The 57,671-nt window shown below is 65.3% G+C and carries 48 protein-coding genes (1 of these 48 running past the window's edge); 23 read left to right on the forward strand and 25 right to left on the reverse strand.

All coding sequences use genetic code 11. The features are described from left to right. The first annotated feature begins 138 nt into the window (after nt 1-138). Entirely contained in the window at nt 139-1,347 is a 1,209-nt protein-coding gene (locus tag PQR02_RS16730; protein ID WP_408232845.1) for an MFS transporter, read from the forward strand. Nucleotides 1,348-1,694: 347 nt separating this feature from the next. Here the strand turns inward: PQR02_RS16730 and PQR02_RS16735 are convergent, their stop codons facing one another. Together PQR02_RS16735 and PQR02_RS16740 are read right to left on the reverse strand one after the other, a co-directional pair. After that, entirely contained in the window at nt 1,695-2,033 is a 339-nt protein-coding gene (locus PQR02_RS16735; protein WP_408232848.1) for a hypothetical protein, read from the reverse strand. A gap of 12 nt (nt 2,034-2,045) precedes the next feature. Next, a complete protein-coding gene (locus tag PQR02_RS16740) occupies nt 2,046-2,969 on the reverse strand; it encodes a recombination-associated protein RdgC (protein WP_408232851.1) in 924 nt (307 codons plus the stop codon). A gap of 352 nt (nt 2,970-3,321) precedes the next feature. Here PQR02_RS16740 and PQR02_RS16745 point away from each other — a divergent pair, with 352 nt between their 5' ends. Then, on the forward strand, nt 3,322-3,642 hold the full coding sequence (locus tag PQR02_RS16745) for a hypothetical protein (protein ID WP_408232854.1): 321 nt from the start codon (nt 3,322-3,324) through the stop codon (nt 3,640-3,642). Nucleotides 3,643-3,698: 56 nt separating this feature from the next. Here the strand turns inward: PQR02_RS16745 and PQR02_RS16750 are convergent, their stop codons facing one another. Next, nucleotides 3,699-4,544, reverse strand: a complete 846-nt coding sequence (locus PQR02_RS16750) for a glycosyltransferase family 2 protein (protein ID WP_408232857.1) — start codon at nt 4,542-4,544, stop codon at nt 3,699-3,701. Nucleotides 4,545-4,930: 386 nt separating this feature from the next. On the opposite strand from PQR02_RS16750, the gene PQR02_RS16755 reads away from it, so the two are divergent. After that, on the forward strand, nt 4,931-6,229 hold the full coding sequence (locus tag PQR02_RS16755) for an O-antigen ligase family protein (RefSeq protein WP_408232860.1): 1,299 nt from the start codon (nt 4,931-4,933) through the stop codon (nt 6,227-6,229). Nucleotides 6,230-6,364: 135 nt separating this feature from the next. On the opposite strand, the gene PQR02_RS16760 is transcribed toward PQR02_RS16755, so the two are convergent. Then, nucleotides 6,365-7,444 (reverse strand): glycosyltransferase family 4 protein, encoded by a 1,080-nt coding sequence (locus PQR02_RS16760; protein WP_408232863.1) that lies wholly within the window; start codon nt 7,442-7,444, stop codon nt 6,365-6,367. A 190-nt stretch (nt 7,445-7,634) separates the two neighbouring features. Between PQR02_RS16760 and PQR02_RS16765 the strand changes: the two genes are divergently transcribed. Next, nucleotides 7,635-8,660: a glycosyltransferase family 2 protein gene (locus PQR02_RS16765; RefSeq protein WP_408232866.1), complete on the forward strand. Its 1,026-nt coding sequence runs from the start codon at nt 7,635-7,637 to the stop codon at nt 8,658-8,660. 156 nt (nt 8,661-8,816) lie between these two features. On the opposite strand, the gene msbA is transcribed toward PQR02_RS16765, so the two are convergent. Then, a complete protein-coding gene (msbA, locus tag PQR02_RS16770) occupies nt 8,817-10,610 on the reverse strand; it encodes a lipid A export permease/ATP-binding protein MsbA (protein WP_408232869.1) in 1,794 nt (597 codons plus the stop codon). 345 nt (nt 10,611-10,955) lie between these two features. Between msbA and PQR02_RS16775 the strand changes: the two genes are divergently transcribed. Beyond that, the gene (locus PQR02_RS16775) at nt 10,956-11,729 is read left to right on the forward strand and encodes a glycosyltransferase family 2 protein (RefSeq protein ID WP_408232872.1); all 774 of its coding nucleotides are present in this window, start codon (nt 10,956-10,958) and stop codon (nt 11,727-11,729) included. Between the two features lie 235 nt (nt 11,730-11,964). Here PQR02_RS16775 and dnaE read toward each other — a convergent pair whose 3' ends face one another. Continuing rightward, on the reverse strand, nt 11,965-15,543 hold the full coding sequence (gene dnaE / locus PQR02_RS16780; protein WP_408232875.1) for a DNA polymerase III subunit alpha: 3,579 nt from the start codon (nt 15,541-15,543) through the stop codon (nt 11,965-11,967). A 357-nt stretch (nt 15,544-15,900) separates the two neighbouring features. On the opposite strand from dnaE, the gene PQR02_RS16785 reads away from it, so the two are divergent. Beyond that, on the forward strand, nt 15,901-16,764 hold the full coding sequence (locus PQR02_RS16785; protein ID WP_408232878.1) for a sulfurtransferase: 864 nt from the start codon (nt 15,901-15,903) through the stop codon (nt 16,762-16,764). Nucleotides 16,765-16,984: 220 nt separating this feature from the next. Beyond that, a complete protein-coding gene (gene gluQRS / locus PQR02_RS16790) occupies nt 16,985-17,869 on the forward strand; it encodes a tRNA glutamyl-Q(34) synthetase GluQRS (protein ID WP_408232881.1) in 885 nt (294 codons plus the stop codon). A gap of 82 nt (nt 17,870-17,951) precedes the next feature. Here gluQRS and PQR02_RS16795 read toward each other — a convergent pair whose 3' ends face one another. The 6 genes from PQR02_RS16795 to purT form a co-directional block, all read right to left on the reverse strand. Further along, nucleotides 17,952-19,430, reverse strand: coding sequence for a DEAD/DEAH box helicase (locus tag PQR02_RS16795; RefSeq protein WP_408232884.1), 1,479 nt, complete (start codon nt 19,428-19,430; stop codon nt 17,952-17,954). 482 nt (nt 19,431-19,912) lie between these two features. After that, a complete protein-coding gene (locus PQR02_RS16800) occupies nt 19,913-21,349 on the reverse strand; it encodes an aldehyde dehydrogenase family protein (protein WP_408232887.1) in 1,437 nt (478 codons plus the stop codon). A gap of 99 nt (nt 21,350-21,448) precedes the next feature. After that, nucleotides 21,449-23,101, reverse strand: a complete 1,653-nt coding sequence (locus tag PQR02_RS16805) for an acetolactate synthase large subunit (RefSeq protein WP_408232890.1) — start codon at nt 23,099-23,101, stop codon at nt 21,449-21,451. A 255-nt stretch (nt 23,102-23,356) separates the two neighbouring features. Further along, nucleotides 23,357-23,725 (reverse strand): MliC family protein, encoded by a 369-nt coding sequence (locus PQR02_RS16810; RefSeq protein ID WP_408232893.1) that lies wholly within the window; start codon nt 23,723-23,725, stop codon nt 23,357-23,359. A 68-nt stretch (nt 23,726-23,793) separates the two neighbouring features. Next, a complete protein-coding gene (locus PQR02_RS16815) occupies nt 23,794-24,006 on the reverse strand; it encodes a DUF6726 family protein (RefSeq protein ID WP_408232896.1) in 213 nt (70 codons plus the stop codon). A 147-nt stretch (nt 24,007-24,153) separates the two neighbouring features. Next, nucleotides 24,154-25,368, reverse strand: a complete 1,215-nt coding sequence (purT, locus tag PQR02_RS16820) for a formate-dependent phosphoribosylglycinamide formyltransferase (protein WP_408232899.1) — start codon at nt 25,366-25,368, stop codon at nt 24,154-24,156. Nucleotides 25,369-25,636: 268 nt separating this feature from the next. Here purT and PQR02_RS16825 point away from each other — a divergent pair, with 268 nt between their 5' ends. Together PQR02_RS16825 and PQR02_RS41025 are read left to right on the forward strand one after the other, a co-directional pair. After that, nucleotides 25,637-26,176 carry an META domain-containing protein gene (locus tag PQR02_RS16825; protein WP_408232902.1) on the forward strand — a complete coding sequence of 180 codons (540 nt, stop codon included), beginning with the start codon at nt 25,637-25,639 and terminating at the stop codon, nt 26,174-26,176. Between the two features lie 311 nt (nt 26,177-26,487). After that, entirely contained in the window at nt 26,488-30,759 is a 4,272-nt protein-coding gene (locus tag PQR02_RS41025; RefSeq protein ID WP_459252058.1) for a DNA translocase FtsK, read from the forward strand. A gap of 119 nt (nt 30,760-30,878) precedes the next feature. On the opposite strand, the gene PQR02_RS16835 is transcribed toward PQR02_RS41025, so the two are convergent. Continuing rightward, complete coding sequence (locus tag PQR02_RS16835) at nt 30,879-32,210, reverse strand: lactonase family protein (RefSeq protein WP_459252050.1); 1,332 nt, start codon at nt 32,208-32,210, stop codon at nt 30,879-30,881. A 225-nt stretch (nt 32,211-32,435) separates the two neighbouring features. Between PQR02_RS16835 and PQR02_RS16840 the strand changes: the two genes are divergently transcribed. Then, nucleotides 32,436-32,588 (forward strand): DUF3096 domain-containing protein, encoded by a 153-nt coding sequence (locus PQR02_RS16840; protein ID WP_408232908.1) that lies wholly within the window; start codon nt 32,436-32,438, stop codon nt 32,586-32,588. A gap of 299 nt (nt 32,589-32,887) precedes the next feature. Here the strand turns inward: PQR02_RS16840 and PQR02_RS16845 are convergent, their stop codons facing one another. Continuing rightward, nucleotides 32,888-33,133: a hypothetical protein gene (locus tag PQR02_RS16845; RefSeq protein WP_408233131.1), complete on the reverse strand. Its 246-nt coding sequence runs from the start codon at nt 33,131-33,133 to the stop codon at nt 32,888-32,890. Between the two features lie 232 nt (nt 33,134-33,365). Between PQR02_RS16845 and PQR02_RS16850 the strand changes: the two genes are divergently transcribed. Next, nucleotides 33,366-35,246 (forward strand): glycoside hydrolase family 15 protein, encoded by a 1,881-nt coding sequence (locus PQR02_RS16850; RefSeq protein ID WP_408232911.1) that lies wholly within the window; start codon nt 33,366-33,368, stop codon nt 35,244-35,246. Nucleotides 35,247-35,447: 201 nt separating this feature from the next. Next, entirely contained in the window at nt 35,448-36,725 is a 1,278-nt protein-coding gene (locus PQR02_RS16855; protein ID WP_408232914.1) for a polyhydroxyalkanoate depolymerase, read from the forward strand. A 146-nt stretch (nt 36,726-36,871) separates the two neighbouring features. On the opposite strand, the gene PQR02_RS16860 is transcribed toward PQR02_RS16855, so the two are convergent. Further along, nucleotides 36,872-37,504 carry a TetR/AcrR family transcriptional regulator gene (locus PQR02_RS16860; protein WP_408232917.1) on the reverse strand — a complete coding sequence of 211 codons (633 nt, stop codon included), beginning with the start codon at nt 37,502-37,504 and terminating at the stop codon, nt 36,872-36,874. A gap of 231 nt (nt 37,505-37,735) precedes the next feature. Here PQR02_RS16860 and rsxB point away from each other — a divergent pair, with 231 nt between their 5' ends. The 3 genes from rsxB to PQR02_RS16875 all read left to right on the forward strand — a co-directional run bounded on the left by rsxB (nt 37,736) and on the right by PQR02_RS16875 (nt 39,763). Then, on the forward strand, nt 37,736-38,560 hold the full coding sequence (gene rsxB / locus PQR02_RS16865) for an electron transport complex subunit RsxB (protein ID WP_408232920.1): 825 nt from the start codon (nt 37,736-37,738) through the stop codon (nt 38,558-38,560). 29 nt (nt 38,561-38,589) lie between these two features. Beyond that, entirely contained in the window at nt 38,590-39,234 is a 645-nt protein-coding gene (gene nth, locus PQR02_RS16870; RefSeq protein ID WP_408232923.1) for an endonuclease III, read from the forward strand. Nucleotides 39,235-39,328: 94 nt separating this feature from the next. Next, nucleotides 39,329-39,763 (forward strand): DUF1841 family protein, encoded by a 435-nt coding sequence (locus PQR02_RS16875; RefSeq protein ID WP_408233134.1) that lies wholly within the window; start codon nt 39,329-39,331, stop codon nt 39,761-39,763. Between the two features lie 137 nt (nt 39,764-39,900). Here the strand turns inward: PQR02_RS16875 and PQR02_RS16880 are convergent, their stop codons facing one another. Both PQR02_RS16880 and PQR02_RS16885 read right to left on the reverse strand, forming a co-directional pair. Then, a complete protein-coding gene (locus PQR02_RS16880) occupies nt 39,901-40,284 on the reverse strand; it encodes a c-type cytochrome (RefSeq protein ID WP_408232926.1) in 384 nt (127 codons plus the stop codon). A 47-nt stretch (nt 40,285-40,331) separates the two neighbouring features. Next, nucleotides 40,332-40,700, reverse strand: coding sequence for a c-type cytochrome (locus tag PQR02_RS16885; RefSeq protein ID WP_408232929.1), 369 nt, complete (start codon nt 40,698-40,700; stop codon nt 40,332-40,334). Nucleotides 40,701-41,194: 494 nt separating this feature from the next. Between PQR02_RS16885 and PQR02_RS16890 the strand changes: the two genes are divergently transcribed. The 5 genes from PQR02_RS16890 (at nt 41,195) to PQR02_RS16910 (ending at nt 46,641) form a co-directional block, all read left to right on the forward strand. Continuing rightward, nucleotides 41,195-42,037: an AAA family ATPase gene (locus PQR02_RS16890; protein WP_408232932.1), complete on the forward strand. Its 843-nt coding sequence runs from the start codon at nt 41,195-41,197 to the stop codon at nt 42,035-42,037. A 99-nt stretch (nt 42,038-42,136) separates the two neighbouring features. Further along, the gene (locus PQR02_RS16895) at nt 42,137-43,312 is read left to right on the forward strand and encodes a vWA domain-containing protein (RefSeq protein WP_408232935.1); all 1,176 of its coding nucleotides are present in this window, start codon (nt 42,137-42,139) and stop codon (nt 43,310-43,312) included. An 81-nt stretch (nt 43,313-43,393) separates the two neighbouring features. Then, entirely contained in the window at nt 43,394-44,614 is a 1,221-nt protein-coding gene (locus tag PQR02_RS16900) for a benzoate/H(+) symporter BenE family transporter (protein WP_408232938.1), read from the forward strand. A gap of 349 nt (nt 44,615-44,963) precedes the next feature. Next, nucleotides 44,964-45,917, forward strand: coding sequence for a transaldolase (tal, locus tag PQR02_RS16905; protein ID WP_408232941.1), 954 nt, complete (start codon nt 44,964-44,966; stop codon nt 45,915-45,917). 304 nt (nt 45,918-46,221) lie between these two features. Beyond that, nucleotides 46,222-46,641, forward strand: coding sequence for a VOC family protein (locus tag PQR02_RS16910; RefSeq protein WP_408232944.1), 420 nt, complete (start codon nt 46,222-46,224; stop codon nt 46,639-46,641). Between the two features lie 12 nt (nt 46,642-46,653). Here the strand turns inward: PQR02_RS16910 and PQR02_RS16915 are convergent, their stop codons facing one another. The 6 genes from PQR02_RS16915 to PQR02_RS16940 form a co-directional block, all read right to left on the reverse strand. Beyond that, entirely contained in the window at nt 46,654-47,778 is a 1,125-nt protein-coding gene (locus PQR02_RS16915) for an FUSC family protein (protein WP_408232947.1), read from the reverse strand. 190 nt (nt 47,779-47,968) lie between these two features. Beyond that, nucleotides 47,969-49,519 (reverse strand): monocarboxylate uptake permease MctP, encoded by a 1,551-nt coding sequence (gene mctP, locus PQR02_RS16920; protein WP_408232950.1) that lies wholly within the window; start codon nt 49,517-49,519, stop codon nt 47,969-47,971. Continuing rightward, entirely contained in the window at nt 49,519-49,758 is a 240-nt protein-coding gene (locus PQR02_RS16925; protein ID WP_408232953.1) for a DUF3311 domain-containing protein, read from the reverse strand. Before PQR02_RS16925 ends, mctP begins: the two co-directional genes overlap by 1 nt. Nucleotides 49,759-50,293: 535 nt before the next feature. Then, nucleotides 50,294-51,220 carry a class I SAM-dependent methyltransferase gene (locus PQR02_RS16930; protein ID WP_408232956.1) on the reverse strand — a complete coding sequence of 309 codons (927 nt, stop codon included), beginning with the start codon at nt 51,218-51,220 and terminating at the stop codon, nt 50,294-50,296. Continuing rightward, entirely contained in the window at nt 51,217-51,693 is a 477-nt protein-coding gene (locus PQR02_RS16935) for a DNA-deoxyinosine glycosylase (protein WP_408232959.1), read from the reverse strand. The genes PQR02_RS16930 and PQR02_RS16935 overlap by 4 nt, the downstream gene beginning before the upstream one ends. Continuing rightward, nucleotides 51,693-52,400, reverse strand: coding sequence for a chorismate--pyruvate lyase family protein (locus PQR02_RS16940; RefSeq protein ID WP_408232962.1), 708 nt, complete (start codon nt 52,398-52,400; stop codon nt 51,693-51,695). The genes PQR02_RS16935 and PQR02_RS16940 overlap by 1 nt, the downstream gene beginning before the upstream one ends. 245 nt (nt 52,401-52,645) lie before the next feature. Here PQR02_RS16940 and PQR02_RS16945 point away from each other — a divergent pair, with 245 nt between their 5' ends. Beyond that, complete coding sequence (locus PQR02_RS16945; protein WP_408232965.1) at nt 52,646-53,152, forward strand: OmpA family protein; 507 nt, start codon at nt 52,646-52,648, stop codon at nt 53,150-53,152. 30 nt (nt 53,153-53,182) lie between these two features. Beyond that, complete coding sequence (locus PQR02_RS16950) at nt 53,183-53,485, forward strand: hypothetical protein (RefSeq protein WP_408232968.1); 303 nt, start codon at nt 53,183-53,185, stop codon at nt 53,483-53,485. 161 nt (nt 53,486-53,646) lie between these two features. Here the strand turns inward: PQR02_RS16950 and htpG are convergent, their stop codons facing one another. Beyond that, the gene (htpG, locus tag PQR02_RS16955; protein WP_408232971.1) at nt 53,647-55,545 is read right to left on the reverse strand and encodes a molecular chaperone HtpG; all 1,899 of its coding nucleotides are present in this window, start codon (nt 55,543-55,545) and stop codon (nt 53,647-53,649) included. A gap of 191 nt (nt 55,546-55,736) precedes the next feature. Beyond that, nucleotides 55,737-57,191 (reverse strand): aminotransferase-like domain-containing protein, encoded by a 1,455-nt coding sequence (locus tag PQR02_RS16960; protein WP_408232974.1) that lies wholly within the window; start codon nt 57,189-57,191, stop codon nt 55,737-55,739. Between the two features lie 279 nt (nt 57,192-57,470). Between PQR02_RS16960 and PQR02_RS16965 the strand changes: the two genes are divergently transcribed. Beyond that, on the forward strand, nt 57,471-57,671 hold the start of the coding sequence (locus PQR02_RS16965; RefSeq protein WP_408232977.1) for a VOC family protein. The gene runs 504 nt beyond the window's last position; the window shows 201 of its 705 coding nt (coding positions 1-201); it begins with the start codon at nt 57,471-57,473; its stop codon lies beyond the right edge, outside the window.

A 57,671-nucleotide genomic window follows, 5' to 3' on the forward strand; every position in this document is an offset into this window, starting at 1 on the left:
CCCCCGCCCCCCCACCCCCCCCCCCCCCCCCCCCCCCCCGCCCGCCGCGGGCCGCGCCCCCCCCCCCCCCCCCCCCCCCGCGACGGCGCCATCTTTGATAGCATCGGTCTCGACCCATAAACGGCGGGACCACAACCAGTGCGAGTCAACCATCAGGCATTTTTCTGCTCGTTGTTCATCGCGCGTCTCGCCGATCAGGTCCTGCTGTTTCTCGTCCCCCTCGTCGTATTCCAGACCACACGCCAGGTCTCGTGGTCAGGCCTGGCGTTTTTCATCGAAACGCTGCCGCGCTACCTGGTGTTCCCGTTCTTCGGCGCATTGTGCGACCGCATCTCGCCGCTCCGGCTGATGCGGGTCAGTCAGGCCGTGCGCGCGCTGGTGTGTTTCGGCGGCGTGCTCGCGTACGCGCTGTGCGGCGGGATCGGCTGGCTGATCGCGCTGTCGGCGGCGTGCGGCGTGCTCACGAGTCAGGGGCTGGTGGCGCGCGAAGTCATGCTGCCGCAAATCTTCAGCACGCGGCAGTTTCAGCGCGTGCTCGCCTACTCGCAACTGGCCGACCAGTCAGGCTTCGTCCTCGGCCCGCTGCTGGCCGCGCTGCTGCTCGGCTGGTGGCGCTGGGAAGCGGTGGTGGGCATCACCGGCGCGCTGTTTCTCACCGCCGATGGCGCCTTGCTGCTGTGGCATCGCACGAGCGGGTTTAACCCCGGCAATCCACCGCCCGAGGCCGCGGGCCACTGGAGCCTGCCGTTGCGCATCGCACTGCGCCATGTGCTGGTGCTGCCTGGTCTGAAGAAGGTCGTGCTGCTGGCAGCCGCCGAAAACCTCGTGATCGGCGTGACGCTGGCCACGTCGGCCGCCATGGTGACGGGTTATCACGCGCAGTCGAACCACTACTATGCCGGCCTGCAAACGGCCGGCGCCGTCGCCACGGTGCTGATTCTTTTGACGATCGCGCGCACTGCATGGCCGGCCCGCGTGCTCGGCCGGGTCGCTTTCGTGGCGATCTGCGCGGGCGGCGTGATCGCCGGCACGAGTGCGGCGCCCTGGGGCTATGCGCTCGGCTTTCTATTGATCGTCGGCTTCGACAAGATGTTCAACGTCTACATCCGCAGCGCGCGTCAGCGAATCATTCCGCCGGCGGACTACGGCAAGACGACCGGCGTGGTGATCCTGCTGAACAACATGACTCAGCCGCTCGCCGGCTTGCTGGTCACGCTGTTCTCCACGCGCACGCAAACGGGCCCGCTGATCGTGACGCTTGCGGTCGCGATGGGCGGCATCGGGGCGGCGGTGTCGATCGGCTCGGCGCTGTGGCGGCGCAAGCGTGCACTGGCGCTTGGGGAATGACGCCTTATCCGGTCCGATGAGCGCCGCCAGGTTCGCGGATCCGGAAGGCGATGCACACCATGTCGTCATGCCTTAAGCGGAGCTTCAGTACTTAACGCCGCAATGCGCGTGTTCGGTTGGCACGTCGCAGCGGACTTCAGCAATGGCTGATGGAATCAGCATACGCCCGCCATTTTTGAGTGAATTAATTCATTGGGCTGTGATGCGGCGCACGGAAGTTATCAACAGAAACTGGGCACAAATCTGTGCATAACTATCGGCCAAAATCCGCAAGCCGTTGAAGCGATTGCCATTTTCAGCGCGATGCCGAAGTTGGGCACGCGCTCCCTTCAATCCCGCGCCGCGCCCTACGCAACGCCGAGCTGCGCGTCCTGCGCCGCCGACGCATGACGCGCCTCTGCGCGCCATTGCCGACGCGACTGCATCATCCGGCGCACCGCAACGCGCGCCATCCTGGGCCAGCGCGATGGCCGCGGGTCGCCCAGCATGCTGAGCGCGAACGCCGACGCGCCTTCGAGCGCCGCCTCCAGCGCACGCGACACGCGTCCCGGAAGCGGCGCAGCCGTCTGATATCGAACCCGGCGCTTGAAGAAAAAAATCGCCGGCGCGATTTCGAGGCCGCCGCCGATCATCGCGAGCCGCCACGAGCGACAGCGGCCCACTCGCGCGGAGACGATCTGCAACATATCAACAACCGGTCACGCCGCCGCAGCTTGCGGCATCGCCTCACCCTGCTCACCGCCCAACGCATCGAGCAGATCCGTCAGCATGCGGTCGAGCTCGGCGGTCATCAGCGTGAGGTCGGAATCGAAGCGCTCATCGTCGTTCTGCGCGGTCGGATCGCTCGCTTCCTTCAGCACGTCGAGCGGCGCGATGCGCTTGATCGTCAACGAAGGCGTCAGCACGAATGACACGCGATCGTTCCACGTCATCGCGAGACGCATGCATTGCTTGCCGGCTTCGATATGCCGGCGCATATCTTCGGTGTCCAAAGTATGTCCGACGTAGCGCACGGTGGCGTTGCCTTCCGTGGGCGAGCGCAATTCGGTGTCCTGGTCGAGCGTGAAGCCTGCCGGACCCTCGCCGGAGAGCAGCCATTCCGTCATCGCCGCGACCGGCGACTGCGTGACGCGCACGGTGCCGAGCGGCAACTGATCGATCGACTTCACCAGCAGGCCGCGCACTTCATCGGCGACGGCTTGCGAGGCCGCGTCGATCACGAGCCAGCCGTTCTTGCAGTCGATCCACACGCGGGTGTCGCGGCGAATGCTGAACGCGCGCGGCAGCAGTTCGTCGGTGACCTGCTCCTTGAGTTCGCGCATCTGCTTGCGGCCAGGCCTGAAGCCCTGCTGCTCTTCGAGTTCGAGCGCGCGCGCCTTGGTCACCTGGGTGACGACCGACGCGGGCAGCAGTTTCTTTTCGGTGCGGAACACCAGCAGCATCTGGCCGTTGAGCGCGTACACCAGCGAGTCGTTGTCGCGCGGCGACGCCCAGCCGTGGCTTTGCATCTCGACGCTGTTGCCGGGTGCAAACGCGTGCGGCGCGAGCCACTTCTGCATCTGTTCAGGGGTGACGGACCACGGAGCGGGAAGGCGGTGCAACTGAAGGTTTTTGAACCACATGGGCGAGGTCGTTTCCGGGCAAAGCGCGACATTCTATATGACGACCGGGCCGCGGCGCGCTCGTCGAGCCCCTCGACTCGCCGGCTATTTCCAACCGGGAAGCGAAATTCATTTAAGCGACAGACCGAATATCAGACACCACTTACTAGCCAGCGAATGCGTGTGGTCCGCTTCACGTTCACTTCGCCTTCTCTGGAGCACGCCACTGCCACCTCATCAGTTTCCCGCGTCGCCCGGCTGATGCCGCTCGGCTTGGTCAGGCCGTAATGGTTTTGTCCTATCCGTTCTGGAGCGCGCTTTACGCGCAAATCACCTAGACTTTTTGATAGATACGACCAAGACGGAGGCGGCCATGGCCGATGAAACCGCACACTGGCAAGTAGTGGAATACGAGGGCTTCGAAATTCACGTGTCACCTGTTCCCAAAAATGCACCCGACGCAGCGAACCCGTCAGCCGCGGCGGATAACCGTTACACCTATCTCGGCTACGTCTGCCACCCGGGCGCCGATCCCGCCATTCCCGGCCACGCGGTGCCGTTTCATGCGGATGGCGAAGAGAGCTTCGCCGGCGAGGACGAAGCACTTTACGAAGCCGTGCATGTGGGCCGCAGCATCATCGACGGCACGCATCCGGACTTGACGGTACTGCCGCTGGTGACGGGCGGGGTGTGATGCCCGTGAGCGGCACGGACGCTCACGTGAGCGCCCCGCCCGGACACCGGCACCCGTCAGCCGAACGCCCGCTTGATCCGCGACTTCAGCAGCGCGCGCCGCAGACGCCCGGTGCGCTCAGGCTCGGTGACCGCCGGCCCGCCTTCGACAGCGGTGCCCCGGCGCAGATAGTAACGATCGAAAGTGGCCTGCGTCATGCCCCACTTGTTGAGAAACTGGCGACGCCCGTCGTTCTTGACGACCTTGCCGGTGCTCTTCTGCTGGAAGTGATAGACCAGACTGTCGCCGACACCGAGGAACACGCGGCAGCCGGCGTCCCACAGCTTCATCGAGAAGTCGTTGTCGCTGCTCATGCCGGGACTCAGTTCGCTGCTATACCCGCCCACCTTATGCCACCAGTCGCGATGCACGAGCGTTGGCGGCCAGGTCGCGCCGCGCCAGTCGGCGCGCACGAGGCCGGGCGTCGCGGCGACCAGCTGCTCGGCGCTAAACGACTGCACGTCGCGGCCGAAATTCTGCACGACCACGCACGGATTGCCGGAGTCGACGGGTTCGATCATCGTGCCGGACAGCATGAACAGGTTGTCGGCGGGCATCTGCGCGAGGCGTTTGACGAGCGCGTCGTCCCAGCCGGGGCAGCAGTACATGTCGTCGTTCATGTAGACGATGTAGTCGCGCGTGGCCCGCGCCGCCGCGAGGTTGACCGCGTGACAGATACCGATGTTGCCGGGCGACGCCGTATGTTCGATGCCTTCGTCGCGCACCCAGGCGAGCGTGCCGTCCGAGCCGTCGTTGACGTGCACGATCATCTGATGCGCGTGCGTCGAATGGCGCCGCAGGCTCTCGATCACGAGGCGCAGGTAAGGCAGGTTGTTCCAGGTCGGAATGATGATTGAGAACATCGATGCGGTCCGTTGAGCTGCGTGCGGGCGCGGCGGGCGCCGCGCGCCGGTCATGAGTTTCGCGGCGATTGTACCGCCGCCGGCCCGGGCGACAAACCTTGCGGCGCCGGTTGCGAGGCTGGCGGCCGCGCTATCGCGCAGGCGGCAGGCTTGCGGCGCTCATGCGCTCAGTGGTCGCACGCCAGGCGGCCCGAATGACCGCGCGCCGCCCCGTCTCGCCGGCCGCCGCCGCGCAGACCACGGCCTGCGCCCGACAGCAAGCATTCTGCAAGGAGGGGCACGGTTATAATCGCGGTCGCTCTACCGTCTTGAAAATGTCACCAAATGGTCCGGCTTCCCAGCAACCCCACCACCGGAACGGTAGTGTTCATACAAATTGTTGCCCTATGATTTTTGCTTCCAGTCTGGTCTGGCTCAGCTCAGCCCTGCTGTTTCTCGCGCCCGCCGTCAATCTGATGTGGCGCGGGGGCACCGGCTACTGCTTCTTCGCACTTCTCGCGCTGGCGCTCGGCGCCGCTGTGGTCAACCGCCGCATGCCGGGCTATTTCTCCGCGCTGCGCACCTACGGCTGGTTCACCGTCGGCATGCTGGCCCTCGTCGTGGCGATCGGCGTCCAGCAACTGGTGTTCGGCTACTGGCTGCCCCGACAGTTCGACGCATTGTCGCGCTTCGTGCTGGCGTTGCCGGTGTTCCTGCTGCTGCGGCAATTGCCGTCGCGCAATTTGCGCATGATCGGCTGGGGCTGCGCGGTCGGCGCGCTGGCGGTCGGTGTTTGGGCGATCGTCGATCAGCCCCCCGGCGGATGGACCGATGCGAACCGTCTGAATAATTCCTACACGAATGCGATCCCGTTCGGCGATACCGCGTTGCTGCTCGCGTTTCTGTCGGTCTTCACGCTCGGCTGGGACAATCCGCGCGACTGGCGCGTGCTGCTGCCGCGCCTCGTGGCGCTAGTCTCGGGTGGCTATGCGTCGTATCTGTCGGGCACGCGCGGCGGCTGGCTGGCCGTGCCGGTCTTCGTCGTGCTGCTCGGCATGCAGTATCAGTGGTTTGCGCACAGGAAGCGTCTGTTGATCGCGATGCTGGCGATCGTGCTCGTGGCCGGCGCGCTGCTGTCGACCGAGCGCATCCAGAAGCGCATCTCCGAAGCGTCGACCGACGTGTCGATGATGCACAAGGGTGAGGACTCCACGCCAGTGGGGCTGCGTCTGCAATTGTGGAACGCATCGCGGCTGATCTTCATGCAGCACCCAGTGTACGGAATCGGCAAGGGGCGTCTGGTCGACGAGCTGGACGTGCTGGCCAAACGCGGCGAAGTGAAAGCCGAAATCGTCAACGAGCGCGCGCACAGCGACTTCTTCTCGACGCTCGCCGAGATGGGCGCGATCGGCGTGATCTGCCTGCTGCTGTTCTACCACGGGATCTCGGTGTATTTCTGGCGGCACCGGCGCTCGACCGATCCGGCCATCCGCGCGGCCTCCTATGCGGGCCTCGCGGTCGCCACCAGCACGGTGATTTTCGGCCTCACCATCGACGTGCTCGTGCCGATCATGGTCACCGTGCTGCTCGCGCTGCTGGTCGCGGCGCTGCTGGCGGTCGTCGATGCGAGAAAGCGCGAGCTGCGGCAAATGGCGCCAGCGCCCGCGTCGAACGCGACGCGCCGCGCGGCACGCGTCAAGGTCTGAGCTCGCGCCAGTTTCTTCGAGGCCGGCGCTGAGCGGGTTCGGCGAAGTTGCGAAGGCTACCCACGTTCCGCCCATCGGCCGGCTTGCGCTGCCCCGCTTCGGCCGCGCTGCGGCGCGCGGCGTTCATCGGTCAGTTCAACGCGTGAACAGCGCATACAGCGCGGCGACATGAGCATCGACACTCGGGTCGTACACCAGACAGTCGAGCGGCTGCGTGATCCGCGCGCCGCCGTCGCGCACCCGCTGCACCGCCTGCTCGATCGCCCGCTCGAAATTCCCCGCCGACTGGCGCGAAAACTCGATCTTCGCCGCCCCCGTCACCGTCTCCGCCGAGCCGACGTTGTCCGCGATCACGAGCGGCGTGCCGCACATCACCGACTCGACGCCCACCAGCCCGAACGGCTCATACGCGGACGCGACGACCGTGAAGTCGGCCGCCGCGAAAAGCTTCTCCATCTCCTTGCTGTAGCCGAGATAGCGAATCGTCTCGCCGGTTTTCGGCACGGGGCGCCCCGCCACGACGAGGCACACCGGCAGCGTGGTCCGTGCAAAGAATTCTTCCAGCAACGGATAGCCTTTGCGTTCGTGACTGGTCGACGAAAACAGGAAGATCACCCGGTCTTCGGGCAGGTCGAGCTGACGGCGCACCGCCGCGCGCGCCGCGTCGGCGAGCGGCTGGAAGCGCGCGGTGTCGACGGGCGGATAGAGCACGTCGATACGCCCGGCGGGCACGCCGTAAAAGCGCTGCAACTCGCGGCTCATCAATTGCGAATGCGCGACGATCGACCGCGCGTGCGTGTAGACGCGCCGCTCCATGTCGATCTGCCATTCGTCGCTGCGCCGCGCGCGGCGCCCGGCGGCTTCGAGCGAGCCCTGATGCGTGCCGCCGCACAACGCGACGTCGGCCTGGGTGGAGTGATTGATCGAAAACACGCAGACGGGCCTGTGCCGTTTGAGCCGCTGCTTCAGCCGCCAGTCGAACGCCAGATTGCGCAGCTTGCGCGGCGCCCAGCGCACGTTCAGCGGCTGCGCGTCGATCCACGCTGCCTCGGGCAGCGCGCGGTCGATTTCGCGGGCGAAGAGCGTCGGCCGCAAGCCCATCCGATGCAAACCGGCGATCACGTCGCGGGTGTAGCGCTCGGCGCCGCCGCTATTCTTCAGCGCCTGGGCGGTCAGCGCGATGTCGGTGAGTGGGCGGCGGGTCGGCTCGGACAAGGATCGGATCTCGGTGAGTGCTGATGCGGCCAATACGCGGCGCAAGGCCGCGCGGGCCGGTTTTTGCGTTGGTTCGCGTTGGTTGTGCGAAAGCAGCGGCAATTGTAAAGGATGCCCTGCTCGCGACGCGCATCGCGCAGCCCGCGCGCCACCGATTAGAATCTAGCCCAATCGCACCCGCCCCCACTTCATGACCGATAGCCCGTCACCCCACTCTTCCTCCGCCGCGCCGCCCGCCGAGCGCCCGCTGGTCACACTGCTGCTGATCGCGTACAACCAGGCCGAGCAGATCGGCGACGCGGTGCGCAGCGCACTCGCGCAAACCTATCAGCCGCTCGAAATCATCATCTCCGACGACGCGTCGAGCGACGCCACCTTCGCCGCGATCGAAGCGGCGCTCGCCGGCTACCGCGGCCCGCATCGGGTGGTCACGCGGCGCAACGCAACCAACCAGGGGATCAGCGCGCACCTGTCACAAATCGCGCAGAGGGCACAGGGCGAACTGCTGTTCGTCGCCGCTGGCGACGACATGTCGGCGCCCACGCGCTGCGAACGGGTGGTCGATCTCTGGCTCGCGCGCGAGCGCCGTCCCGACCTGATCGCCACCGATCTCGCCGACATGGACGAAGCCGGCAACGTTCACGAACGGCTCAGCCCGACCGAACTGGATACCTACCGCACGTTCGACGACTGGCTGGCCAGCCGCCCCTGGCTGATCGGCGCGGCGCATACGTGGTCGCGGCGTCTGTTCGAGCGTTTCGGGCCGATGCTGCCGGGCGCGGCCGCCGAGGATCAGATCATGGTGCTGCGCGCGATCCTGTCGGGCGGCGCGGTGAGTCTGCGCGAGCCGCTGGTGCGCTACCGGCGCGGCGGGCTGTCGCGCAAACGCCGTTACCGCTCGGTGGACGAACTGATCGCGCGGATGCGCCAAAGCAATCGCCATGGGCTGGCGGAACTCGCGCAACTGCAGCGCGACGCCGAGATCGGCGGCGTGGGCGAGCGCATGCGCGCGGCGATGGCGCCCAAGCTCGCACGTGAGCAGTTCATCCGCGCGATGTTCGAGGCGGGCAGTCCAGGGGAGCGTATTGGTTTGCTGATGCACGGTGCCGGCGTGAAGCTCGGGCTGCGCATCCGCATGTTTCTATGTGCGAGTTGTCCGGCGGTCTACGCGCCGGGGATCTGGCTCAAGCGCGTCGTGCGCAAAGACCACAGCTGAAGGCGCGCCTCGGTGCGCGCGGTGATGAGCGGCCAATGCCCGCCGCCGTCGCGCCGTCGGGCCGACGCCGCCGGACTATGAAAAAAGGGCCTCGCTCAGCAGCGTGATGAGGCGCGGCGCCCAACCTCGGGCCAGACGCCGCTCGAACCGGCCGGATCAGGCCGCGTTCTGCTGGAACTGGATGCGATGCAGATGCGCATAGAGCCCCTCATGCTGCAACAGTTCGCGATGGCTGCCGCTCTCGACGATGCGTCCCGCTTCCATCACGAGAATCCGGTTCGCGCGCTCGATCGTCGACAGGCGGTGCGCGATGACCAGCGTCGTGCGGCCCTTCATCAAGGTTTCCAGCGCGGCCTGCACATGGCGTTCGGACTCGGAATCCAGCGCCGAGGTGGCTTCGTCGAGGATCAGGATCGGCGCGTCCTTGTAGATCGCGCGCGCGATCGCCAGACGCTGCCGCTGTCCGCCCGACAGCATCATGCCGTTGTCGCCGATCAGCGTGTCGATGCCGTTCGGCATGGTTTCGACGGTGTCCCACAGATTGGCTGCGCGCAGCGCCTCCTTGACCTTCTCCGGATCGGCTGCCTGGCCGTACGCGACGTTGTTCGCCACCGTGTCGTTGAACAGCACCACTTCCTGGCTCACCATCGCGATCTGGCTGCGCAGCGCGTGCAGGTCGTATTCCGGCAGCGCCACGCCGTCGACCAGAATCGCGCCGCCGGTCGGATCGAAAAAGCGCGGCAGCAGGTTCACCAGCGTGGTCTTGCCGCTGCCCGACGGGCCCGCCAGCGCCACCATCTCGCCCGGCGCCACCTTGAACGACACCCGGTCGAGCGTGTGGCGGTTGTGCGTGACGCTCGTGCCGTAAGTGAACGACACGTCGCGGAACTCCACTTCGCCGCGCGCGCGCTCGAGCGGCTTGCCGCCGCCTGCCGGCTCGGACGGCTCGTCGATCAGACCGAAGATCAGCTCGGCCGCGGTCATCCCGCGTTGCAGCGGCTGGTTCACGTCCATCAGGTGCTTGAGCGGCGAGATGATCAGCAGCATCGACGTGACGAACGCGACGAAGCCGCCCACCGTGGTCTGATCCGACGACGACTGCACCACCGCGATCGTGATCACGACGGCGAGCGCAATCGACGCGAGGAACTGCGTCAACGGCTGCGCGAGGCCGCCGGAAACCGTCATGCGCATCGCGTAGCCGCGCAGGCGCTTGCTCATCGCCGTGAAGCGGTCGATTTCGTACTGCTCGCCGTTATGCACCTTGACGACCTTGTAGCCACCCACCGTCTCTTCGACGATGTACGACAGCTCGTTGGTGAGCAGTTGATGCTCGCGGTTCAGGCGCCGCAAGCGGCGGTTGATCTTGCCGACCAGCCAGCCGATCCCCGGCAGCAGCACCGCGACGATCAGCGTCAAACGCCAGTTCAGATAGAACAGGTAGCCGAGCAGGAAGATCACCGTCAGCGAGTCGCGCACCAGCGTCACCATCACGCTCAGCAGCACGTTGAGGATCTGGTTCACCTCGAAGACGATCGCGTTGATCACCGTGCTCGCGGTCTCGCGCTGGAAGAACGCGACACTCGTGTGGATCATGCGGTTGAACATCGTCAGGCGCAGTTCGAGCAGGATCTTGTTCGACACGTACGCGAGCAGATAGCCAGACACATATTGCGACACGCCGCGCACCAGCGCGAGGCCGATCACCGCGACCGGCACGAACCACCTGGCGTTGTCGCTGGCGTGCGCGCCGAAACCTTTGTCCAGCAGCGGCTTGAGCAAGGCGGGGATGGCCGCGTCGGTGCCGGCGCTGACGGCCATCGCGGCGATCGCGCCGACCACCACCCACAGCAGCGGCTTGATATACGGCCAAAGGCGCCGGAAGACGACCGCCGGCGACGACGCCTCACCTGAACCGATGGGTTTGCTTAACGTTGGCTTCGCGCTCAAGGAATCCTCTGGGAATGCGGGACGGCAACCGCGCGACGGGCGGAATGGCCGCCGCGGGGAATATCAAAAAGGAGCATTGTAATCGGTTGGCGCGGCGGCCCGGACGTGGTGGTCGGGTGCCGGCTTCGTGGCGACCGGCCTGGCGACGAACGACGTGCCGCATGGCCACGTGCCGCTGGACGTGAAGGCCGCCAGGCAAAGCGCGCGGTATCGGCCGCACGTCTGCCCTGGCCGCCCGCGACCAGGCATAGGGCCGGATGAGCCCGGCTGTGTATACTCGCGTGACCCGTTTGCGCCGCTCGCTTGCGCAACTCGTTTCCGTCACTTCGCCTTCGCAATCCAGGTATGCAAGAAACCACCCTCGGCGTCGCCATCATCACCCGAAACGCGGCGGCACGGCTGGCCGAATGCCTGCAAGCCGTGGCCTTCGCCGATCAGATTGTCGTCATCGACGGCGGCAGCACCGACGGCACCACCGAGATCGCCCGCGCGCACGGCGCCCGCGTGATCGCACAAACCGACTGGCCGGGCTTCGGCCCGCAAAAGAACCGCGCGGTGGACGCGCTCAGCACGAGCTGGATTCTGTCGATCGACGCCGACGAGATCGTCTCGCCGGAACTCGCGTCAGCGATCCGCGCGGCGCTGATGGCGCCCACCGCCGACGTCTACGCGGTGGACCGGCTGTCGAGTTTCTGCGGCCACTGGATTCATCATAGCGGCTGGTATCCGGACTGGATTCCGCGCCTGTTCAAACGCGGCGCCGCGCGTTTTTCCGACGACCTCGTGCACGAGCGCCTAGTGTTCGACACGCCCGCCCAGCGCCTGACGGGCAGGCTGATGCACTACTCGTACGAGGACTTCGAAGGCGTATTGCGCAAGCTCGACGCGTATTCGACGGCGGGCGCACAGCAACGTTACGTGGCGGGTCAGCGCGGCAGTTTCGGCAAGGCGCTCGGGCGCGGCGCGTGGGCGTTCGTGCGGACCTACCTGCTGCGGCGTGGCTTTCTGGATGGCCGGGCCGGCTTGATGATCGCGGTGTTCAATGCGGAAACGGTGTACTACCGGTTTATGAAGCTGGCGCGTTTGGGTGAACAGACGGGCGCGCAGACGCGGCGCTAAGTGGCCGGAAAAGGCGGTATGGAACGACGGTGATCAACTTCGCTGCCCGTTGGTTGACATGGAGCGACGCCGCGCCAGGTTGAGCACCGCCGCATCGCGCAACGCTCGCATTCGAATCGCGTCAGCCGCTTCGACAATACAACGCGCCGCCGGCATTCGCCGCCGCAACTTCCGACAGGGTCTTGCCCGCGCGAACCGAGCGACCCGCCCGGCCCGCGCGACCAACACCCAATCCTCAATACACGATCTCGATCGAGCTTCCCGCAAACTCGCCGCGCAACGCGGCAAGCAGCTCGTCGGTCGGCTTCACGCGCCAGGCGTCGCCCAGACGCATCTCCCCTTGCGCCTTCTCGCTGCGATAGACCACCTGCACCGCCAGGCCGTTCGGAATCTGCACCGCCTGACGCTGACGGCCATTGTCGCCGCCATAGCCGCCGCCGTTGCGCGCGCCGCCACCATTGCCGCCGCGCGATGAAGCCGCCGGCGCAGCCGCCGCTTGCGGCTCGTCCTTGCCCGCGCTATGTGCTTCGAGCACACGACGCAACGCCAGCGCGTCCGCATTGCCGTTCATCTGCACCTTCACGGCTTCCGCGTAACGGCAGCGCGCGCGGCCGAGGTCCATGACCGTGTCGACAGTGAAGCGGATGCCGCCCGTGAACGCGTCGTTACGTGCCTGGCCTTGCACGACCAGCAGTTCGTCTTCCTTGAACAACGGCTTGTGCGCCTCGAAAGTCTCGTTGAAGACCGTCACTTCGCACTGGCCCGTGCCGTCGTCGAGCAGTGCGATCAGCATCTTGCCGCGCTGGGTCATCTGCGTGCGCAGCGACGCGATCACCCCGGCGACCAGCTTGTCACGCCCTTCCTTCAACTCGCCGATCTTCTGCCGCACGAAGCGCCGCACTTCGTCCTTGTACGCGTCGAACAGATGGCCCGACAGGTAGAAGCCGAGCGCGGCCTTCTCTTCCTGCAGCTTCTTTTTTTCCGGCCATTCCGGCTCGTCGATCAGTTCGTGACCTTGCGACGGCGCGTCGCCCATGTCGAACAGACCTGCCTGCAACGCATTGGCGCTCGCCTGCTCGGCCGCTTCCATCGCGAGCGAGACCGACGCGATCAGTTGCGCGCGATTGGCGTGCAAGGTGTCGAACGCGCCCGCGCGAATCAACGCCTCGATCGTGCGGCGATTGACGATCCGGCGGTCGACGCGGTTGCAGAAATCGAAAATGTCGATGAACGGACCGTCCTCGCGCGCGCGCAGGATTTCTTCGATCGCGTTCTGGCCGCTGCCCTTGATCGCACCGAGCCCGTAACGGATGGTTTTGGAGCGCTTGCCGTCCGGCTCGGCAACCGGCTCGAAGCGATACGCGGACAGATTCACGTCCGGCGGCAGCACCGCCATCTTGTTCGCGAGGCAGTCTTCGAACAGGATCTTGACCTTGTCCGTGTCGTCCATTGCGAGCGACATATTCGCCGCCATGAACTCCGCCGGATGGTGCGCCTTCAGCCACGCGGTGTAGTACGCGAGCAGCGCATACGCGGCCGCGTGCGACTTGTTGAAGCCGTAGCCGGCGAACTTCTCCATCAAGTCGAAAATTTCGTCGGCCTTCTCGCCGGTCAGCCCGTTCTTCGCCGCGCCCTGCCGGAACAGTTCGCGATGCTGGGCCATTTCCTCGGCTTTCTTCTTACCCATCGCGCGGCGCAGCAGGTCGGCGCCCCCCAGCGAGTAGCCGCCGATGATCTGCGCCATCTGCATCACCTGCTCCTGGTAGACCATGATGCCGTAGGTCTCTTTCAGAACAGGTTCGACGCGCGGATCGGGATACTCGACCACTTCGCGGCCGTGCTTACGCGCACAGAAGCTCGGGATCAGGTCCATCGGGCCCGGACGGTACAACGCGACCAGCGCGATGATGTCCTCGAAGCGGTCGGGCTGCGCGTCTTTCAGCATGCCCTGCATGCCCCGGCTTTCCAGCTGGAACACGGCGACCGTGTTGGCCTTCTTCAGGATCGAGAACGACGCCGGGTCGTCCAGCGGCACCTGGCCGAGCGACCAGTCCTGCTTCGACGGGTCGAGACGGCGGATATAACGCTCGGCCCAGTCGAGAATCGTCAGCGTGGTCAGACCCAGAAAGTCGAACTTCACGAGGCCGACAGCCTCGACGTCGTCCTTATCGTACTGGCTGACGACGCCGCTTTCGTCGCCCTGCGTGTACAGCGGGCAGAAGTCGGTCAGCTTGCCGGGCGCGATCAGCACGCCGCCCGCGTGCATGCCGACGTTACGCGTGAGCCCTTCCACACGCTGGGCGAGTTCGAGTAGCTGATGCACTTCGTCTTCGTTGTCGAAGCGCTCCTGCAACAGCGGCTCTTCCTTCATCGCGTCGGCGATCGTGACGTGCTTGCCCGGCTTGAACGGAATCAGCTTCGCGATCCCGTCGGTGAACATGTAGCCGAGATCGAGCACGCGGCCGATATCGCGCACCGCCGCTTTCGCCGCCATCGTGCCGAAGGTCGCGATCTGCGACACCGCGTCCGCGCCGTACTTCTCCTTCACGTACTGGATCACGCGATCGCGCCCGTGCTGGCAGAAGTCGATGTCGAAGTCGGGCATCGACACCCGCTCCGGATTCAGGAAACGCTCGAACAGCAGGTTGTAGCGCAGCGGATCGAGATCGGTCACGCCGAGCGCGTAGGCGACCAGCGAACCCGCGCCCGAGCCCCGGCCCGGCCCGACCGGCACGCCGTTGTTCTTGGCCCAGTTGATGAAGTCCGCGACGATCAGGAAGTAGCCCGGAAAGCCCATCTTGATGATCGTGCCGCACTCGAATTCGAGGCGCTCGTAATACGTGGCGCGCTGCGCGGCGCGCTCGGCCTCGATCGGGTACAACTGTTCGAGACGTTTTTCGAGCCCCTCTTTCGACAGCAGCACGAGGTAGTCGTCGAGCGACATGCCGTCGGGCGTCGGGAATAGCGGCAGCTTCGGCTTGCCGAGTTCGAGCGTGAGGTTGCAGCGCCTGGCGATCTCGACCGTATTGGCGAGCGCCGACGGAATGTCCGCGAACAGCGCGGCCATCTCCTCTTGCGTGCGGAAATACTGCTCGGACGTAAAGCGCTTCTGGCGGCGCGGATTCGCGAGAATGTCGCCTTCGGAAATACACACACGCGCTTCGTGCGCGGTGAAGTCGTCCGGCGTCATGAACTGCATCGGATGCGTGGCGACCACCGGCAATTTCAGCGACGCCGCCAGCGCGACCGCCTGCTGCACATACTGCTCGCCGCCCGGCTGACCGCAACGCTGCAACTCGATGTAGAAACCGCTCGGGAACACCTTCGCCCAATGCAGCGCGTTGCGCTTCGCCGCTTCCTCGTTGCCGGCCGCGAGCGCGAGGCCGACGTCGCCCTGCTGCGCGCCCGACACCGCGAGCAGCCCTTCGCCGAGACCCGATTCGAGCCAGCCGGCTTCGACTTCCGCGCGGCCGCGATACTGGTTCGTGAGCGAGGCCTTGCTGAGCAGCTCGCACAGGTTCAGATAGCCGCGCCGGTCCTTGACCAGCAGCAGCAAACGGGAAGGCTTGTCGCGGTCGTCCGGATTGGTGATCCAGACGTCGCAGCCGGCAATGGGTTTGACCCCTTTGCCACGGGCTTCCTTGTAGAAACGGACGAGGCCGAACGCATTGCCGAGATCGGTGAGGGCGAGTGCGCCCTGACCGTCTTTGGCTGCCGCCTTGACGATGTCGTCAAGACGCACGATGCCATCGGCAATCGAAAATTCGGAGTGAACGCGGAGATGAACGAAGCGGGGATCTGACATGGGCGACATTGTAACTCCACCCTCCCGCCGTGTTCAGGCCAAAACCGCGCGTTAGCCATCCGGCTTAGGACGCGCAAGCGGAAGCGCCGCGCACGGCTTGCGGCGACGGGCCAAGCGCGCCAGTTGCGCCAATCGGCGCCGATCAGCATCAATCGTCACCGCAAGTTGCCCGGCGATTTGATCTGGGGCAACCGGCCGACCATTCGGCCGAGTCCGGCAAAACGCCGGGTTGAGGGATAATAGCGGTTTCGCCCTTTTCGACGTGGCCGCGACACCTTGGCTCAGCCCGGCTTCCCCACGCGCAACGCGGCGGCTCAACGCCCCCCGCTTTTCGCCACGCCGGCCACTTCTTACCGCTGGACACACATGAGTATCGTCAATCTCGCCGCGTATCACTTCGCGACCATCGAAGACACCGCCGCATGGCGCCCGTTCGTCACTGAACGCTGCAACGCGCTCGGCCTGCGCGGCACCATCCTGCTGGCGCCGGAAGGCATCAACCTGTTCGTCGCCGGCACGCGCGAGAACACGGACGCGTTCATCGACTATATCCGCCACGACGCGCTGTTCGAAGGCAAGTTCGCGAACCTGCAATTCAAGGAAAGCCTGTCGGAAAAGCAGCCGTTCACGCGCATGCTGGTCAAGCTCAAGCGCGAAATCATCACGATGAAGAAGCCGGCCATCCGTCCGGAACTCGGCCGCGCGCCGTTCGTCGACGCTCCCACGCTGAAGCACTGGCTGGACCGCGGTCACGACGACGAAGGCCGCCCGGTGGTCATGCTCGACACGCGCAACGCATTCGAAGTCGACGTCGGCACGTTCGACAACGCGCTCGACTACCGCATTACGAAATTCAGCGAGTTTCCGGAAGTGATCGAGAACAATCGCGCCGATCTCGAAGGCAAGACGGTGGTGTCGTTCTGCACCGGCGGGATTCGCTGCGAGAAGGCCGCGATCCACATGAAGGAAGTCGGCATCGAGAACGTGTACCAGCTCGAAGGCGGCATCCTGAAGTATTTCGAGGAAGTGGGCGGCGCGCATTATCACGGCGACTGCTTCGTGTTCGACTACCGCACCGCGCTGAATCCGCAACTGGAGCCGACGGCGACCGCGCAATGCTTCGGCTGCCGCGCCGTGGTCACGCCCGACGCGCAACAGTCGCCGCTGTACGTGGCGGGCAAGACGTGTCCGGCGTGCCATCCGGACAGCAAGGCCGCGCAAGCCGCGTAATGACGGCGGCGTACGGCGGGCGAATGAGGCCGCGCGCGCGGGTCCGGGCTGGCGGGTCGCATGCGTCTACAGGCGCCGCGCCTTGCCTGAAGCCCGTATCGGCCTGTGCGTGTGAAGCGGCATTTGCCGGCGCCGCGGCTGCCTCGGCGCCCTCGCCCTCTGCCGCCCTCATGCCCGTCGCGTTGCTGCCCGTACCCGCACCCACCTCGGCCATCCAACCATGACCTACCGCGGACGCTTCGCACCGTCGCCGACCGGGCCGTTGCATTACGGCTCGCTGGTCAGCGCGCTGGCCAGCTGGCTCGACGCCCGCGCGCATCGGGGCGCGTGGCTCGTACGCGTCGAGGACATCGACGGTCCGCGCACCGTCCCCGGCGCCGTCGAGGATATTCTCGCGACGCTCGCGCGCTTCGGCATGCTCGCGGACGAAACGCCCGTCTGGCAAAGCCAGCGCACGGCGCGCTACGAGCAGGCGCTGGAGCAATTGAAATCCACCGGCCTCGTCTACCCGTGCGGCTGCACGCGCAAGGAAATTGCCGACTCGCTGCTGCACGCGCATGCGCGCAACACGACGCTCGCCTACCCCGGCACCTGCCGCGCCGGACTCAACGGCAAACCCGCGCGAGCATGGCGCTTGCGCGTGCCCGACGGCGACGCGGCCGTGATTAGCTTCGAAGATCGCTGGCAAGGCGAGCAGACGCAAAACCTCGCCACCGAGGTCGGCGATTTCGTGCTGAAGCGCGCGGACGGCCAATGGGCGTATCAACTGGCGGTGGTGGTGGACGATGCGGACGCGGGCATCACGCACATCGTGCGCGGCGCGGATCTGATTGATTCGACGGCGCGGCAAATTTATCTGCAGCGCTGTCTTGGTGTGCGAACGCCGCACTATCTGCATGTGCCCGTCGTGACGAACGAGCATGGCGAAAAGCTGAGCAAGCAGAACGGCGCCACCGCGCTCGACACCGACAAGCCACTCGAAGCGTTGAGCGCCGCCGCACGGCATCTGGGACTCGATCTGCCCGGCGAGGCCCACACGACGCTAGACAGCTTCTATGCCGCCGCTACAGCGGCATGGGCAAAACGGATGGGGATGAATTTCTGAAAGCGAAAGCGTTGAAAGCGCTTCGCCGTTGCGGCCGCGAAGCGCCTGAGACTCTCAAGCGCTTACGGCTTTGCAGCGCGAATCAAGACGACGACGTCGACTTCCTGGGCATCCCGAACCCGCCCAGCAACGCCGCCAACGGCTGCTTCGAGCCCGACTTCTGCGGCGCCGCCGAAGCAGCAGACGCTTCTTCGATCTTGCGCACCGACGCAGGCGACGGCTCGTACGGCTTCAGGAAGAAATCATCCACAGGCTGCACGCGATGATGATGATGATGCGGCCGGTCGAACGACCCCGCCGACGCACCCGTGCGGCGGCGGCTGCCGCGCTCTTCACGGCCGTCGCCGCTGCGCTCGCGACGCGGCGGGCGCTCTTCATGATGATGCCGCACCGGCACATCCACAGTGAGGCGCAGCACTTCCAGCGGACGCTTGATCAGCTTCTCGATATCGGCAAGCTGCTTGCGCTCGTTCGGGCTGCACAGCGACAGCGCGTCGCCCGACGCACCCGCGCGCCCGGTACGGCCGATCCGGTGCACATAATCTTCCGCGTTGAACGGCAGGTCGAAGTTGATCACCGCGGGCAACTCGACGATATCGAGGCCCCGAGCGGCCACGTCGGTCGCCACCAGCGCTTCGATCTCGCCACGCTTGAACGCGTCGAGCGCCTGCATGCGCTCGTTCTGCGTGCGGTCGCCGTGAATCGCGGTCGCCACCACGCCGTCGCGCTCGAGGCTGCGCGCGAGACGGCTCGCGCCGATCTTGCTGTTGCAGAACACGATCACCTGCTTGAGGCCGCGCTCGCGGATCAATTGCACGACCGCGCCGGTCTTGTCGCCCTCGGCGACTTCATAGACGATTTGCGTCACGTTGGTCGCGGTCGAGTTGCTGCGCGCGACTTCGATGGTTTGCGGATTGCGCAGATACGTGGCCGCCAGCTTCTTGATTTCGCCCGAGAACGTGGCCGAGAACAGCAGCGTCTGACGCTCTTTCGGCAACAGGTTCAGGATGCGCTGCAGGTCCGGCAGGAAGCCCATGTCGAGCATCCGGTCGGCTTCGTCGAGCACGAGGATCTGCACCTGGCCGAGGTTGGCGGTTTTCTGTTGCACGTGATCGAGCAGACGGCCCGGCGTCGCGATCAGGATTTCGACGCCGCGGCGCAGTTGCTCGGACTGCGGATTCATGTCCACGCCGCCGAACACCACGGCGCTGCGCAGCGCCGTGTGCTTCGCATACGACTGCACGTTGGCGGCGACCTGGTCGGCCAGCTCGCGGGTCGGCGTGAGGATCAGCGCGCGCACCGGATGGCGCGCGGGTGACGCGCTCGTGCTGGCCTGCGGCAACAGCCGCTGGATGATCGGCAGCGAGAAGCTCGCGGTCTTGCCGGTGCCGGTTTGCGCGGCGCCCATCACGTCACGGCCGGCCAGCACGACGGGGATCGCCTGCGCCTGGATCGGCGTGGGCGTGGTGTAGCCCGATTCCTTGACGGCCTTCAGGATGTCGGGCGCGAGGCCGAATTGATCAAAAGTCTCAGTGCTGGGCGTGACGGCTGTGTCGGACATGGTGGCTTTCGCTAAAAATGCGCTTGGCGCGGTGCGCGCGGCAGCGGTCGGAACCGCAGAGGGCATCAGGATGAAGCGGAGCCACGGCGTTCCGCACGGGACCCGTCAGTATTACGGGAAAACTGCGGCCGGCTCCGGCCGGCGGAAACACCCGCCGGAAAGGCCGGTATTGTAGCACTTCAGCAAAAACACTCATGGCGCATGTGCGGGCTTTCTGCTTGCGCCGCGCAAAGCGCGCCGCGCGCGGGGCGCGGAGTGGCGGCGAAGCGGCGGCGAAGCGGCGGCCCGCCTCGCTCGCAGCGTAGTTCGCGCAGACGACAGTTGCGTGACAGGATGGACCTTGACGAGCGCCCTGTCCGGCGGCTGCGGATCGCAGAGCGCTGCCCGCGCGGGACTCCGGCGCAAGGCGGCGCACCACGCGTGCACCATGCGCCGGAGGGTTCGCCGGCCGCCCCGGTTGACCCCAGCCGCGTCGCCCCCTCTTACCACGTCTCCCGCATTACCATCAAACGCATCTCCGTCATGTCCTCGATCGCGTAGCGCACGCCTTCGCGCCCCAGCCCGGAATCCTTCACGCCGCCGTACGGCATGTTGTCGACCCGGAACGACGGCACGTCGTTGATCACCACGCCGCCCACGTCGAGCGCATCCCACGCGCGATGCGCATGCGCGAGCGAATCCGTGAACACGCCGGCTTGCAGGCCGAAGTCGCTGTCGTTGACGGCGGCGAGCGCGGCCTCGAAATCGTCGAAGCGCTCCAGGATCGCCACCGGCCCGAACGCTTCCTTGCGATACAGATCGGTGTCACGCTTCACGCCTTCGAGCAGCGTGGCCTCGAACATCGCGCCGTCGACCTTGCCGCCCGCGACGATCTTCGCGCCCGCCGCTACCGCGCCATCCATCCAGCCGGCGAGGCGCTTCGACTCCGACTCGGAGATCATCGGCCCGACGAAGGTCTTTTCGTCTTTCGGGTCGCCCATCACGAGTGACTTCGTCTTCGCGATCAGCTTCTCGCGCAGCGCGTCATAAACCTGTGCGTGCACCAAAATCCGCTGCACGCCGATGCAACTCTGCCCCGACTGATAGAACGCGCCGAACGCGAGCCGCTCGACCACGTAGTCGAGCTTGCCGCCCTGATCGCCGTCGACGATCGCGGCCGCGTTACCGCCCAGCTCCAGAATCACTTTCTTCTTGCCGGCCTTCTTCTTCAGATCCCAGCCGACCGCCGGCGAGCCGGTGAACGACAGCAGCTTGAAGCGCTCGTCGGTGGTGAAGAGATCGGCGCCGTCGCGATGCGCGGGGAGGATCGAGAACGCGCCTTTCGGCAGATCGGTTTCCGCGAGTATCTCGCCCATGATCAGCGCGCCGACCGGCGTGCGGCTCGCCGGCTTCAGCACGAACGGCACGCCCGCGGCGATCGCCGGCGCGACCTTGTGCGCGGTCAGGTTCAGCGGAAAATTGAACGGCGAAATGAACGAGCACGGGCCGATCGGCACGCGCTTCACATAGCCGTGATAGCCCTTCGCGCGCGCCGAGATTTCCAGATTGACGATCTCGCCGTCGATCCGCACGCTCTCCTCGGCGGCCACCTTGAACGTATCGATCAGACGCGTGACCTCGCCTTTCGAATCGTTGATCGGCTTGCCGGCTTCGATGCACAGCGCAAGCGCCAGTTCGTCGTAGCGCTCGCGAAAGCGCTTCACGCAATGTTCGAGCACCGCCTGGCGTTTGAACGGGGCAAACGCGCGCATCGCGGGCATCGCGTCGACGGCGTGGCCGATTGCCTTGTCGATTGCGCTCGCATCGGCCATCGCCACGCGGGTCGCCACTTCGCCGCTGAATTTATCGGTGACTTCGAGATCGGTGTTGGCGGCCACCGCTTCGTTCGCGAGATAGTACGGATAAGTCTTCTGCAACATGACGCGTTCTCCTTGATCCGATGCCTGACAGTAAGTAGCTGTAGCAGGAGCAGCACGGCCAGCGAGGCCCATGCCGCCCAATGACGCTTCAGATAAAGCTCACAGTTGCGCCGAAAGCCGCTTGATCTCGCGATTGAGCACACGCTCGTTGTCCGAATAGTCGATCGGCACATCGATCACGTGCACGCCGGGCGTCACGAAACACTCCCGCAGCAAGGGCGCGAACTGCGCGGCCGAGTCGATCCGATGGCCTTTGGCGCCATAGCTCTGCGCGTACGCGACGAAATCCGGATTGGCGAGCGTCATCCCGTAGTCCGGGAAGTTCATGTTTTCCTGCTTCCAGCGGATCATCCCGAACGCGTCGTCGCGCAGGATCAGGATCACCAGATCGAGCTTCAGGCGCACCGCCGTTTCCAGTTCCTGCGAATTCATCATGAAGCCGCCGTCGCCGCACACGGCCATCACCTTGCGGTCCGGGTGCACGATCTTCGTGGCGATCGCCGAAGGCAAGCCCGCGCCCATCGACGCCAGCGCGTTGTCGAGCAGCAGCGAATTCGGTTCATGCGCGCGGTAGTAGCGCGCGAACCAGATCTTGTACATGCCGTTGTCCAGACACACGATGCCGTCCACCGGCGTGGTCTCGTATACGTCGTTGACGATACGCACCGGGTACATCGGGAAGCGGTCGTCGTGCTGGCCTTTGACCAGATGCGCTTCCAAGTGCTGCTTGATCTCCTTGAAGCGCGTGAAGTCCCAATGCTCCTGGCGCTCCTTGAGGCTTTCCTTCAACTGCCACACCGCGTTCGCGATATCGCCGACCACTTCGATCTGCGGGAAATACACGGTGTCGACTTCCGCGCCGAGAAAGTTGACGTGAATCACCGTCTTCTCGCCCGCGTCGCCGCTGCGCATGAAGAACGGCGGCTTCTCGATCACGTCGTGGCCGACATTGATGATGCAGTCCGCATGGTCGATCGCGCGATGCACGAAGTCGCCGTCGGACAGCGTCGCGTTGCCGAGCCACATCGGATGCGATTCGTCGATCACGCCCTTGCCCATCTGCGTGGTGAAGAACGGGATGCCGATCTGGTCGACGAACTCGCGCAGCATTTTCGTGGTGGTCTTGCGATTGCCCCCCGCGCCGATCATCAGCAACGGATGCTTCGCGCCGCTGATCGCCTCGACCGCGCGCGCCACCGCTTTTTCCTCGGCAACGGGGCGGCGGCTGAAGCTCTTCGGAATCGGCTTGCCGTCGCCCTCCTCATGCGCGACGTCTTCGGGCAATTCAAGGTGCGTGGCGCCGGGCCGCTCCTCTTCGGCCTGCCGGACGGCCTCGCGCACCGCCGCCGGAATGTTGGCGACCGACACGATCTGCCGCGTGTACTTGGTGAGCGGCTCCATCATCCGCACCACGTCGACGATCTGGAAATGGCCTTGCTTGCTCGACTTGATCGGCTTTTGCCCGGTGACCATCAGCATCGGCATGCCGCCTAGCTGCGCATACGCGGCGGCAGTCACGAAGTTGGTCGCGCCGGGGCCGAGGGTGGCCAGACACACGCCGGCGCGGCCGGTGAGCCGCCCGTAGGTCGCGGCCATGAAGCCGGCCGCCTGTTCGTGCCGCGTGAGGATCAGACGGATTTTCGAGCGGCGCAGCGATTCGAGCAGATCGAGATTTTCTTCGCCGGGGATGCCGAACACGTACTCGACACCTTCGGCTTCCAGCGACTTGACGAACAGGTCCGATGCTTTCATTGAGGGTCTCGCTTGATGGTACGGCGATGGGCGGCGAGCCCAGCCGTTAGGGTCCGGAGACGGACGATCGAAGACGACGACGGCCACGCGGACAGCGCGCGGCATGGCATGACGGCACGGCGAATGCCATGCCGGACAGCTTACTACTCGGAGGGAAATGATGCGCGCAGCGGGGCGATGCCGTGCGGCTGGGATGACGGCAAGCGTCCGGCGCGAGCGGCGGTAGCACCGGCAACGGGAGCCGCCGCATCGGGCCTAGCGAATGATGGTGACGCAGTCGGACAGAATCGGCGGCGCGTTCGCGCCGGCCATCGCGTCGTAGAGGTCCGCGCGCGGGCCCTTGGTCCACCAGGTATAGCTGCCGGCCTGGTATTTCGCGCCGGACGCCGAGATCGTGTTGACGAACAGGAGCGGCTTGCCTTTGACGGGCACGAGCGCGAAGCTCTGGCCATTCGCCGTGTTCCAGTAGGTGACGTGCAGAATCTTGCCGGTCGCGCAGGTGTACTTGTGCGTCTGGCGGCTTTTGGTCTGGATCTCGCCGAACTGCAACGGCGCGGCCCACGCATTGGCGCCAAGCGCCGCGAGACCCGCCGCCGTGAGGCTTGCCACAAGCCATGTCTTCACTGGATGCCTCGAACGTTGCTGCATACCAAACTGGACAACGAAACCCGGACGGTGCGATGACAGGCCGGTCAGGGATCGATCACCGCGGCGCACGCATCGGTCGGCGCGGCCGCGACGTGCCCGATCACCGGCACGATCTTCAAGCCGGCCGATGCGACCCGGCACGGCGCAGCCGCGAGGCCGCACCCGGTCAGCGCCGCACATAGCGCGAACGACACGCCGACTGCGCCGAGACGCCCGGCCATGCCGCGCCGCGTGATCCTGCGCGATTCAAGCGCCATACGAATCCCTGCTTCAATCAGCTTCGATGAGCCCAACCGGCCCGGCGAGCCGCCGTCATTCGGAATGCGCGCGGCCAAACTGCCGCACGCGCGGTTCATGCATCGAAACACTCGCGAGCGCATCCCGCCGCGCCGCTTGCCTCGACCTTACTTCGACGACACCGGCCGCACCGCCGCCGCGGCCTGCTTCGCGCGCGAACGCGCGTCGTCGAGGTTCTCGCCGGTGGCGAGCGCAACACCCATGCGGCGCTTGACGAAGCTCTCCGGCTTGCCGAACAGGCGCAGATCCGCGTGGGGCACCGCCAACGCCGCCGCGACGCCTTCGAAGGCGATGCCGGCTTCGTCCAGACCGCCGTAGATCACCGCCGATGCCCCCGGCGCCCGCAGCGACGTATCCACCGGCAAGCCGAGGATCGCGCGCGCATGCAGCTCGAACTCCGAGAAGCGTTGCGAACACAGCGTGACGAGCCCCGTGTCGTGCGGACGCGGGCTCACTTCGGAGAACCATACGTCATCGCCCCGCACGAAAAGTTCCACGCCGAACAGGCCCCGCCCGCCGAGCGCAGCCGTCACCTTGCGAGCCACTTCGCGCGAACGTTCGAGCGCGAGCGGGCTCATCGGCTGCGGCTGCCACGATTCGACATAGTCGCCCGCGACCTGCACGTGGCCGATCGGATCGCAGAAATACGTGCTGACCGCGCCGCTCGCCGGGTCGATCGCGCGCACGGTCAACTGCGTGATCTCGTATTCGAAGTCGATAAAGCCTTCGACGATCACGCGGCCGTAATTCACGCGGCCGCCCGCCATCGCATACTGCCAGGCGGGTTCGACGTCGGCGTCGCTTCTGAGCACCGACTGCCCCTTGCCCGACGACGACATCACCGGCTTCACGACGCACGGATAGCCGACCTTGGCGATGCCGGCGCGCAGTTCGTCGAGCGAATCGGCGAACGCGTACGGCGAGGTCGGCAAGCCGAGCTCTTCGGCCGCGAGACGGCGGATGCCTTCACGATTCATCGTGAGCTGGGTGGCGCGCGCGGTCGGGATCACTTCGGCGAGACCGTCGGTTTCGATCGCGGCGAGCGCGTCGGTGGCGATCGCCTCGATCTCGGGGACGATGAGATGCGGGCGCTCCAGCTCGACCAGCGCGCGCAGCGCGGCGCGGTCGGTCATGTCGATCACGTGCGAGCGATGCGCGACCTGATGACCCGGCGCATTCGGATAACGGTCGACGGCGATCACTTCGACGCCCAGCCGTTGCAGCGCGATGATCACTTCCTTGCCGAGCTCGCCGGCACCGAGCAGCATGACGCGCGTGGCGGAGTCAGAAAGCGGCGTGCCGATCCGTTGGCCGATCTGCATGATGTCTCCAAAAAAGTCGGAATGAGAGTGGGATTGGTTAGAGCGCGATGTTAACATGCGGGCCCCTCGCCGCGCCTTGCTCGCGGCGGCCGCATTCGTGTGTCGCCAGCTGCGCATGGGAGGCCCGACGCGGCTCGACGGGACACGGCGGCGGCGCGCACGGGCACCGCTGCAATCTCATTAAAGTATCCGCACGCCGTTGCGCTCGCGTGCGGCAAGCTTAGTGCGTTACCCTTACGCCTTCGCCAGTTTGAAGAGGAACGACGCCATGCTCCAAAGCTCCTCCGCGCGAGGTGTTGCGCGCTTCACCACTCATGCGCGCGCGGCCCTCGCCGCGTTGAGCGTCGCCGCGCTGATGAGCGCCTGCGCGATCCCGAAACATCCCGACTCGGCCGCCGCGGCGCCCGATCCATTCAATCCCGCCGCCGCGCAGTTGCTCGACGACACCAGCTGGGTGTTGACCGCATGGAAGCAGAACGACGGCACGGCGCGCGCGCTGCCGTCCGCGGATCAGGGCGAGCCGATCACGCTGACGCTCTCCACCAAGACCGGCCAGCGTCACGCGAGCGGCTTTTCCGGCTGCAACCGCTACATGGGTTCGTATGCGCTGAAGGACGGCAAGCTGAGCTTCGGGCCGCTGGCCGGCACGCGCATGGCGTGCATGACGCCGGGCGGCAAGATCGAAGGCGCGTTTCTCGACGCGCTGACGCGCATCGACCGCACCGGCGTGCAGATGCGCCCGCCGCAACAGATGCAGCTGATACTCGATAACGGCGACACGTTGACGTTCGATCGCAGCGACAAGTGAACGGCGCTGACCAGGGCCGGCTGATGGCCGGCCGGCAGCGTGTCGCGTGATGCGGACGGCGTGGCTTGCGATGCGGCGGCGGCCCAACCTTCCGACGCATCATCGAGCGCGCGCGGCCGCGTTCGAGACGGTCTGCGCGAGCTGCGCGGGCCGCTCCGGCAGCCGTTGTTTTGCACCGATGGCGGGCCGCGCGCCGGTCCGCTTTCCCATCAGACGCAAGCATACTTGCGTCGGCCGTCGAAGCCTCGGGCTGCGCCGGTTAAACTCGACGGATTGCGTTTTCGCGCGTCCATCATTCGTTGATGTCTAGTATGCACACGGTAGTTTTCGGCTGGTTCGGCGGGTCGGCCGTCTGGTTCATTCCTCTTTTGTGGCGCCTCGTGAAGTCGGTGCTGCCGGGCGGCGCAGGCTTGCGCGGTCCCGGCACGATCCGGCTGTGGCTGGGCTTCGTCTGCGTGATGGCGGCGAGCTGCACGTTGGAGGCAGCGCTGATCGGCATCGCGGACGTCAATGGCCTGGGCCATGCGCTGGCCGCGGGCTTCGGCCATCTGCTCGGACATATCGGCACGCCGCTCGCGGCGCTCGCCCTGCTCGTGATCAGCCTGCCCTGGCTGATCGATTTCCGCTGGCGAGATTTCGCCGCGTGGGCGGACGGCGCGTTCGGTCTCGGTTTGTCGCGTGGCCTCGCGAGGCGCGACGAGCAGGCGCGCCGTCATCGCAGCGTCGAGGAGGGTTTGCCTTCGCCCGTTTCGCCGGCCACCAATACGATGGCGCCGAAGAGCAATGGGCGCTATGCGCGGCCGACAGTGTGGCGGCCACCGGTGAGCGGCCGCAGTGCGGGTGCGGGCGCCGGCGGGAATGCGGGCGCGGGTGCGGCGGGCATGGCGTCGGGTAAGGACGCGGGCGCGCGTGGCAGCAGGTCGAGCTGGCGTGCCGGCGCGCCCGCCGCGCGCGCTCTGGCGAAGCAGATTGAGCCGGTTTTGCGCACAGGTACTGCGGTATCGCCGCGTCAGGCATCAGCGTTGAATCCGGACAAGACTGCGTTCTTGCCGACCGAGCCGGTTGCGCCGGCGGGATGGCTGCGTGAGACCGCGCCGCGTTCCGGTGCTGCGGGACGCATGGAGGCGTCGGGTACGTCAGGTGGCGTGCCTCGCGATCCTGCCTTGCAGGTCGGCCGGCGCTCGGCCGGCGAGCAGCGTCCGGCGGGATCGTCTGGGGCCGGCGCGGGCCGGGCGGCTGCGGCTGGTGTGGCCGCTGCTGCGTCGGGTGCGGCAGGTGCGGCGGCGCAAGCGGCTTACGCTGGCGCGGCGGCGCGCACGGCGTCGGGCGCGCTTGCAGGCGGCGTGAGCGGCGCGGCTGCGCATTCGACGGCTCATCCCGCAGGCGGCGGCGTGAGCCGTGGGTCGACGATGCAGAGTTCGGCTGGCGCGGCAACTCCCCTCAACCGTACCGCGACGCCTCGTCAACCGTTTCCGGCCGCGCCGCTTGCGAACGGCGTCACGCCGGCGCCAGACTCGCGCCGCCCGGCACCGGCTTTCACTCGCCCGATGCCCACAGCGCAGAAAACCTCGCCGCCTGCCAGTGTAGAGGAAACGCTTCGCAGCATCGCCGAAAACGCCGCGCGCTGGACCGATCTGGCCGGCGTGAGCCTCGCGCGCAGCAGCGGCGCGGAAGGTGCGAAGGGCGTGGTTGCGGCGAACGCCGCGCCGTCTTTCGAGGTTGAGAGGTCCGGCGAGGATGCCCCGAGTATCGACCCGGTTCAGACAGCGTCGGCGACGAGCGCGTATGAGCCGGCGCGCGAGGGCGTCGAGCGGGCGGCGGCGCATCCATTGGCCTATGCGCCCGTCGAGACAGCGCCGATTGAACCGACGCGCGCGGACGCCGCGTTCGATGTGCCGCCGGTCGAGGTCGGCGCGGAGCCTGTCGTGCAATGGCCGATCCAGCCGCCGATCATTCACACGCCGCCGATGGCTGTGGCGGAGTCGACGCCGGATGGCGCGGCTGGCGATATCGCTGAGCGTGCGACAGCCGCGTTTGCGCGCCCGGGATCTGTGTCTGATGCGGTGGTGGCTGGTGTGGCTGGTGTGGCTGACGCGGTTGTGTCTGCACCCGCCGTGACTTCACCTGTTGTCTCTACACCAGCCCCGTCCACACCTCCCACACCTGCACCGCGACGCACGCCCCCTATCGCGACTCCCACACCCTTCCAAACTTTCGCGACCCAGTGGCAAGCGGGCGACAAACAAACAGACGAAGAAGCCGAAGACACCTCACCGTTCGAGGACGACTCGCCACAAGCGCCGGCACCGATCGACAGCCACCCGCGTCCCAACGTCGAGCCCGCTCACCCGCTCGATCGACCCGTAGCGCCTTCGCACGCCACCGCGTCGCCTGCGGTGGCACCCGCGCACGTCGAAGAAGCTGCTTCTATCGCTGCGCCGCGCTTCGCCGCTGCACCGGCAGCGCAGCCACCCAAACCTGAGGCCGAAATCGTCATCGATCAGGCGCCAGCGCCTTGGCAAACACGCACCGCGCCGCAGGCAACGCATCCCGCAGCAGCAACACAGAGCGCACCGCCTGTCAGCCACGCCCATACGGCCACGCCTGACGAATCCCTGCCACCGTCTGACAACACCCCGCCGCTGCAATCCACGAGCACGAGCAAGCAAGCGGCATCGGCCGACACGCAAGCAGCGAACACCCCTGCGCTTCCGAACCTATTGGAAGCCGCGAGCACATTCACTTCGTCGGCAGCGGCGCACGCAGCCAGCATCGCTCCTTCTATCGCGCCGCAAGCGTCGAACGTGGTTCGCTTCCCCGGCTTTGCCGCTCAACCCGCACCACCGGCACCCTGGTCCCACGCGGAAGAAGCCATCGGCGCGCAAGACCCTGCTATCACCAGCGCCCCCGCCATCGATTCGCCCATCGCCCCGATAACACTGACAACGTCCGCAATCCCGGCAACCTCAACCACGGCGATCACCCCACAAGCGCCCCACTTCACCCCCGAGCCGCCCGCCGCGGAACCCGCCGCCCAACGCCCGCCGCTGCGCGGCCACCCACCGGTCAACGGCTTCGAATTCCACGCGCCCGCCGCGTCGATGGTCGAATTGCCGACGCTCGATCTGCTCGCACCCGCGGACACCGACGTCGAACCGGTCTCCGAAGAAAAGCTCATCGAAACCGGTCTGCTGATCGAGCAGCGTCTGCAGGAATTCAAAGTGCCTGTCACGGTGGTCGGCGCGTCGGCCGGTCCGGTCATCACGCGCTTCGAAGTCGAGCCGGCGCTCGGCGTGCGCGGCAGCCAGATCGTCGGGCTGATGAAGGACCTGTCGCGCGGGCTCGGTCTCACGTCGATCCGCGTCGTCGAAACGATTCCCGGCAAGACCTGTATGGGCCTCGAATTGCCGAACGCGAAGCGCCAGACGATCCGTCTGTCGGAAATCCTCGAAGCCAGCGTCTATCAGAACTCGCACTCGCAGCTGACGCTGGCGATGGGCAAGGACATCACCGGCCATCCGGTCGTCGCCGATCTGGCGAAGGCGCCGCACATGCTGGTCGCGGGCACGACCGGCTCGGGCAAGTCCGTCGCGATCAACGCGATGATCTGCTCGCTGCTCTACAAGGCGACGCCCGAAGAAGTGCGCCTCATCATGATCGACCCGAAGATGCTGGAGCTGTCGGTGTACGAAGGCATTCCGCATCTGCTCGCGCCGGTCGTCACCGACATGAAGCTCGCGGCCAACGCGCTGAACTGGTGTGTCGGCGAAATGGAGAAGCGCTACCGCTTGATGTCGGCGGTCGGCGTGCGCAATCTTGCCGGCTTCAACCAGAAAATCCGCGACACCGAAGCGAAAGGCAAGAAGCTCGGCAACCCGTTCTCGCTGACGCCCGACGCGCCCGAGCCGCTCGCGCCGCTGCCGCTGATCGTGGTCGTGATCGACGAACTCGCGGACCTGATGATGGTGGCGGGCAAGAAGATCGAAGAGCTGATCGCGCGGCTCGCCCAGAAGGCGCGCGCGGCCGGCATCCACCTGATTCTGGCGACGCAGCGGCCCTCGGTCGACGTGATCACCGGGCTCATCAAGGCGAACATTCCAACGCGTGTCGCGTTCCAGGTGTCGTCGAAGATCGACTCGCGCACGATTCTCGATCAGATGGGCGCCGAGTCGCTGCTCGGCCAGGGCGACATGCTGTTCCTGCCGCCGGGCACGGGCTACCCGCAACGGGTGCACGGCGCGTTCGTCGCCGACGAGGAAGTGCACCGGATCGTCGAATACCTGAAGCAGTTCGGCGAGCCGCAGTACGAGGAAGGCATTCTCGACGGCCCGGCCACCGATGGCGGCGCGGCGCAGGACCTGTTCGGCGAATCGCCGGATGCGGAAGCCGACCCGCTCTACGACGAAGCCGTCGCGTTCGTGGTGCGCACGCGGCGCGCGTCGATTTCGTCGGTGCAGCGGCAGTTGCGCATCGGCTATAACCGCGCGGCGCGTCTGGTCGAACAGATGGAGACGGCGGGACTCGTGTCGGCGATGAGCATCAACGGCAGCCGCGAAGTGCTCGCGCCTGGGCAGGCGGAATAACGGCGCTCGGTGCGCAACCGTCTGCGCCACACAGTCCGCCGCGGAAAGACGGGCCGCTCGACGCGGCCCGTCTTTTCATCCGCCCGCGCGTTCAGCTCACGGGCATATCAAGCCATCCTTCAAGACGGCGACACCAGCTTGAAATCCACCGGCGAGCCGAGTTCGAAGTGCTGCTTCGGCGTCGGATCGAGCAGACCGGTTTGCTGATCGCGCTTGAAGACGTACACGGTATCGCTGTTCTGATTGCCGACGATCAACCAGTTGCCGCTCGGGTCGATCGCGAATTCACGCGGCGACTTGCCGAGGCTCGATTGATGCCCGATCTTCTTCAGACGCCCATTGGCGGGATCGACCGAGAAGATCACGATCTCATTCGCGTCGCCGCGATTGGACGCGTACACGAAGCGCCCGTCCGGTGACATGTGAATGGCCGCGGCGCCCACCGCGCCCTTGAAGCCCGGGTCGGTGAGCGACAGCGATTGCACCTGCGTGAGCTTGCCGTCGCGGTAATCGAGCGTGCTGACGGTGCCGGCCAGTTCGCTCGTCAGATACGCGTGCTTGCCGTCCGCGCCGAAAATCAGATGGCGCGGACCCGTGCCGGCCTTCTGCTGCGTATAGCCCCAGTCGGTCGGAGTGACCGGGCCGTGGCTGTCGCCCGGCGTGTAGCGGTACGCGTACAGCTTGTCGGCGCCGAGGTCCTGCGTGAACAGATACTGCCCATCCCGTGAGAACACCGTCGAGTGAACGTGCGAACTGTCCTGACGTCCCTTCACTGGACCGCCGCCCTCGTGATGCACGGTGAGCACCGACGTGCCGACCTGGCCGTCGCCCTGCAACGGAAACACCGCGAAGCTGCCGCCCGGGTCGGCCGCCACCGAGTAGTTCGCGGTCAGCAAATACTTCTCGTCCGGTGAGAAGCTGAGATAGCACGGATCATTGCCGTCCGACGACACCTTGTTGAGAAATGTCAGCTGTCCCTGCGCGGCGTCGAAGCGAAACGCGCTGATGCCGCCGCGCTGCGTGGCCGGGCCGTTGTCGCCGGGCAATTCGTTGACCGCGTAGACGAAGCGGCGGTCGCGGCTCACCACGAGGAACGACGGATTGACCGTCTGCGCCACCGACACCCGCGTGGCCGCGCCGGTCTTCGTGTCGAAGCGGTAGACGTAGATGCCCTCGCTCTTGCCGGCGGTGTACGTGCCGATGAGCATGTGGTAGACCCCATCCGCGGGGACCGGGCCGGAATCTTGCGCGTACGCATGCGACGCAACAATCGATACCATGAGCATGAAACCTTTTATGATCGAATGGGCGGTGCAAAGCGGAGCGGACCGCCGCGCGCGCCACGACGTGGAATCAGCGGCGCAAGCCGGAAAGGCAAGCAACGAAGGTGGAGCAGTAAGCGAAGCAGAACTCGAAACGGCAGGCACGGCGCCCCGGCGACGACGAAGCATAGAACCTCCTGACATCGGTTATTGGGTCGAAGCGGTTGTACTGGAGTCTCTGGTCTGCCGCGCGGTGGGTCGAGCGTTGTTCTTATCGAGGCAAGTATAGAAGCGTTACGCAGGATCATGCAGCGAATCCGGCTGCCGGCATCCGGCGCGCATCGGTAGCCATTGTCCAGCGTCGCGGGACATTTTTTCAATCGCGTCTCACGCGTTTCACACTACGGAGTCTTCATGAACGTCACACTCAGCCTGGGCCCGCTGGTTTCGTTGATCGCCGGTATTCTGATTCTCGTCATGCCGCGCCTGTTGAACTACATCGTCGCGCTCTATCTGATCATCATTGGCATCATTGGGATCTTCGACGTGGGATCGAAGCACTTCTGAGCGGCTGCGGTCGGCCGGCGCAAGCGGTAATGCACGCCTGGGCGGGCGCAGCGCGCGCCCGGCCAGGTTTTTGCATCGACGGGATGAAGGCGTGACGAAGCGCGCGCAAAGGCGCGTCCGATGAGCACCTACGGGCGACCATGCATCAGCGCGCAGTGCGGCACTGCGCGAACGCAATGCCCATCGCGAAGAAGCGCCGCCACGCGGTGCAAGCTCGATGTAGGGCGGCCGCTGGCTCGCGCCCAGCAGGTTCGCGAGTGACGAAGGCTTAAGTCCGCTGCCAGTCCCGGAGCCGCAACTCAGCCCTGCGACAGCTGTTCGAGCCGCAGCCGTCCCTGCAACGACAACGCGCCGACGGCATAATGGCCGTCACCTTCCTGATAACGCCGGAAGCAAGCCCGTTCGACCAGGAAAGACGCGGCGGTCAGCAAGCCGTTGCGGCTCAGGCCCAGCCGGGCAGGATCGAGCGGCAGCATTGAATCGCCGGCAAGTTCGCTGGCGGCCGAGAGAATCGTGATGCAATCGGATTTCGAAGGGTTCAGCATGGCTTTCGTCCTCGGAAACGGCGTCTGCATACGCCATGGGCAAGGCCGACTCGCAATCCGGGAGGGTCCGGACATCGGCTGGATTTTTGATTGTAGGCATTCGTTCGACAGATTACCAACCCGCGTTTTGCCGCATTGCGCGATGAACCAAACTGCATCGCGCGGGTCCGGTAGTAACCACGACTTTCGCGCGGCGGCCCGCGCCGCCCGTCATCACTGACACGCTCCCTCCATGCCCGCACTCATCGAAGACTATGCGCTCATCGGCGACGGCCACACGGCCGCGCTCGTTTCCCGCGAAGGTTCCGTCGACTGGCTCTGCTGGCCGCGTTTCGACTCCGGCGCCTGCTTCGCCGCCCTGCTCGGCACGCCCGAGAACGGCCGCTGGCTGCTCTCGCCGGTCTCCGACAGCGCGCCGACCATCACGCGCCGGTATCGCGGCGAAACCCTGATTCTCGAAACCGAATTCGCCACGCCCGAGGGCGCCGTCACGCTGATCGATTTCATGCCGCCGGGCAATGGCTGGTCCGAGCTGGTGCGCATCGTTGTCGGCAAGCGCGGCAGCGTGCGCATGAAGATGGAGCTGGTGCTGCGCTTCGACTATGGCTTTTCGATTCCGTGGGTCGACCGGCTCAAGCACGATAGCGGCATCAAGGCGATCGTCGGGCCGGACAACGCGGTGCTGCGCACGCCGGTCGAATTGCGCGGCGAGGACATGAGAACCGTCGCCGAATTCACGGTAAGCGAAGGCGAACGGGTGCCGTTTTCGCTCGCCTATGCGCCGTCGCATCTGCGCATTCCGCCCGCGCGCGATCCGCACACCGCGCTCGCACGCACCGAGAACCACTGGCTCGAATGGTCGGCGCGCGGCACCGTCGAAGGCCGATGGGCCGAACCGATCCGCCGGTCGCTGATCACGCTGCGCGCGCTCGCCTACGAGCCCACCGGCGGCATCGTCGCGGCGCCCACCACGTCGCTGCCGGAACAGCTCGGCGGCACGCGCAACTGGGACTACCGCTACTGCTGGCTGCGCGACGCCACCATCACCCTGCTTGCGATGATGCGTGGCGGCCACTACGACGAAGCGCGCGCGTGGCGCAGCTGGCTCGGCCGCGTGATGGCGGGCGCGCCGGAACAGTTGCAGATCATGTATGGGATCGCCGGCGAGCGGCGGCTGCCGGAATTCGAAATCGACTGGCTGCCGGGCTATCAGGGCGCGAAGCCGGTGCGCATCGGCAATAACGCGGTCGGCCAGCGCCAGCTCGACGTTTATGGCGAAGTGATGAACGCGCTGCATCTGGCACGCATGGGCGGCCTGCAAGCGGACGACACCGCGTGGAACGTGCAACGCGCGCTGCTGGGTCACCTCGAAACGATCTGGCAGGAGCCCGACGAAGGCATCTGGGAAACGCGTGGCGGCCGCCAGCATTTCACGTTCTCGAAGGTGATGGCGTGGGTCGCGTTCGATCGCGCGATCAAATCGGCCGAGATGTTCAAACTCGACGGCCCGCTCGACGACTGGCGCGCGATCCGCGACAAGATTCACGCGGAAGTCTGCGAGAAAGCGTGGAATCCCGCGCTCAACGCGTTCTCGCAGTACTACGGCAGCGACCAGCTGGACGCGAGCGTATTGCTGCTGCCGCTGGTCGGCTTCCTGCGGCCGCACGATCCGCGCATCAAGGGCACCGTGGCGGCAATCGAAAAGGACCTGATGCGCGACGGCTTCGTGATGCGCTATCGCACCACCGAATACGACGACGGCCTGCCGCCCGGCGAAGGAACGTTCCTTGCATGCTCGTTCTGGATGGTGGACAACCTGGCGTTGCAAGGCCGCGTCGGTGAAGCCATCGAGATGTACGAACGGCTGCTCGCGCTATGCAACGACGTGGGTCTGCTCGCTGAAGAGTATGATCCGCTCGAAAAGCGTCTGGTAGGCAACTTCCCGCAGGCGTTCTCGCATGTGGCGCTGGTGCACACCGGCCTGAACCTGATGAAGCACGAACAGGAAATGGCGCAGGCAACCGGCCATCCGGCCCATAACGGCAGCGGATCGGCGGAACTTAAGGCTGAGGCAACCCCGGATAGCGGCGCGGCAGCATCGCCAGTAGCATGATTTAATGACGCTTTGCGCGCTGCTCGCACGGAAATTGTTGCATTGCACAAACTCGAGTAGTTGGTTATTATCAGCGAGTAGTTGGTTATTATCATCCAGACTGTCGGCCGAAAATTAATGTGCCCACAACCAAAATGGCCTGCCGCAACGCCTCACGCGTGTTTGCGAAGCCCCATGCGAACCGCTTAAAACGGAGCACCCATGCTCTATCAATTCCACGAATTCCAGCGGGCTATGTTGAGCCCCCTTACCGCCTGGGCCCAGGCCGCGTCGAAATCGTTCGCGAATCCCGCCAGTCCCCTAGCCTATGTGCCCGGCGCCACACGCCTGTCTGCCGGTTACGAACTGCTCTACCGGCTCGGCAAGGATTACGAAAAGCCCGAGTTCAATCTCCATCAGATCGTCAAAGATGGTCACAACATTCCGATCATCGAACAGATCATCGTCGAGAAACCGTTTTGCCGTCTGATGCGCTTCAAGCGCTTCGCCGACGACAGCGATGCTGTTGCCCAATTGAAAGATGAGCCGGTCGTGCTGGTTTGCGCACCGTTGTCGGGACACCACGCCACGCTGCTGCGCGACACCGTGCGAACGTTGTTGCAGGACCACAAGGTCTATCTGACCGACTGGATCGATGCGCGCATGGTGCCGCTCGAAGCCGGCGAGTTTGGTCTGGAGGACTACGTCGCATATATCCAGGAATTCATCCGTCACATCGGCGCGAAGAATCTGCACGTGATCTCGGTGTGCCAGCCGACCGTGCCGGTGCTCGCCGCCATTTCGCTACTGGCGAGCCGCGGCGAGGACACGCCGCGCACCATGACGATGATGGGCGGCCCGATCGACGCGCGCAAGAGCCCGACCTCGGTCAACTCACTCGCCACGCAGCACTCGTACCAGTGGTTCGAGAACAACGTGATCTTCACGGTGCCGCCGAACTATCCGGGCGTGGGCCGCAAGGTGTACCCGGGCTTTTTGCAGCACACCGGTTTTGTCGCGATGAATCCGGAACGTCATGCGGCCTCGCATTGGGACTTCTACCAGAGCCTGCTGCGCGGCGACGAAGAAGATGCGGAAGCGCATCGCAGCTTCTACGACGAGTACAACGCGGTGCTCGACATGGACGCGGACTACTACCTCGACACGATCCGTGTGGTGTTCCAGGAGTTCCGTCTCGCCGAAGGCACGTGGGACGTCGCCGGCGAGCGGGTGAAGCCGCAGGACATCAAGCACACCGCGCTGTTTACGATTGAAGGCGAACTGGACGATATCTCCGGTGACGGTCAGACCTTTGCGGCGCACGAACTGTGCACCGGCATTCCGGAGAACAACAAGCGCCACTTCACCGCGGAAAAATGCGGCCACTACGGCATTTTCTCGGGACGGCGCTGGCGCACCATCATCTATCCGCAGTTGCGCGACTTCATCCTCGAGCACAACAAGACGCAGAAGGTGGTGAAGGAAAAGGCTGAAGCCTGATCTGATTACCACACGCGCAGCAGTCGATTGACCACAACGGCCTCTCTGGAGGCCGTTGTCGTTGGTGGATCACGTCTGGTTTCGATGCGTGCTCGGGATGCGTGCCGGCGAGCAGCGCCCGTTTGCCACGCGCCCACGCCGCCCGCCTACTTGCGCAACAGATACGCGAGCAGCAGCTCGGTGTTCATCTGAATCACTTCACTGCGTTCGGCGGCACTGCTGAAATCGCGGCCGAGCGTCGCTTCGAGCGTGAAGCGGTTCGACACGATGTAGTAGCCCATTCCCGACAGCGTCACGTAAAAGCGCAACGGATCGACGTTGGTGCGAAACAGCCCCGCGCGCTGCCCGCGTTCGAGGATCCCGCCGAGCGTGGCGACGATCGGCGAGATCATTTCGCGGATGCGCGACGACTTCTGCATGTAGCGTGCTTCATGCAGGTTCTCGTTGTTGATCAGACGCAGCAGTTCGGGATGATCGCGGTAGTAATCCCAAACAAAATGCGCAAGACGCGTAACGGCCTCGACCGGCGCGATGCCATTCAGTTCGAGCGTGCGTTCCGCTTCGTTGAGCGCGCTGAATGCGTGCTCGAGTACCGCGGTGAAGAGCTGCTCCTTGCTACCGAAGTAGTAATAGAGCATCCGTTCATTGGTTTCCGCGCGGCGGGCAATCTGATCGACACGTGCGCCGAACAGCCCCCCATTTGCAAACTCTTCCGCCGCCGCAAGCAGAATGCGGCGCCTCGTGCCTTCAGGATCTCTTTTGATTTTCGGCTGATTCATGGTGGCATCGTCTTCGTGAGCCGCGTTATCCGGATCGCGCCGCCGGCCTCTCCTCGGGCCTTGCACCGACAGCGTTGAACGGGCGCGCCATGGTTGGGGGACACCCTTTTCTGCGGTCTTTCGAAAAAGCGCTTCGATTATGGCACATGGATTGCGGATGGCAATTGGGGAAATCGGCGATAATGTGGCATTTAGTTCAAGCTGTGCGGCCGCAAGGCAAGCCCCCACGTCGTGACCGTAACAGACATCAAAATACTGGCAGATCGCATCGAAGATCTGCTGCCTCAAACGCAATGCACCAAATGCGGTTATCCCGCATGCCGGCCTTATGCCGAAGCCATCGCGAACGGCGAAGCCAACTACAACCAATGCCCGCCGGGTGGTGCCGAAGGCATCGCACGCCTCTCCGCGCTGCTCGGCAAACCGGTGATTCCGCTGAATTCCGCCAACGGCGTCGAACGGCCGCGTCCTTTGGCGGTTATCGACGAACAGGTTTGCATCGGCTGCACGTTGTGCATGCAGGCGTGTCCGGTCGACGCAATAGTTGGCGCACCGAAACAGATGCACACCGTGATCGCCGAACTCTGCACCGGTTGCGATTTGTGCGTGCCGCCCTGTCCGGTCGACTGCATTTCGATGCCGCCTGTCACGGGCGACGCAAGCGGCTGGGACGCATGGAGCCAAAGCCAGGCCGACGCCGCGCGCGCGCGCCATGACCGGCGCGAAGCGCGCCTCGCGCGCGAACGCGAAGCCGCCGAAGCGCGCGCGGCGGCGCGGCGGTCCGTTGGCGGCACTGTCGCCGCAGCGAGCCAGGTGGCGCAGGCGCATGCCGCCCCGGCCACCGAAGACGCCGAAGCGAAGAAACGCGCGATTATCCAGGCCGCGCTCGAACGCGCTCGCAAGAAGAAAGAAGAACTGGCCGCCAAAGGCGAGGGCCCGTTGAACACCGAGCGTGTCAGCGCCGACGTGCAGGCGCAGATCGATGCCGCCGAGGCGCGCCGCCGCCGTCTCGGACTGACCGGCGACGACAACGACACTTCGTCCACGCCTCGCTAAGCGCAACCGCACGCAACCGCACGCTCCGCATGAATGCGAACAAACGCCGCGCCATCTACGAAACGCTCCAGAGTCTGAACCCGCATCCGACGACCGAGCTCGAGTACACGACACCGTTCGAACTGCTGATCGCCGTGCTGTTGTCCGCACAGGCCACGGACGTGTCGGTCAACAAGGCAATGCGCAAGATGTTCCCGGTTGCGAATACACCGCAGCAGGTGTTCGATCTCGGCGAAGAAGGCGTGGCCGGCTACATCCAGACGATCGGCCTTTACCGGACCAAGGCGAAGAACGTCATCGCGACCTGCCGCATTCTGCTCGACCAGTACGGTGGAGAAGTGCCCGAGGACCGTGAAGCACTCGAAAGCCTGCCGGGGGTCGGCCGCAAGACAGCCAACGTGATCCTGAACACGGCGTTCGGTCATCCGACCATCGCGGTCGACACGCACATCTTTCGGGTTGCCAATCGAACCGGGCTCGCGCCCGGCAAGGACGTTCGCGCGGTCGAAGCAGCGCTGGAGAAATTCACACCGCCCGAGTTCAGGCAGGATGCGCACCACTGGCTGATTCTGCACGGCCGCTATGTCTGCAAGGCGCGCCGGCCGGAGTGCTGGCATTGCGTGATCGAGCCGCTATGCGAATTCCGGCCCAAAACGCCGCCGCCGGATCTCTGAGCGCGCGGGCCGCCAGCAGGCCGCGCGGCCCCGGCGTAAAATGCTGGCCTGCGAGCTTGCCTCGCACGTTCCACTCCAACGCACCGGTTCCATGATGTTCAATCCCAGCCGCGACGAAGTCCGTCTTTTTTTCACCGACACCTGGCGCAAGCAGCGTCAAGGCGAGATTCTGACGCCGCTGGAGGCGATCGCCGCCGACTGGATCGTCGAGCATCCCGAATATCATGCCGACCTGTGCGATACCGACGCCGCCAAGGCGCAGGACTACTCGCCCGAGCGCGGGCAGACTAATCCGTTCCTGCATCTGTCGATGCATCTGGCGATCAGCGAACAGTTGTCGATCGACCAGCCGCCCGGCATTCGCGCAGCGCACGAGCGGCTTGCCGCCCGCCTCGGCTCGACGCACGAAGCGCAGCACGCGATCATGGACTGCCTCGGTGAGACCATCTGGGAAGCGCAGCGCACCGGCACGCCACCGGACACGGATGCGTATTTGCAGCGGATCGAGCGGCGCGCCACGCGCGATTGAGGGTTGGGCCGAGGTCCGCCCGCATGCGCATCGCCCATAGCGGATTACCCCTAATCGGCTGAACCCAAGCGGGCCGCCCAAAACAAAACACCCCGCCGAGGCGGGGTGTCGTTGAATTCAATCCGGATGCGGCGCGCTTATTTCTTCTGCACCAGGTCGCCGCTCAGCGATTCGACATAAGCCGCGATGTCTTTCATGTCACTTTGCGACAGGCTCTGCACCTGCGCCTGCATGATCGCGTTGTTGCGGCCGAGGTGCGGGTTGCCGACGCCCATCTGGTACTGGCGCAGAGCCCAGTAGATGTAGTCGGCGTGCTGACCGGCGAGCTTCGGATACTCCGGGACTACCGGCTTGTTCAGGTTCACCCCGTGACAGGCCGCGCAGTTGTGGCTGTCGGCCAGTACCTTGCCGTTGGCGGCGTCGGCGGCGTGCGCGACGTTCGCTGCAACCAGACCGATCACTGCCGCCGACGCGCATGCAGCCTTGAACACCATGTGGAGTGCCTGTTGGGGCTTAATCATGAATTCTCCTATCCCGCGAATATTGATAGCCGGGTGACCGACGCCGATCACTTGTCGGGATTGCTCTTCGAAGAGGAATTTTGCGCCGCGTAGTAGGCAGCGATGTCGGCGATGTCCTGGTCCGACAGCGAGACGGCGATGGCATGCATCGTATCGAAATGGCGGTCGCCCTTCTTGTAGCCGCGCAGGGCATTTTCCAGGTACGTCTGATTCTGGCCGCCAAGCATCGGCACGCGATAGACCTCAGGGTAAGCCGTGCGGTACTCGGGGATGCCGTGGCAGCCAATACACATCGCGACCTTGTCCTGGCCCGCCTTGGCGTTGCCGACGACATCCGCTGCCTGCGCGCTGGCCGCAAGGCCCGCGAGCACCGACAGCGCTGCGATCACGACATGTTTGCCGACGAATTTATTCATAGCAGGTAACCTGGCTTGAGGGGAACGGGCGCCCAAAAAGGCAACGGCCCGCGCCGTTCTTCTTATAGGGTAGCCACGCAGGCCAAAAAAATCGGGCTAATTGTACCGCGACGCCGCGCCGAACGTCCACAGCGCGGGGCCAGCGGGCCGCCCGCCGACTGCAAAGCCACGGCCCACGCCGCTCTAGTCCTGCGCGACCGCCGCGCAATGCTAGCCGATGCCCGGGCGCCCGGTCCGCGAAGCCCAACTCCAACTCCGACTCCGGCTCCGACACGACGCGGCAAGCGCGGCGCGAGCAGACGCCGGGCGCACCGTGCGAACACCAAACGGGCACATCACCCGCTCGTGCGCACCACCTGCAACGCGGTGCGACACACGCGCTCGCCGTGCGGCAACCCGGGCGACACCGCGGCTCACACCATACGCGAGCCGGTTTCAGGCCAACAGGCCTTCTGACTTATACTGGGTTTTTTCCCGAACACGAGCACCACGCCATGCGTTTCGAAGGCTCATCGCAGTACGTCGCCACCGACGACCTCAAGCTCGCGGTCAACGCCGCGATGACGCTCAAGCGTCCGTTGCTGATCAAGGGTGAACCGGGCACCGGCAAGACCATGCTCGCCGAAGAGGTCGCCGCCGCGCTCGACATGCCGCTCCTGCAGTGGCATATCAAGTCCACCACCAAGGCCCAGCAGGGTCTGTACGAATACGACGCCGTCTCGCGGCTGCGCGATTCGCAGCTCGGCGACGAGCGCGTCAAGGAAATCCGCAACTATATCGTCAAGGGCGTGCTGTGGCAGGCGTTCGAGTCGGAACAGCAAACCGTGCTGCTGATCGACGAGATCGACAAGGCCGACATCGAATTCCCGAACGACTTGCTGCGCGAACTCGACCGCATGGAGTTCTACGTCTACGAGACCCACGAACTGGTGCGCGCCAAACAGCGCCCGCTCGTGATCATCACGTCGAACAACGAGAAGGAGCTGCCCGACGCGTTCCTGCGCCGCTGCTTTTTCCACTACATCAAGTTTCCCGAGCCGGTCACGATGCAGCAGATCGTCGAGGTGCACTACCCCGGCATCAAGAAGGAACTGCTCGCCGCGGCGATGCAGAGCTTCTTCGAACTGCGCAACGTCGCCGGGCTGAAGAAGAAGCCGTCCACCTCGGAGCTGCTCGACTGGCTCAAGCTGCTGCTCGCCGAAGACATTCCGCCCGAAGCGCTGCGCTCGTCGGACCAGAAGCAGATCATTCCGCCGCTGCACGGCGCGCTGCTGAAGAACGAGCAGGACGTGAGCCTGTTCGAGCGTTTGATCTTCATGAACCGCAACAACCGTTGAGCGACTGCTGAGCGGCGGACGAGTCGCAGCCCGAGTCACAACCCGGCTCCCGGCACCGACCATTCGCCGCTGCAGCACGTATCCTGGATAGGACACAGCATGCTGATCGACTTCTTCTACTCGCTGCGCGCCGCCAAACTGCCGGTGTCGGTGAAGGAATACCTGACGCTGCTCGAAGCGCTCAAGGCCAACGTGATCGCGCCGTCGCTCGACGAGTTCTACTATCTCGCGCGCATCACGCTGGTCAAGGACGAACAGTATTTCGACAAGTTCGACCAGGCGTTCGGCGCGTATTTCAACGGTGTCGCGGTAGCCTCGGAGCTGGCCTTCGACGTCCCGCTCGACTGGCTGAAGAAGAAGCTGCAGCGCGACCTGTCGCCGGAAGAAAAAGCGCAGATCGAAGCGATGGGCGGCCTCGACAAGCTGATGGAGCGCCTCAAGGAACTGTTCGACGAACAGAAGGGGCGCCACGAAGGCGGCAGCAAATGGATCGGCACGGGCGGCACGTCGCCGTTCGGCAATGGCGGCTACAACCCGGAAGGCGTGCGCATCGGCGGCGATGCCGCGGGCAACCGCACCGCCGTGAAGGTCTGGGAAGCGCGCGCGTATCGCGACTACGACGACCAGGTGGAAATCGGCACGCGCAACATCAAGGTCGCGCTGCGGCGCCTGCGCCGCTTCGCGCGCGAAGGCGCCGCCGAAGAACTGGACCTGCCCGACACGATCCGCAGCACCGCCGCAAACGCCGGCTGGCTCGACCTGAAGATGGTGCCCGAGCGCCACAACAAGGTGAAGGTGCTGATGCTGCTCGACGTGGGCGGCTCGATGGACGACCATATCAAGCGCACCGAAGAGCTGTTCTCCGCTGCGAAGGCCGAGTTCAAGCATCTCGAGTTTTATTACTTCCACAACTGCGTGTACGACTTCCTGTGGAAGAACAATCGCCGCCGTCACGCCGAGCGCATGCCGACGTGGGACGTGCTGCACAAATTCGCGTCCGACTACAAGCTGATCTTCGTCGGCGACGCGACCATGAGCCCCTACGAAGTGCTGCAGCCGGGCGGCTCGGTCGAATACAACAACGCCGAAGCCGGCGCGGTATGGCTGCGCCGTCTCGCGGATCACTTCCCGCATCACGCATGGCTCAACCCTGAACCGGAAGGTTTGTGGGCGTACCGGCAATCAGTCAGCGCGATCCGCGAAGTGCTCGGACACCGCATGTACCCGCTCACGCTCGCCGGGTTGGAGACCGCGATGCGCATGCTGAGCAAATGACGCTGTCGTAGCGCGACCGGATTGCGGGTTTGCCGTTATGCCGCTGCCAAGCACTACCCTCAACTATAAGAAAATATCTGCATGAGTCCTTCTTCATCGCCGGAGTTGTCCCCGGCCGCCATGCCACCCAGGCGCCTCAATCCGATCGCCGACACGTCGCTGTCCACCATCGTCGCCGGCTTCGTCGCGATGATGACGGGCTACACCAGTTCGCTCGTGCTGATGTTCCAGGCGGGCCAGGCCGCGCATCTGAGCAGCGCGCAGATTTCATCGTGGATCTGTGCGCTGTCGATCGGCATGGCCGTCTGCACGATCGGTCTGTCGCTGCGCTTTCGCGCGCCGATCGTGATCGCGTGGTCGACGCCCGGCGCGGCGCTGCTGGTGTCGTCGCTGCCGCACGTGGCTTATGCGGAGGCGATCGGCGCGTTTATCGTCTGCGCGGCGCTGCTGACCGTGGTCGGTCTGACCGGGTGGTTCGACACGCTGATGAAGAAGATCCCGGCCGGCATCGCGTCGGCCTTGCTGGCGGGCATCCTGTTCGAGATCGGCATCGAGATTTTCGGCGCCGCGCAGTTCCAGACCGCGCTCGTGCTGACGATGTTCTTCACCTATCTGATCGTCAAACGGCTCGCGCCGCGCTACGCGATCGTGACGACGCTGATCGTCGGCACGGCCGCCGCTGCCGGGCTGGGGCTGCTCGATTTCAGCCACTTTCGCGTCGCGCTCGCGCAACCGGTGTTCACGATGCCGGCGTTCTCGGTGGCAGCCAGCGTCAGCATCGGAATTCCGCTGTTCGTCGTCGCGATGGCGTCGCAGAACGTGCCGGGCATCGCCGTGTTGCGCGCGGACGGTTACACCACGCCGTCCGCGCCGCTGATTTCGACGACCGGCATCGCGTCGCTGCTGCTCGCACCGTTCGGCTCGCACGGCATCAATCTTGCCGCGATCACGGCGGCCATCTGTACCGGCCCCGAAGCGCACGAAAACCGCGACAAGCGCTACACCGCCGCGGTCTGGGGTGGCATTTTCTATCTGCTGGCGGGCGTTTTCGGCGCGACCATCGCGGCCTTGTTCGCCGCCTTGCCGAAGGCGCTGGTGGTCTCCGTCGCGGCGCTGGCGCTGTTCGCCTCGATCATGAGCGGCCTCGCCAACGCGATGCAGGACGTGAAGCAGCGCGAGGCGGCGCTGGTGACCTTCATGGTGACGGCCTCCGGCCTGACGCTGCTGTCCATCGGACCGGCATTCTGGGGGCTGGTGGCGGGCGTGCTGACGCAACTGGTGCTGAACGCGCGGCGCGCGTGACGGATTGATGGCGGACGCTCGGCGCGGCAACGCGAACGGCCTCGTGCGGACGGCCCGCACGGCCAGCCGCTCCCCCGCCACGCCGACGCGACGAGAGAGCCCCCCGCGACAATCCGCACCGCGCGACGCCACCGCCCGAAATCCCCGTGAACGGATCGCCGGGGCCAACTGTCCATACCGGATCAGGCGATCCGCCATAGAATAGAAGCATCCGGCAGCGCTACCCGGCCACCTCGCGGGCGGCGCTGCAGCGTGACCCGCGGCCGCTGGCGCTGATTTCGTCCCGTCAGTCCGGCGGCGACCTCATTTCTCCTGAACCACGGCGCGCACGCGCCCTGAAGGCCTGAACATGACAACCGCACTCGATCAACTCAAGCAATACACCACCGTCGTCGCCGATACCGGTGACTTCCAGCAGCTTGCCCAGTACAAGCCGCAGGACGCGACCACCAATCCGTCGCTGATTCTGAAAGCGGTGCAGAAAGACGACTACCGGCCGCTGCTCGAAAAGACCGTGAAGGCGCATGCGTCCAAGCCGGTCGGCGCGATCATCGACCAGTTGCTGATCGCCTTCGGCACCGAAATCCTCAAAATCATCCCGGGCCGCGTGTCGACCGAAGTCGACGCGCGTCTGTCGTTCAATGTCGAAGCCTCGATCGCCAAGGGCCGCGAGCTGATCGCGCTGTACAAGGAGCACGGCATCGGCCGCGAACGCGTGCTGATCAAGCTGGCCTCGACGTGGGAGGGCGTCCGCGCGGCCGAAGTGCTGCAGAAGGAAGGCATCCACTGCAACATGACGCTGCTGTTCTCGCTCGCGCAGGCCGCGGCCTGCGCCGAAGCGGGCGCACAACTGATCTCGCCGTTCGTCGGCCGGATCTACGACTGGTACAAGAAGAACGCCGGCAGCGCGTGGGACGAAGCGAAAGACGGCGGCGCCAACGATCCGGGCGTCAAATCGGTGCGCCGCATTTACACGTACTACAAGAAGTTCGGCTACAAGACCGAGGTGATGGGCGCGAGCTTCCGCACCCCCGGTCAGATTCTGGAACTGGCCGGCTGTGACCTGCTGACCATCAGCCCGGATCTGCTGCAGAAGCTGCAGGAAAGCACCGACAAGGTGGAGCGCAAGCTCTCGCCGGCGCTGGCCAATGACGCGAACATCGAGCGCGTGCCGGTCGACGAAGCGTCGTTCCGCTTCCTCGTCAACGACGAAGCCATGGCGACCGAAAAGCTCGCCGAAGGCATCCGCGCGTTTGCCGCGGACGCCATCAAGCTGGAAAAGCTGATCGAAGCACTGCGTTAAGCGTGGCTTGCGCCGCCGCGTGATTCACGCGGCCGGAGACAGGCAAGCGGCCTTGGACCTCACGGTTCAAGGCCGCTTGGCGTTTATGGGCCGCTTCGGGTCGCGCTTCGACCTGCGGCTCGCTCCCCGCTTCGGAGCCCGATTCCGTCCCCGTGCGCAGCCGGCGGAGCCGCGGTTGTCTCCTGCGCGATAACGTCACAATCGACGCCGCAACAGGCGACTACAATCGTCCCCAAGCACCTTCCCCGCCGCTGTTAGCGGGAAAAACGACGGTGCCACCGACTTTATATCCCCGGAGACGATCATGTACGTTCAGCCCTACGTATTTTTCAACGGCCGTTGCGAGGAGGCGCTCGAGTATTACTGCGAGAAGCTCGGCGCCGAAGTCACGTTCAAGATGCGCTACAAGGAAGCGCCGCCGGATACGGAAAACCGGCCACGCCCGGGTCTCGAAGAAAAGATCATGCATGCCAACGTGCGGATGGGTTCGACCGACTGGATGGCCTCCGACGGCAATTGCGATCCCGCCGCCAATCCGATGAACGGCTTCAGTCTGTCGTTGACGGCCGACGACAGCGCGTCCGCCCAGAAATACTTCAACGCGCTGGCCGACGGCGGCCAGGTGATGCTACCGTTCCAGCCGACCTTCTGGAGCAAGGGGTTCGGGATGGTGGTGGATCGCTTCGGTCTGATGTGGATGGTGACGCTGCCGCCGGAGGCCTGAAACTGCCCCCACCTACTCTTTCCGCAACCCCCGCCCATGCCGCTCGATATTCCAGTTCGACTCGGTCTCCAGCAACAGCGCGCGCAAGCGGTCCACCTGCTCCGCGAGCCGCTGCCCGAGCCAGTACGGGCCTTGCAAATCGGGCGGCAGCCCCGGCGCCGCATCGCCGCACGTCTGCACTAGCGGCGATGCCGCCGGGATGCCGAAGCGCGTCACGTGCCCGAAGCGCAGTGCACGCGCGATCGCGAGCAGAATCGCCCGCACTGAACGCACTTCGGCGCCGCATTGCCGCGCGTACGCGGTGCGGGCTGCGGCATCCGCCTGCATCAGCGGACCGGTCGCGAGCAACTCCAGCGCGCTGAGCACCGAGCGATGCAGCCGCTGGATCTCTTCCAGCTTCGCCTGCGGCACGTCGATTTCCTTCGCCACCGACGGCATCAGCGAGCGCAATTGCACCAGCCGCTTGTTGATTTGCAGAAAGCGCCTGACCTGCTCCTCTTCGCCGATGGTCTCGCCATCGAGCAGGCGCGCGTAGATCGACGCGCATTCGCGCAGATTGGCGGCGAGCCCGTAACGCCACGAATAGGTCGCGTGCAACGGCAGCGCGAACGAAAACGCCAGCGCGATCACGATGCCGATCAGCACGTTCAGCGTGCGCCAGAGTCCGACTTCGATCAGGTTGTCGCCATGACCCGCGACGATGCACATCGTGATCGCCGTCAGCAGCCCGACATAGCCCGCCGAGCCAATCGCGAACCACGCGCAGATCGACGCAACGATCGCCATCAGCACATAGGTGAGCGGCAGCGAGCCGATCAGGTTCTGCTGCAAGATCAGCAACAGCCCGATCGACGCCCCGAGCAGCGTCCCCGCCGCGCGCTCGGCCGCCTTCTTGCGGATATTGCCGTGATGCTGCAAGCCGCCGATCACCACCAGCAGCGTCACCGACGACCAGATGCCGTGCGGAATGTCGATACCGGTGGTTGCGAGAATCGAGAACAGCATCGCGAGGCCGACGCGCACGCTGTGCAGCGCCCTCGCGTGGCGATAGCGGTAGTAAGGCGAGGTCACCGCACGCACCATCCGGCTGAGCGCTGAACGGCGTGGAATCACGGTACGGGAATCGGCAGAAGCCATGGCGGCGTATCGGCCTCATGAAAGCCCCAGGAAGGCCCATGCAGGACCGACGAAGGACGCGTTGAAGGACGGTTCCGCTATCCTGCCCTGAGTGCCCGCCAAAGACAAACGCCCGCAAACTTTCGTCTGCGGGCGCTGCGTCGTTCAACGCGCCGCACCGGATGAAACCGGACGGCGCGCAGCCGGGCGATCAGCCTTCGACCACATCCAGATAATCTTCCGGACGGGTACGGTCTTCGGCGCGCTGCATGCCGAACACGCGCACCAGCAGGCTCACCACCACCGCCACCACCAGGTTCACGATCAGCGACCACACCGCCGCATAGCCCGGAATCGCGATGCCGAACAGATGGATCGTGAAGATCGAGCTGGCCAGCTTCAGCGAAATCGCCATCCACGTGCCGGTGGCGATACCGACCGCCCAGCCCGCCAGCAGGCCGCGATAGTCGAGCACCCGCGTGTACAGACCCAGCACGATGGCCGGCAGCGTCTGGATGATCCAGATGCCGCCGAGCAACTGCAACTGGATCGCATACGTGAGCGGCAGACCGAGAATGAACGCGACCGCGCCAACCTTGACGATCAGCGAGACCAGCTTCGCGACGTTGGTCTCCTGCTCGTGCGTCATGTTGCGGTTGACGAACTCCTTGTGCACGTTGCGCGTGTACAGGTTCGCTGCCGCGATCGACATGATCGCCGCCGGCACCAGCGCGCCGATACCGATCGCCGCGAACGCCACGCCGACGAACCACGACGGGAAGAAGTGCAAGAACAGCGCCGGCACCGCGAAGTTCGGCCCGAACGCCTTGAAGTACGGCACGAACTCCGGCATGTCCTTCACGCCGGCCGCAAGCGCCATGAAACCGAGCAGCGCGAGCAGACCGAGCACCAGCGAATAGGCCGGCAGCAGCGCCATGTTGCGGCGGATCGTGTTGCCCGACTTCGACGACAGCACCGCGGTGATCGAATGCGGGTACAGGAACAGCGCGAGCGCCGAGCCGACCGCGAGCGTCGCGTAGGCGCTGTAGCCGTTCAGACTCGACACGTCGGGCGACTTCAGCAGCAGCTTGGCCGGCGGCACCACGCCGAAGATATGGCCGAAGCCGCCCAGTTGCGGCGGAATCACGATGATCGCGGCGAAGATCGTCACGTAGATCAGGATGTCCTTGACCACCGCGATCATGGCCGGCGCGCGCAGGCCCGACGTGTACGTGTAGGCGGCAAGAATTGCGAACGCGATAATCAGCGGCAGATCGCCGACGAAGCCCGTGGTGTCGAAGCCGAGCGCGCCGATCACCACTTCGATGCCGACCAGTTGCAGCGCGATGTACGGCATGGTCGCGACGATGCCGGTCACGGCGATAGCCAGCGCGAGCATGCGGCTGCCATAGCGGGCCGACACGAAGTCCGCCGATGTCACGTAGCCGTGACGCTTGGCGATGCTCCACAGTTTGGGGAACACGACGAAGGCGAACGGATAGATCAGGATCGTGTACGGCAGCGCGAAGAAACCGGTTGCCCCTGCACCGAACACCAGTGCCGGCACGGCGATGAACGTGTACGCGGTGTACAGGTCGCCGCCCAGCAGGAACCACGTGACGATGGTGCCGAAGCGCCGGCCGCCGAGGCCCCACTCTTCCAGATGGGCGAGGTCGCCGCGCCGCCAATGGGCCGCGACGAAGCCGAGAATCGTGACGCCGATGAAAAACAGAACGAAGACGAAAGTCGCAGTGGCGTTCATTATTGCGCGCCCCCTTGCGAACGGCCCGTGTAGCGCGATTTGGTCTTGAAGTACACGAGTGCCGTGATGACCGCGCTGATCAGCACCCACAGCAGCTGGTACCAGTAGAAGAACGGGAAGTCGAACAACTGCGGTTCGATCCTGTTGTACGACGGCACCCAGATCATTGCGATCCAGGGCAGCAGCAGCAACCAGAGCCAGTGCTTGCTGGCCTTGTTCGCGTCGGCGTCGTGAGCCATGACGTCTCCTCTTTCCTATTTTTGAATTGTCGAGCCCGTGGTTGACGGGAGGTGATTCCCGCGGCGGGTGGCTACGGGCGCCCCGAAAGCTCCGAAAGAGTATAGGAGCGGCGAACTCGCGGTCAAGCAGGGACGACCCGAGGCGAAATCGCGCCTGGACGGCGGAAACGGCGAGAAAGATGCATGCTGGGTCAGTGCGCGCGGGGCTTGCACTGCCTGCGTCGGCGACGCACGTTATGCGCAATCGGATTGATTGGAGTCGAGCGCCGGGCCGGGCGAAGCAATGATTGGCAGCGCTTAATGGTGACGGGCGTGATTGCAGCGGCGGATGCGCTGCTGCCTGCGGTTTCAGTCGGGTTGGCACCACGACGGGGCGCCTGGAGCGGCAGCCGCTGAGCGTGCCTGACGCTGCTTTCGTGGTCGGCGAGTGTGGCGCGGCCGAGACACTCGGGCTATCCCGCGCACGCCGGGCGGCCCTTGAAACATTGCCAGCGGCCGCGAACCGGCATCCATACCGGCCCGGCCGCGGCGACGCTCAGATCGAGAACGACGCGCCCTTCTGACCGGTCGATTCCTGCAACCCCTTGATCCACTTGCGCGCCGGCAAGCCAAGTTCCGCTTCGATCAGTTTCGCGCGGGTCTGCAGCGCGGTGAACGGCACGTCGAGCGCCGGGCCCGAAAACGCAAGCGCGATGCGGTTGCCGTCGTGCACTTCCGGCAGCGCGATCACGCGGCCGTCGAATGCTTCGTTCAGACGCTTCATGTTGCGCACGAAGCTCGGATGATCGCCGAACAGATTCACCGTCACCATGCCCGTGCTGGTCAGACACGCGCGCGCCGCGCGATAGAAGCCGACGCTCTCGAGCACCGGACCACGCGCGGTCGCATCGTAGACGTCGATCTGCAACGCGCCGATCGTGCCGTGATTGGCGCTGTCGTTGACGAAGTCCCACGCATCGGTTTCGTGCACGGTCAGGCGTGCGTCGTCGTGCGGCAGCTCGAACATCGTGCGCGCGGCCACCACGACCGCCGGGTTCACTTCGACCGCCTCGACCTTCGCGCGCTTCAGGAAGCGGTGCGCGAACTTGGTCAGCGACGCCGCGCCCAGGCCGAGCTGAACGATGCGCTGCGGGGTTTCGATGAACAGCAGCCAGGCCATCATCTGCTGCGCGTATTCGAGTTCGATGTGATCCGGCTTGCGCAGACGCATCGCGCCTTGCACCCATTCCGTGCCGAAGTGCAGGAAGCGCACGCCGCCCTCTTCCGAGAACGTCACCGGCGCGAAACGCGGCTTGCGCGGCGCTTCGATTTGCGGCGCGTCGTGCAGGTCTTCGTCGTGCGTGGCGCGCTTGTTGTTGCGCGCGTTTTTCTGCGCGTTTTTCTGTTTGCCGCCGGTGCTTTCAGCGTCCCGGTTACGGAAGGCACGCGCCTCGGCCGAAGCGCGCTTGATCAATTTCGTCATGTGAGGATGTCGCGCCAGAGGCACAATTTTTGGTCGAACGAGAGCATAGCATTCGCCGGACTCGACGAAGGCAATACGAGGGTGGCGTAGCCCGCCGCGCCGATCACCGGCGCGAAGCGCCCCGCCGTCTTGCCGTTGAAGCAGACTTTCCGCAGTAGCGGCGCATGCGCATGCAACGACGCGAAGTCGTTCGGTTGCGCGTTGCGAATCGCCGAATCGAGGCTTCCCTCGCGATGGCATGCGTCGAGTACGTCCCAAATGCCGATGCGATGAGCGAGCACGCGCGTCAACCGCTCTTCGTACGGCAACTCGTGGAGCGCAGGCTCGTCGAACACCGCGCCGAGCAGGCGCCAGAACTGGTTGCGCGGATGCGCGTAATACTGGGTCGCGGCGAGCGACGCCTCGCCGGGAAAACTGCCCAGAATCAGCGTATGCGTATCGGCGGCGACGACTGGGGGAAAGCCGCGCAGCATCAGCAGCTCCGCTCGCCCGGCGCGCGCGGCGCGGGATGGGCGCGCGACGCGGTGTGCTCGAGCGCACGGCCGTGTTCGCGCGCGCGCGGCGGCGCGGCGTGAGGTGCATGCGCTTGTGCAGCCGCGCCGCCCTCGCTCGCATCGCCCGCCCCCGACGCCAGAAGTGCCCACAGCGCCGGCAACATGCACTCGGTGACCATCAACGGTGCGCCGTGACGCTCGAACACCGAGCGGCGCGCGACCAGTGCATGCGGCGGCGCACCGTTGACTTCACGCACAGCCAGCCGGTACAACGGATGACGCGCGCCCACCCTGCGGCTCACCAGCGACGAACGCGCGACGCTGCTGTCGCTATACAGCAGTTCGGCGAGCGGCCGCGTGCGCAAGCGCCGCGTAGCCTGCCACACGCCGACGCTTGCCGCGCGCGGCGTCACGCTATGCGCCGCGACAAACGGCACACCGTCCACCGACAACACCACTTCCCGCACCCACACCGGCGCGCGCGGCGCGAGGCCGAGCGCGGCGCACTCGTCGGGCCACGGCAGCGCGACGGATTCGCGCGTGACGCGCACCGCGACCGCACCGAGCGCGCGCAGATGCGCAGTCAGCGAACCACCACGGGTCAACCAGTCTTTCTGGGCGGCGCTAAAGCCGGGCAAGGGCGCGACGCGCCAGTGGGCGTCGGCGGCATCGAAACGGATAGGCATGGTGTCGGATTATAACGGCGCGGCCAGGCAAGGCTTTCCGCGCGCAGGTGCTTCGCTGCGTGGCGATCGAACGACAACGACACCGCCGCTGCCGATCCGCCGCAGCCAGCTTGCCGTTTTCGGACACATCTGATTCCCCCGCTCGGCGACGCGCGATAAAACCTTCGTGCTTTAGCCAAACCGGCCGTCCGTCCGCGTTCGAAGGACGCGCCGTCCAATCGCACAATCAACAAGGGAGAAAGAAAATGAAGACGATCCTGCGCACCATGTCGTGCGCGTTCTCGGTGTTGCTGGTGGCGGGCTGCGCCGCGCCGCTCAATCGCGATACGGAAGTGGCGCTGAACAAGGCGGCCGGCATCGACGTGACGTCGGTCGCGGACGGCGTCGCGGTCAAGCTGCCCGAAACCGCGTTGTTCGACTTCAACAAGTCCGAAGTGCGCGCCGATGCGAGTGCGGTGGTCAACCGTTCGGCGATTCTGCTCAAGCGCAGCAAACAGCCGATCGTCGTCGAAGGCTATACCGACAACGTCGGCACCCTCGACTACAACCAGCAATTGTCCGAAGCGCGCGCGACCTCGGTGGGTTACGCCCTGGTCGAACGCGGGGTGGCGCAGGATCGCATTCGCACGAAGGGCAACGCGTACAACAACCCGGTGGCCAGCAACGATACGCCCGAAGGTCGCGCATTGAACCGGCGCACGGAGATCATCGTGCGCGGTGAATCGATCGAGACGCTGATGGGCAAGCAGTAGGCAGCGGCGCACGCCGGAGCATTGAGGCCGATGTATTCGACAAAAAACACTTCGGAGTCCAACTTGAACACTGAAAATTTCAAAGAAACTTCTGCTCGTATCGCCCGCCTTGCGACGCTCATCTTGCAACGCGCCGAGGCCCCGTATCAGGAAAAAGAACTGGCAGGCTCGGCGCTCGCGCAGCACCACACGGTGAAACAGACCAGCCGGGCCATCGGCAGTCTCGCGGCGAGGCTGCTCGCAGACCCTGCGTCCAGTCACGAGACGAAGGAACTGGCAGGCTGCGTGCTCACGCAAGTACGTCGCTTGCAGGAACCGGGTTCCGCTGCGTGATGAATCACCGTCGAGCGTCTTGGCCTGACACGTCGGAACCGGCCGCCTGATCGGCGCCGCCGCGACGGGCAAAAAAAATGCGCTGCCGAAGCAGCGCATTTTCAACCACAAACGTCCGCGCGACGCTGTCGGCTCATGCCGACGTCCTGCTCACCGCACGCTCAACCTGCGCGCGCCAGCAGCAGCGCATTGGTCCGCTTCACGAAGCTCGCCGGATCTTCCAGCGCGCCGCCTTCGGCGAGCAAGGCCTGATCGAACAACAGATGGCACCAGTCGTCGAAATTCGCGCTGTCCGCGTGCAAGCCCTTGACCAGCGCGTGCTCCGGATTGACTTCGAGAATCGGGTGGTACGACGGCGCCTGCTGGCCGGCGGCCTTCAGCATACGCTGCAGATAGCCGCTCATTTCGCCATCGTCGGCGACGAGGCACGACGGCGAGTCGGTCAGACGGAAGGTCAGACGCACGTCCTTCGCCTTGTCCTTCAGCGCTTCTTTCATTTTCTCGACGAGTGGCTTGAACTCTTCGCCGACCTTTTCCTGTGTCTGTTTTTCCTCGTCGTTCAGCGCGCCCAGATCGAGGTCGCCGCGCGCCACGCTTTGCAGTGGCTTACCGTCGAATTCGTTGAGGAACGACAGCATCCACTCATCGACGCGATCGGTCAGCAGCAGCACTTCCACGCCCTTCTTGCGGAACACTTCGAGATGCGGGCTGTGGGTCGCGGCCTGCCAGGTGTCGGCGGTGACGTAGTAGATCTTGGTTTGCTCGGGCTTCATGCGCGCGACGTAGTCGGCCAGCGACACGGTCTGCTCGGGCGTTTCCGTATGCGTGGACGCAAAGCGCACCAGCTTCGCGATGCGCTCGCGATTGGCGAAATCTTCGCCGATGCCTTCCTTCAGCACCTGGCCGAATTCCTTCCAGAACCCGGCGTATTTTTCCTTGTCGGCGTCGTTCTCCGAGTTGGCCAACTCTTCGAGCATCGACAGCGAGCGCTTGGTCACGCCCTCGCGGATCGCCTTCACGTCGCGGCTTTCCTGCAGGATTTCGCGCGACACGTTCAGCGGCAGATCGCTCGAATCGACCACGCCCTTCACGAAACGCAGATACGCCGGCAGCAGTTGCTCGGCGTCGTCCATGATGAAGACGCGCTTCACGTACAGTTTCAGGCCGCCGCGCTGCTCGCGGTTCCACAGGTCGAACGGCGCGTGGCTCGGCACGTACAGCAGTTGCGTGTACTCGCTGCGGCCTTCCACACGGTTGTGGGTCCACGTGAGCGGGTCCTGATGATCGTGCGAGATGTGCTGATAGAACTGCTTGTACTGCTCTTCGCTGATGTCGTTCTTCGCGCGGCTCCAGAGCGCGCTCGCCTGGTTGACGGTCTCGTCCTCGTCCTTCGTGACCATCTCGCTCTTTTCCGCGTCCCATTCTTCCTTCTGCATCAGGATCGGCAGCGCGACGTGGTCCGAGTACCTCTGGATGATCGACTTCAGACGATGCGACGACAGCAGGTCGTCCTCATCCGCACGCAGATGCAGAGTGATGGTGGTGCCGCGCGCGGCGCGCTCGATCTGCTCCACCGCGAAATCGCCCTCGCCCGCGCTGACCCAGCGCACGCCTTCCGAGGCGGGCAAGCCGGCGCGGCGCGTTTCGACCCTGATCTTGTCGGCAACGATGAAACCCGAATAGAAGCCCACGCCGAACTGGCCGATCAGCGCCGCGTCTTTCTGCTGGTCCCCGGAGAGCTTGCCGAAAAACTCCTTGGTGCCCGAGCGGGCGATCGTGCCGAGATGCGAGATCGTCTCGTCGCGGCTCATGCCGATGCCGTTGTCGTCGAGCGTGACCGTGCGCGCGGCCTTGTCGTACGACACGCGAATCCGCAGGTTCGGATCGTTCTCGTACAGCGCGCTGTTTTCGATCGCTTCGAAGCGCAGCTTGTCGGCCGCGTCGGATGCGTTCGAGATCAGCTCGCGCAGAAAGATTTCCTTGTTGCTGTACAGCGAATGGATCATCAGTTGCAGAAGCTGTTTCACTTCTGCCTGAAAGCTCATGGTTTCTTGTGCCATGGTCGGACTTCCTCTCTGTTGCGAATGGGGTTCAGGCTGGGTTTGGCGCTCCGGCGGCGGCGTTCGGCGCGCCCTTGCGCGCTGGACAGCGGCGCCGCGCCGGACCGACTGCTTGCCGGTCGGCCAGCCAGCGGCCGCCGGCCCGCGCAGCGCCGGATCGTCCGCCTAACTGGGGGCGAACCGGCGCGGTTTCAAGAGGCGCGCCGCGCGACGCCGTCGAGATAGCGGCACAGGAACGCCGCCAGTTCAGGATCGCCGCAGTTGGCGATATTGAAGCGCATCCAGGTGGTCGGCGACTGCTGCGGCGAAAACAGACTGCCGGGCGTCAGCAGGAAGCCGGCTTCGTGACCCGCGGCCGCCAGCGCGCCGGCGTCGACGCCAGTGTCGGCCCACAGAAACATGCCGGCCGAAGGGGTCAGAAACAGCTTCATGCCGGTCTTTTCCAGCATCCGCACGGACTTTTCGCGCACCCCGTCGAGGCGTGCGCGCAGCCGCTCGACGTGCCGCCGGTAGTGGCCTTCGGTGAGAATCTTGTACAGCACGCGCTCGTTCAGCTCCGGGCTCGTCATGCCGACCAGCATTTTCTGGTTGCTGACCGCCGTCGCCACGTCCGGCGCGCACGCGATGAAACCCACGCGCAGATTCGGCGCGAGCGTCTTCGAAAAACTGCCGAGGTAGATTACGCGCTTCAACTGATCGAGGCTCGCGAGCCGCGTGCCCGGATTGCTCGTCGGGCACAGATCGCCGTAGATATCGTCTTCGACGACGATGAAGTCGTACGCTTCCGCGAGGCGCAGGATGCGGAACGCCTGGGCCGCCGTCAGCGACGTGCCGGTCGGGTTTTGCAGCACCGAATTGATGACCAGCATTTTCGGCCGCCACGTCTGCACCAGCGATTCGAGCGCGTCGAGGTCGGGGCCGTCCGGCGTGTACGGCACGCCGACCAGCCGCGCGCCTTGCGACGCGAAACACCCGAACATCTGAAACCAGGCAGGATCGCCGACGATCACCGCGTCGCCCGGCTTCACGTAGATGCGCGAGATCAGGTCGATTGCCTGCGTGATGCCGGACACCATCACGATCTGATCCGGCGACGCGCCGATCTCCAGTTCCTCGAGCCGCGTCTGCAATTGCTGGCGCAGCGGCAGAAAACCCTGCGGCGTGCCGATGCCGAGCATCTGCGCACCGCTTTGCCGGCCGAGCGTGCGCAGCGCGTTGGTGATCAGGTCGCCGTCGAGCCAGCGCGCCGGCAAATAGCCGAGGCCCGGGCTCCGCTCGGGGCGCGCGCCGGTGTACAGCATGTTGCGCAGCAGCCATACGACGTCGATCTTGGTCGGCGCGGGCGCCCCTTGCGCGTGCGGGCGCATCTCCGTCACCGTGGCGCCGCCCAGCCGCTCGCGCACATAGAACCCGGAGCCGCGCCGCGATTCCAGATAGCCTTGCGCCACCAGCCGCTCGTACGCTTCGACCACCGTGAAACGCGACACCCGCTTGTCGAGCGCGAGCTTGCGGATCGACGGCATGCGCATGCCGGGGCGGAACACGCGTTCCTCGATACGGCGGCGCGCCCACTGCACGAGCTGTTCGACCAGGGTCAGCGCGGAGGTGTCGTGCGGGGCGGGAATCTGGGCAAGCGGGACGGACATGGCGGGCTCCAACTGTACAGAACAGTATCGAGTCGATTGTACCGTTACTGTGCCGGTCGTCGCCGCTACATTCGAGAAGCAGCACCGGGTGGCGACGCGGCGCGCGCGCAGCCGGACAAGGGTCCAGCCGCTCGCGGGCGTCTCCGGAGACACCGGCCCCAACCCATCCGCATGGCCCGCCGATCCGGCAAGCGGTTATGCTTACGGCCCCGGGGCAGCGCCGCCCGCACCCCTGCGCGTGTACCCGTCTGCATAGAAACCGTCTTTCCTCGATCCGCCATGACAGCCCATCCGCTCCGTCTCGATCACCTCGTGATTTCCGCGCGCACCCTCGACGAGGGCACGCAGTACGTCGCCGATACGCTTGGCGTCGCCCCGGCGGGCGGCGGCGCGCACCCGCTGATGCGCACCCACAACCGCCTGCTGAACCTGTGGGACGGCGTGTATCTGGAGGTGATCGCCGTCGATCCAGTTGCCGCG

It is taken from the genome of Paraburkholderia sediminicola, assembly GCF_046026895.1.
Lineage (GTDB): Bacteria > Pseudomonadota > Gammaproteobacteria > Burkholderiales > Burkholderiaceae > Paraburkholderia > Paraburkholderia sediminicola_C.

Bases quoted from the DNA above. Each gene is read 5' to 3' on its own strand.
- PQR02_RS16735 (WP_408232848.1), bottom strand. From the start codon at position 2,033: ATGTTGCAGATCGTCTCCGCGCGAGTGGGCCGCTGTCGCTCGTGGCGG.
- PQR02_RS16740 (WP_408232851.1), bottom strand. From the start codon at position 2,969: ATGTGGTTCAAAAACCTTCAGTTGCACCGCCTTCCCGCTCCGTGGTCC.
- PQR02_RS16745 (WP_408232854.1), top strand. From the start codon at position 3,322: ATGGCCGATGAAACCGCACACTGGCAAGTAGTGGAATACGAGGGCTTC.
- PQR02_RS16750 (WP_408232857.1), bottom strand. From the start codon at position 4,544: ATGTTCTCAATCATCATTCCGACCTGGAACAACCTGCCTTACCTGCGC.
- PQR02_RS16755 (WP_408232860.1), top strand. From the start codon at position 4,931: ATGATTTTTGCTTCCAGTCTGGTCTGGCTCAGCTCAGCCCTGCTGTTT.
- PQR02_RS16765 (WP_408232866.1), top strand. From the start codon at position 7,635: ATGACCGATAGCCCGTCACCCCACTCTTCCTCCGCCGCGCCGCCCGCC.
- PQR02_RS16775 (WP_408232872.1), top strand. From the start codon at position 10,956: ATGCAAGAAACCACCCTCGGCGTCGCCATCATCACCCGAAACGCGGCG.
- dnaE (WP_408232875.1), bottom strand. From the start codon at position 15,543: ATGTCGCCCATGTCAGATCCCCGCTTCGTTCATCTCCGCGTTCACTCC.
- PQR02_RS16785 (WP_408232878.1), top strand. From the start codon at position 15,901: ATGAGTATCGTCAATCTCGCCGCGTATCACTTCGCGACCATCGAAGAC.
- gluQRS (WP_408232881.1), top strand. From the start codon at position 16,985: ATGACCTACCGCGGACGCTTCGCACCGTCGCCGACCGGGCCGTTGCAT.
- PQR02_RS16795 (WP_408232884.1), bottom strand. From the start codon at position 19,430: ATGTCCGACACAGCCGTCACGCCCAGCACTGAGACTTTTGATCAATTC.
- PQR02_RS16800 (WP_408232887.1), bottom strand. From the start codon at position 21,349: ATGTTGCAGAAGACTTATCCGTACTATCTCGCGAACGAAGCGGTGGCC.
- PQR02_RS16805 (WP_408232890.1), bottom strand. From the start codon at position 23,101: ATGAAAGCATCGGACCTGTTCGTCAAGTCGCTGGAAGCCGAAGGTGTC.
- PQR02_RS16815 (WP_408232896.1), bottom strand. From the start codon at position 24,006: ATGGCGCTTGAATCGCGCAGGATCACGCGGCGCGGCATGGCCGGGCGT.
- purT (WP_408232899.1), bottom strand. From the start codon at position 25,368: ATGCAGATCGGCCAACGGATCGGCACGCCGCTTTCTGACTCCGCCACG.
- PQR02_RS16825 (WP_408232902.1), top strand. From the start codon at position 25,637: ATGCTCCAAAGCTCCTCCGCGCGAGGTGTTGCGCGCTTCACCACTCAT.
- PQR02_RS41025 (WP_459252058.1), top strand. From the start codon at position 26,488: ATGCACACGGTAGTTTTCGGCTGGTTCGGCGGGTCGGCCGTCTGGTTC.
- PQR02_RS16835 (WP_459252050.1), bottom strand. From the start codon at position 32,210: ATGCTTCGTCGTCGCCGGGGCGCCGTGCCTGCCGTTTCGAGTTCTGCT.
- PQR02_RS16840 (WP_408232908.1), top strand. From the start codon at position 32,436: ATGAACGTCACACTCAGCCTGGGCCCGCTGGTTTCGTTGATCGCCGGT.
- PQR02_RS16845 (WP_408233131.1), bottom strand. From the start codon at position 33,133: ATGCTGAACCCTTCGAAATCCGATTGCATCACGATTCTCTCGGCCGCC.
- PQR02_RS16850 (WP_408232911.1), top strand. From the start codon at position 33,366: ATGCCCGCACTCATCGAAGACTATGCGCTCATCGGCGACGGCCACACG.
- PQR02_RS16855 (WP_408232914.1), top strand. From the start codon at position 35,448: ATGCTCTATCAATTCCACGAATTCCAGCGGGCTATGTTGAGCCCCCTT.
- PQR02_RS16860 (WP_408232917.1), bottom strand. From the start codon at position 37,504: ATGAATCAGCCGAAAATCAAAAGAGATCCTGAAGGCACGAGGCGCCGC.
- nth (WP_408232923.1), top strand. From the start codon at position 38,590: ATGAATGCGAACAAACGCCGCGCCATCTACGAAACGCTCCAGAGTCTG.
- PQR02_RS16875 (WP_408233134.1), top strand. From the start codon at position 39,329: ATGTTCAATCCCAGCCGCGACGAAGTCCGTCTTTTTTTCACCGACACC.
- PQR02_RS16880 (WP_408232926.1), bottom strand. From the start codon at position 40,284: ATGATTAAGCCCCAACAGGCACTCCACATGGTGTTCAAGGCTGCATGC.
- PQR02_RS16885 (WP_408232929.1), bottom strand. From the start codon at position 40,700: ATGAATAAATTCGTCGGCAAACATGTCGTGATCGCAGCGCTGTCGGTG.
- PQR02_RS16890 (WP_408232932.1), top strand. From the start codon at position 41,195: ATGCGTTTCGAAGGCTCATCGCAGTACGTCGCCACCGACGACCTCAAG.
- PQR02_RS16895 (WP_408232935.1), top strand. From the start codon at position 42,137: ATGCTGATCGACTTCTTCTACTCGCTGCGCGCCGCCAAACTGCCGGTG.
- PQR02_RS16900 (WP_408232938.1), top strand. From the start codon at position 43,394: ATGAGTCCTTCTTCATCGCCGGAGTTGTCCCCGGCCGCCATGCCACCC.
- tal (WP_408232941.1), top strand. From the start codon at position 44,964: ATGACAACCGCACTCGATCAACTCAAGCAATACACCACCGTCGTCGCC.
- PQR02_RS16910 (WP_408232944.1), top strand. From the start codon at position 46,222: ATGTACGTTCAGCCCTACGTATTTTTCAACGGCCGTTGCGAGGAGGCG.
- PQR02_RS16915 (WP_408232947.1), bottom strand. From the start codon at position 47,778: ATGGCTTCTGCCGATTCCCGTACCGTGATTCCACGCCGTTCAGCGCTC.
- mctP (WP_408232950.1), bottom strand. From the start codon at position 49,519: ATGAACGCCACTGCGACTTTCGTCTTCGTTCTGTTTTTCATCGGCGTC.
- PQR02_RS16925 (WP_408232953.1), bottom strand. From the start codon at position 49,758: ATGGCTCACGACGCCGACGCGAACAAGGCCAGCAAGCACTGGCTCTGG.
- PQR02_RS16930 (WP_408232956.1), bottom strand. From the start codon at position 51,220: ATGACGAAATTGATCAAGCGCGCTTCGGCCGAGGCGCGTGCCTTCCGT.
- PQR02_RS16935 (WP_408232959.1), bottom strand. From the start codon at position 51,693: ATGCTGCGCGGCTTTCCCCCAGTCGTCGCCGCCGATACGCATACGCTG.
- PQR02_RS16940 (WP_408232962.1), bottom strand. From the start codon at position 52,400: ATGCCTATCCGTTTCGATGCCGCCGACGCCCACTGGCGCGTCGCGCCC.
- PQR02_RS16945 (WP_408232965.1), top strand. From the start codon at position 52,646: ATGAAGACGATCCTGCGCACCATGTCGTGCGCGTTCTCGGTGTTGCTG.
- PQR02_RS16950 (WP_408232968.1), top strand. From the start codon at position 53,183: ATGTATTCGACAAAAAACACTTCGGAGTCCAACTTGAACACTGAAAAT.
- htpG (WP_408232971.1), bottom strand. From the start codon at position 55,545: ATGGCACAAGAAACCATGAGCTTTCAGGCAGAAGTGAAACAGCTTCTG.
- PQR02_RS16960 (WP_408232974.1), bottom strand. From the start codon at position 57,191: ATGTCCGTCCCGCTTGCCCAGATTCCCGCCCCGCACGACACCTCCGCG.